Below are 57,671 nucleotides of genomic sequence, written 5' to 3'. Positions count from 1 at the left end.
AAATAATATCCTCTACCTCTTGGGTAACCACGACCGCCTCGCCAAAGAACTTGCGCACGGTCTTGAACAGGTAGCGGATATATTCGGCCATGCCTTCCTTGGCAATGGCTTTCCAGCATTCCTCGATCAGGATCATCTTGCGGACCCCTTTGAGCTTTCTCATTTTGGAGATAAAGACTTCCATGATGATGAGGGTTACTGCGGGAAAAAGAATCGGATGGTCCTTGATCTCATCGAGCTCAAAGACTATAAAGGGTTTGTTCAATAGATCGAGCTGCCCGGTGGCATTGAGCAGGTAATCAAATTCGCCTCCTCGGTAAAATGGCTTCAGCACATAAAGAAAACTGTTGATGTCAAAATAGGCTTCCCTTACCTTGGTTTCCTCGAGCATCAAAAGGTATTCGCTCGAAAGAAATTCATAAAAGGAATTAAAACATGGAAAGATATCCGCATGGGCAGCCAGGTGCTGAAAGTAAAGGGTCAGCCCATTGGAAATGCCCACATATTCTGCTCTGGTAAAAGTCTCTCCCTCTCTTTTGGAAAGCGCCAGCAATAGCGTTTTGATACTTTCCTTCTTCTCGGTATCGAGGACTTCACCCTCACTCAGGAAAAAAGGGTTAAAGGCAATCGGATCGTTTTCGCTGTAGGTAAAGTAATAGCCGCCGACCAGATCGCAAAGGCCCTTGTAACTATGACCGACATCGACCAGCAGCACATGGGTACCCTGCTCATAGTAGCTTCGGACCATGTGGTTGGTAAAAAAGGACTTACCGGATCCCGAGGGGCCAAGGATAAACTTGTTCCGGTTGGTGGTATAGCCAAAGCTCATCGGCTCATCGGAAATATCCACATGGACGGGCCTTCCGGAAATGCGGTCGCCCAGGCGCATACCAAAGCCAGAGCGCGAATCGCGGTAATGGCTTTCCATATTGAAAAAGCAGGTGGCCTGTTCGAGAAAGATATCAAAGGTATCATTCATGGGGAAATCTGCCTGGTTTCCGGGAAGTCCCGCAAACCATATCTGCGCCTGCCCGTCGGTCTCTCTTTTTGCGGTCGCATCCATAGAGGCCATGGCAGAGCTTACCTTGTTACGGAGATCCTTACCCAAAGCCGCCTCGTCCGACCAGGCCAGCACGTTGAAATGCGCCTTGACCGGAAGCCTTGAAAAGGCAACCGCTTCATTCAGGAAATCGTTCACTCCGTCCCGCGAGACCGCATTTTCCCTCGAATAAGCAGATAGGGACTGTAGGCGAAGCTTTTTGGCTTCCAGCCTTTTGATGGTTTTCTGCGTATCGCCGATAAACACATACTGGTTTAAAATATGGTTGCAGTCCAGAAGCGAACCCAATGGTCCAGCAAAACCGATGCTGAACTTGGAACGGTCTGTTGAATATGCCTCGTAATTGATCCGGCTTCCGCAAAATGCGGGAAGATCCTCCACATCCGAGAGCGTATAAAGCTCGCACCGCTTGTCGCCGATCCTGATCTCCTCGCGCAGGTGGATATCCCTGATGATCGGCGATTCCTTTTCACCAAGCAAAAAACAGTAACGTTCCATGATGCCCGCCTCATTGGCTGTCCCCGACAGCGCATCATCGTTCATGCGCTCCAGTCGGACAAAACCCGAATCGGAAAGAATCCTTTCGAACTGTCCGGCACTTTCCAGAAACTCCGAAAACAAAACAGGGTTGATGGTCTGGGGCGGAACAATAGATTTCCGGAGGATATTGCTGTAGGCCGAGCTCGAAGCTTTGCGACCAGCGGGCTTGCGGGTCAGAAAGATATAACAGCTGTGCTCAACCGATGGGCGGTGGTTAAAAAACCGCTCACTGGAACGGGATAGAAAACCAATGCCCTCTTTTCCAAAATCGGCCCTGAAATTTTCCTGAAGGAACCAGTCCTGTTTATGAAAAACGCTGCCCTGCGGCAAAACCTTTATAGATTTCACCCAGGCCTGGTGATAGCTTTCATAGTCGCGGTCCGAAAGGGAAAATATCTCGGGCAATGTCGCCCGGTAGCCAATAGTGATGTCACCCTGATGAGAAAGAATACAGCTGTGCTCTATTTTGTATATTGGTAAGATGTTGATCGCTTCGGTCATGGCAGATTAGTTTTGGGAATAAGTTTTTGGATGCTTTAGGGTAGTAAAGAGTCTTCTGGATCGGAAACGGATGCTAACGGGCAGACTTCTTTTTGCCAGGAACTTCATCAGCCCGAATTCACCGAACCTGTGGCTCAGGCGGAAGGTGACCATGAAGAGCGCAGTTCCAAGCAGCAGGATCAGCGGAAGGACCAGAAATAAGGAAAGCCCGGATATATAGAGCACGGCAAAGGATACCAGCAAAAGCACCAGGCCGATGGCGAGGTAGGCTATGTACTGAGCCTTTAAGCCCTTAAAGACTATCGGCTTGGACACGCCCTTGTTTATGGAATATAGGCTTGCCATGGTTAGATACCGAAAAAAGATTTTAGAACAGTAGCGACCACGACCAGAAAAATACAGCTGCCGAACCACGCCGCGGCCACTTTATTGGTATCTGGCTCACCGGCATTCCATTTGTTGAAGACCTTGATCGCCCCAATGATCCCGACCACTGCTCCGATGGCGTACATCAGATCGCAGCCGGTATCGAAATAGCCCTTTACCTTGTTTGTGGCTTCCTGGATTCCCGCGTTGCCGTCCTGGGCAAAACATAATCCTGGGAAGATATAGTTGAGTGTTAGCCATGCCATGCAGAACATTGCAGTTTTTAAAAGGGCTTGCCTCCTGGCTTCTTTAAATGAGTTATTTTCCATAATAAATTCTTTAAGTAAAAAATCAGCTGTTTAGTCCCACAGGTTTTCGAGTTCAGCAGCGCTGAGCGAGAAAGGCGCATGTTCACGGATAAAAAGATTGACCTGCGAGATATTGGGATTGGAGCCTATCCTGCCATATTTATCGCCCAGGATTTCAACCATCCTAAAAAAATCGGATTTGTTTCCGTCCTGCTTTGCAAGAAGCTCAAAAATCTGTCTGAGCTCCCAGATCACGTCCGGTATAAGGCCAAGCTGATCATCATGCAGCCTGTCCGTTGAATGATCTGCCCCGAAAGCGATTGTACTTATACTAACTTTTTCCATTCCATCGGGAAGTTTTGACGGGCCCATCAGATCATGTTCTGTTTCACTATCGAGTTCTTTATCGGGATAACTGGTCAAGGGCTTTTCTGTGATCACCGAAGGCCTGCCCTGAAAAAATGAAAAGAACTCTGTGCGGTAAGCGGTCAGCAGAACTCCGGAATACCATGCAAGAGATAGAACCGAAGAAGTAAGCAGGAACTGTGTCCAGGAGAATTGTTGTAACATAAGCGGTTTTTTTTTCGGTGCGCCCCATTGCGCTGGCCCGTTGTCAGGAACAAAATTTCAAAAACTACAAGGCTTGAAAACGGTATCACGTAAGCGAGCCCCAACGAATTATTCAGGATTCTGATTTTTGCTTGTTCTTTTCATGATCAGATGGGTTTTCCTTAGTAACCTCAAGCATCATTTCTTCCATTTTTTTTCGGCAGCAGTCACAGCCTTCCGAGAATTTCTCAAAGTAGATGGCATCAATCCAGGGAACAAGCGGATTAAAAATCCTCGTAGGCCTGTATTCAAAACCCATATTCCATTTCAGGTAAACGGTGATCAGGTAGTAAATGAAGAGTTCTGAAAGAATGGTTAGTGCAATAATTTTCAGGGTTTCCATAAATGTGGTTCTAAGAAAAATAATGGATTGATTTTTTAATAGCCATAGCGGCTCTTCTGGTCAGTGGGGATAAATGCGTCGCCGTCCTCGATGCGTTTATTGACCAGCTTCTGCATTTCATCCAGAAACCGGGTCTTGCTCATGGACTTGCGCATTTTGATGTCCGTAAATTTTTTAAAATAGCGCGTCAGGTTGATCTCGAAAAGCTGACCAAAAAAGTTCATGAGTTCGGCAAGGCTTGCCTCTCCCGAATTGATCTGACCGGTTTCGTAGATTCCATAAATAAGCTCGATCAGATTGACCGAATCCCCGGTCCACTTTAGCGCAATTTTGTTTCTGAACGGCTGTTCACCGCCTGCGGCGTTTAAAATCTCGATTTCCCGCAGCAGATAGTCCAGTATTTTTTCATAGGCGATGAACTTGGAAAAAAGATAATCTGCGGGCGTACCGAATTCCCGGTCTATTTCGGGCACTTCGGAAAAGCCCAGTACCACGGCATTTTTGCCACGGATAAAATATTGCCCGTCAAGCTCGTTGGCATCAAGCCTGTAATACTGATAGAGAAATTCATTCTGACGAAAAAAACGGTTGATGTATAAAATCTGGTGGTTAAGGTATGTGATCTGTTCCTCTTTTTTCCCGCGGGGAAAATTGATTTCAATCGCATAGCGCTCGGTTATAAAGATCAGCCAGGCATAGATCGGAGGCTTTTCGTACTTAAAAAAACGGACTTCTTCTTCCGGAGTCGAAAATTCTGTCTCCAGGGTGCCGACCCTTAATGCCACGAGTATCTGTTGAACGCTGGCCAGGCCTGTTTTTAATTTTTCCAGTGGCAGCTCGATCTGGTCTGCTTTTTCCATTTCTCCTTGCAGCTTGAGGTATAGCTGTTCTGCTAGTTTCTTTTTCATGGGATGATGCTTTAGGTTAAAAAAAGAGAGCGAAAAAATCAATCAGTGTGGATACAGAAAACTAATTGAGAAGCAGTTACAATAAAAGCCCAAAATTTCCGTTCAAAATTTTGTATCCATCCGACAGGACAATATTAGTCCACATAAAGGCGCGAAGATTTGATTTCGATCACAATCGAAGAACGCATGAAAAATTCTTTTTTTAGGGAGGCCGATTTACTCGAAACCCTCGGATTTATTATGCCCATTTCTGCACCTATGCAGCAGCGGGTAAATGAGCAGGTCATCACCCAGACATTCAACCGAAAAAAACTTTTATTAAAGCCCGGCGAAATAGCACGGAGACTTTATTTTATCCGCAGTGGTTTTCTCCGTGCCTATTTCATTGATGAGAACGGGCGGGAATGCACTACCTGGTTTATGGGAAAAGGAGACCTGATGATCTCCGTGTACAGCTTTTTTACCCAGCAGCCTGCCCATGAGTACATCGAAGTCCTTCAGGACTGTAAGCTTCAGTCGCTAACTTGGAATGAGCTCAATGCCTTTTATGCAGACTTTAGGGAAGGCAATCTGCTTGGCCGTGTGGTCACCCAGAAGTACTACATTTTAAGCGAGGAAAGAGCAATTTTTCTGCGCACCCATACCCCTGAAACCAGGTATAAAATCCTGCTCGGAAGATATCCCGAAATTGAGCAGCAGACCACCCTAACCAATATCGCAAGTTACCTTGGAATCAGCCGGGAAACGCTGAGCAGATTAAGGGCAAAAAAACTCAAGATGTGTCACCAGTCACAAAATGGCGAAAATTCTATCTCTCATTTTAACTAAAAAAACGCGATATGAAAACGAAATTTAAAATAATCGCCCTATTGCTTTTCACTTTTTCGGCCTGCCAGAAAGAGATCATAACCGAATTACCGATAAACCCGCCAACCGGAAAAATAAACCTGACGAAAGCGGATGCGAGGGCCTTCATAGATAGCCAAAAAACAATTTACGCCGATAGCAATTCTGCCTTAGAAAACCTAAACTGGAATGAGGCCAGAATTATAGATACCAAAAACGGAAACATCTGGAAAATAAATCTAGCTGGACAGCCAACTTTCCAGAATGTAAAACAGGGCTACCGCCAGCTGGCGATAAGGCGAAACTTAAAAAACAATGAAATCGATGCACGTATCCTCGAAGTTATTCCGGATGCCATCTACCTTCAAAAAGAAAAATACGCATCCCAAAAGACCTTCACCGGAAGGGTTTTCCAGTATGACCTTGCCTACAAGTTAAAGGGCGGCCAGCTTTTTAGCGGTGGCAAACAGATCGGTGAGATCGGAACAAAAGAGCAGTTTGAAAAACAGCCAGTCCAGGGACTGAAAGAAATAAATCCGTTAAAGGGAATACAGGGAAAGGTGATGATGATGCAGTTTATGGAAAGCTGCGCCTGGTATCAGGACAGCTATGTTGATGCAAACGGAGAGTTTACGGTTCATTCGGAAAGGATATGCAGTTATTACGGTTATGATGACGGCATGAACTGGGGCGGAGGTGGCAACAATACCATTAACCAGGAAGTTTCTACTGGCGGAGATGGTGGTGGAAGAAGTTCAGGTTCTGAGCCTTCACCTCCCCCTCCTGCCCCATCCAATCTCCCAGGGGAAAACAACAACCAGGTTGATCCAAAAAAGATGATGGAGTGCTTTTCTCAAATCACGAATCCAAATGCAGCTTTTGTTGTCAGGGTATATGTCATCGAACCACAGCCCGGAACGTCATTCAATGTTGGCCAAAACAGTTTTGGGCACGTTGCTATTTCACTAAGCAAGACAAGTGGCAATACCACGATAACACAAACTGTGGGATTTTATCCAACTGGTTCAGGACTTGAAAAACTTGATTCAAAATCGAGAATTTTGGATAACGGTTTTTCAGAATATGATATCAGTGCCACATATTTTGTAAATAGAGACAGCTTCCAAAAACTGGTTGATTATATTAGTGATCCACCGACAAGTTATCACTTCACAGATTTTAATTGTTCAGCTTTTGTTTACGCCGCAGGGCAAGCCGGAAACATTCCGATTCCTGATCCTACAACCGCAATTGGACTTTCTGGACCTGGAGGCACTGGTTTTGCAAAAACACCAGCAGGAATGGCAAGCGCTTTGCGGGAGCAAAAAATCAATAATCCAAACTCAGATATAAATGAAGGTGGTGGTATAATGCCTGAAAGTAAAGGGCCATGTAACTAAAAATTATGAAAAAAATCAGAAATAAAATTTTACTTATAATTATAGGGATTATATTTATTAGTAACCTACCCCCTGTTTATTATTTTCTCGGGGAGGAATATCATTATCAAAATTTTGATGCAAGTTTTGAATTTACTGAACAACCAGGTACAACGCAGAATTTTTATATGGCTTCAAGAAGATTCGAAAGTTTTAAAGAACGGAATCCTAATAATATTAATCAAACACTTTATCGAACATTTACAATAAAACCTTGGAAATTCTGGGAATGGTGGAGCATGATTAGTAAAGGCAAAAGATTCAAATGCCAATATTTAAATTTTAGGAATCACGGTGAATAATTAGCAGGATATATTAAAAGAATTACGTTCCAACAAACGATAACATTGGGATATATCAATTAAATATTTAATCCTATTATTATATTGGTCAAGAAAGTTACTTAAGCTAGGTTGTTGATAGCTTGATATGCACTTCGAGTTGGCTAGAGGATTATGAGTCTTCTAGCCTAACCGCCCTTATATGAGGCAAAATGTGCTTCTCTGACTTACAGAAGCAATTTACGGACTATTTTTGAAATCGCAAAATTTTGCTCTGTTACGTATTTGTTACGGTTTTCTTCTGGGATTATTAGATAGCAAAGAATGTATCACACTATGCTTGGCAGCCATTCAGTTCAATAATCTTTTTTTTCTGAAATCGAAAGATGCAATTACGTCATCCGGTGGCATTGGTTGTTTTGTGGTCTTCATGCCTCCAGACTTAATTATACCATGCTTTAACGGTCATACTATTAACCTACTGAACCGAAATTAATTAGGGGCCTGTACCATGCCTGCTCCAAAATCTTCAGGTTGCTCTTTCGACAATTTTAAATCATCGCAGGAAGCAGTCAGATGGGCAAGGAGATTATTAAGGTTGAACTGGCGTTTAGTTATTAATTTTTCTGCCCATAGCGCTGCGATCCCCGCAACATGAGGGGTAGCCATACTTGTACCGTCCATAGACACCAAGCCACCGCCAATTTCAGCAGATATAATATCGACACCAGGTGCGGAAAGCGTAGCTCCGGTATTTGAAAATTCTGCAACATAATATCCGCTCCCCTTAGCGCCTAGTGCACCGACTGAAACGATGCCGTCCGATATCGCAGGCGGACTTACCGCAATTTTGTAGTCTGGCCTTGAACTTTCGTTCCCAGCTGCACCTAGAATTAGCACAGGTTGGGTAGATTTGTTACTGGCCTGTGTCCTTATCAGGTTCGCCAGCCGTTCGAACAACAATATATTTTTCCGGTATCCTTCCAATGCATGGGATACCGCTGCCTCGGTCTGCATACCTTCCTTCTCTAGCTCCGCAACATAACCAGGAAAATCTATTCCCAGGGACATGGATATAACATGGGCCCCGTTCTTGACCGCCCAATGGATTGCATCTATCAAAATATCGGTACTTCCACCGTCCTGACCCAGTACCTTTCCAATCAGAACCTCTTCTACTCCAGTCGCTATACCGATGCGATGTCCATCAACGTCTCTGCCGAAGGCAACGCCAGCGCAATGTGTCCCATGGCCGTTTGTGTCACCATTTCCCTCGCCGGTAAAGTCTTTCTCTATAATGTTTACACCATTGAAAGCTGGATGCGAATTATCAATTCCAGTGTCCAAGATCGCTATCTTGATCCCTTTGCCACTATACGAAGATGATGTGACACCGACCGCACCAATATTCCAGAGATACTCGTCTGAAGGCTTTTTTGATCCTGCTGCTATCTTTTTAGGTTTGATAAGTTTTAGTGGAATAGTTGGAGCAATGGCAATAACGTTTTGATTGCTTTTCAAAAATTCCTGTTCGTTCTGATCGTCTAAAGATTGTACTGAGATATCGAATTTTGCTTTTAATACTTCCTTACTTAGAGCTTTAAATGACGGACTCAAAGTTTTTCCATTATCCAGAGATTGCTTCTCCACCGTTTCCGTAGAATACAATACTATATATTTTTTTTTCATATATTATTTAAGAGCAGAGTCTATAGGTTGGCTTTAAATTCTCCGTATGCTTTGTGTTCCCAATTGTAAAAGTCTTCAGGGTTAGACCAAAATTGCTTCCAGGCTTCGTTCAAAAGCGTATACACTTTGTGGGTCGCTCCAACTGTGGGGATATCTGAACCGATGTTTTTAGTTCCGATAAGACAATGTTCTGCCGCACTTTTTAATAGAATCTCAGGTACAGCAATTGCAAATTCGCTTTCATCTGATTTCACTGCCACAATGATCTTTTTGAATTCCTCCCATTTTTGTTTAATCTGGTCAGCATCATCTTTAAACCCTATTAATTCAAGAGCGAATAGGATAGCCTTCATTCTTGCTTCATCAGGTGGATGGGAGGTTTTCTGGTAGGTGGGAATCTTGTAAACATCCCAAGACATCTTTGTACACATATGTAAATTAGACCATACGTAAGCGGGGCCAAGTGTGTACGTAGCGTACAAATCACAAAATAACTCAGCAGACCAATTTTCCAACCACGAGTCTTTGTATATATAAATCGGATCAAATTCCGTTTCGGCTGTTTGGTTTAATGTTCGACGTTGTATCTCCGCCTCGAAATGCTTTTTAATCTCGATGTTGAAATACCCAAGGCTGCTCTGAAAAGGCTCAACTTTAGGATTATCCAAAGAAAGAAGTGGGTGCCCAAGTTCATGATAAATATCTGGAAGGTGTAACAGAAACTCCGATTCCAATAACGGTATGCAAATTAGATTATAAAAAGGATAGATGTGATAATACTTTTGAGATAGACAAGATGCAACTGGTGTTGGCAAAGGATAGTCAATTTCTGTACAGATTTGATGAACCAGCTTATTAATAAACTCGTCATCCTTATCCTTTCTGCTCATAGCAGCAATTACAACATTTTCAATATCCGCCATTTTACCAGCTAAACGTTTAAACTGGTAAAATTTCTGACGAATATTTACTGGATTATTGTACACGACATCATTGTATAGGTGATCAAGCTCCCCAACTATACCATCAATCTCACGATTCGCTGTAGTTGCTAATGGAGAAAAATATATACCTAAATCTCGGGCTCCAGGTATTTTCTCCATCAAAGCTTTTCCTTTACCTATCGATTCCTTGATGGCTCCATTGATATAAGTATACATGCTGGTTAATCCCCTTTTATTTTAGATAAAGCTTCACTATTTTCAGTATCCAAAGCTTCAACAATAAACTCTATTTTTGGAACAACGCTTTCTAGGGCACCGTCTCTGATTTCTTCCATCAATGAATTTAAATAAAGCACAGGCCTTTTATGGGAATTTCGCAACTCTCGTTCTATAATGCTAGACAGGAGTTGAAATTGCGGCTGCGCATTTTCAGTATCATTAATTTTAGTAAGGAACTCGATTAATTCCTTTTTTTTAGATTCGCTTATTTCTGAATGTATTTTCGCCCTAACGATAAAGTCGTTTAAAATATCCAAGTACTTTCCAGTGATGCGAAAAACGTTTGTATTTAATCCTATGTTACTCATGGTTGATAATATTAAATGTTTACTGACTTTAAAATATCCAGGTATTCTTCGTCATATGGACTACCCAGTGTATTGATCCGTCTATCTGTAATCTTGATTGTAACAGGGTATCGAGAGCAATCATCAGGCTTTGTGTACGCTAAGCAAGAAAGAAAATAAATATCCTGCAATATATTGTCCAAACTCAATGTTCCAGAACTGTATTTCACGTATAATGGATTAGAACTACCTCCATGACTAAATTCTCTCCCGGTTGTGCACAGAAAAGCTTCCTTAGGATTTATCTTTACATAGGAACCAATTTCTGGGTTCAAAACTAGCCCGTTGTCCACTCTTTGCTGTTTGATATCATATTCTTTTGTCACATCAAATAACCGAAATGGCGAAATTGAATGTTTAGGAATTTCAACGAAGCTGACTGAAGCTGTTTGTGGTATAATATCCTTTTCCTTCAATATTTTTATCGCCATCAATATTCCATCTCTTTCAGAGGTAAAAAGTCGTCCATCCCGATGAATGACAATTTTTTCTACTGGTGAACTTGAATGATTGCATAATAATGCAATATTTTTTACAAGCATTTTTACCACTTGTCCTGATGACAATCGCTCTTTATTATCAGATTTATCGAATTTTGTTAGGATATTTTTCGAAAACTTATCGACAAAGGTAAAACCAGCAAGCTTCTTTTTTACGTCAATACCAATCGTGAGATCAGCATTTAATGGCATATTTAATATATAGGGCCATCTCTCATTATTTAGCAATACTTGATTTATAGCAACACCCAAGATATACCCGGAATACTTACCCTTTAAATCATTACGTACTTCGTATGTTGATGCACCTTGTACTGACTTGTGGATATAACATTCTTCCAAAGTATCACTATGCATAATACTTGCAGTAATCGAATGATCTTCGTGACATCCAGAAACGACTAAAGCGGCAAGATCATCGTGCTGTCTTTTCACCCTTTCTACATTTGAGGGAAGCATAACCAGCGCATATCCCCCTGTCTTTGTAATACCCTCCTTGATTTTCTGTAAGATCTCAAAACCAATCTCTATAGCGTTCTTTTTACCCCGATCGTCATAGGTGATAACGTTTGGATTCCAGCCGGATTCTGTCGGGTGCATGATGTCGACCTGGGAAATCAAATGCTCTAAAAAGAATTTCCGATTGCCATACATATTAAAGATAGTTTGGGGTACAACAAAATACTGTGTCTGAAAAGTTGCAGTGGTGTAAAATCCGACATTTTTATCCAACAGCAGGTTTTTTCGCTTTCTCCCTAAATTATCAATGCTTGTCCTAATTGCCCCATCACTATTATTTGTTGTTAACACAGTACCTTTTCCAAATAATAGGTCAGGTGAAGGAAACTTTGTCTTTTCGACCAAAACTGGTGTTGGGGAAATATTAAGCTGGACATTTCCGTAACGCAAACTTTTCAAATAACGATTTCTTACGGCCTTTATCAACATTCTGCGGTAAAAAGGTATAATGATCGACTTCTTGTGGATCTTTCGTATCTGAGGGTCTTCTGTGTCAAACACTCGATAACATAGGCCTGCTATCACGCGTCTTTCTTGATTATCATTAGTCTTGTAAATAATCGCAGATGCGTCATCAGGCAGGTTTGCGACAAAAGGAGGCATTGGATTACCAAATCTCTCCAATGTATCTTGTAATAGGGAAACCGATTTACCATCCGAAGGTCTGTTAAACCTATATTCGGAAGCATTAAGATCACTAAAATGATCGGCCCTGATTTCATATTTATGTTGCCCATATTGATAGACCAGATGTGAGCTTTTTACACCCTCGGATTTAAACTGTTGACGTGTGAGCTTTACGTTTAAGGGATCACGTGAGATGTATTTCTTTGTCACATCGATTGCAAGTCCGAATCCACCATCTGGCAGTTCTACAACACGAACAAAAAACCCATTAAAAACCGAAACGTTACCGATTGTTTCGCGAGCCTCATCATTAAAGAAGGCATCACCCGAACTCGGCTGCCATAAAGCTGGATTTTTATTCAGCTCGGTCTGCAGGTCAAATTGAAGAAATCTTAAGATTATTGATTTACTTGACTCATCGTAATTAACAAAATCCAGAATAATCGGATCACCAATCCTGCGAAAACAGGCCATAATACCTCGCTTGACCATAATGTCTGCTGGTAAGTTCTCTATGATCTCGGAATCATTCCTGACAACAAGTAAAGGTTTTCCATCCCTTTCGATAGAAGTTACCGGATGCTTCAGTTTATAGGAAAGATTTTTAACAATATACTGAATGTTGCTATCAAAATCTTCATCAGAATCAGTCAATCCTACGATCTCATAAAGTACGTAGTCCGCGGATAACTGATCCAGATTGTTAAGTGGAAAGATAACTGTTTCGTAGTTCATGATCATTCGATTTACAGATTCGTTTAAATGGACAATTTTGGCAATTTTCAAAATATGATGTGGTTGCAAACTTTCCAGAATCGAGTTGACTGTATTTTTTATGACAACCAGTAATATACATCTCCATGATACTGCTTGAAATTTTGTCCCCTAATTCTTCTAGATTGGCATTGGTAACCTCATAGTCTCTTTTAATTCTGTCGTTATGCAGAAGTTGGTATTCAGTTAGTTTATAGTCAGTTAGTTTATAAGACCCAATGTTTGAAGGGAAATCCGAATGGGGCCTGGTGGTTGCAACCTTATACAGTGCTACCGCATAGGAAATCAATTGCTCATCATATGATACCGTCCCGAAAGTATGTACCTTCCAATCAAAAATATGCGGAGGTTCGTTCTCAAAAAAGGCGATCATATCGGGTATGGCCCTTACATTGAACCGATCTACCGGATATACAAGGGTTCTCTGACTGATCAAATGTTTCGAAGTCTGCAAATAAGCTATAAAGTCCATATTATCCAGCAAATTGGTCAATGCCGATCTGATGTCCATTTTCGCACTTTCCAAGGCATCATCCGACAAATCAACTCCATACTCACAATCCAGCAGAGCCGCGAAATCGGGATCAGTATTTAATTTACTTTCTGGAAGTCTATATTTTTGAAATACCGCATATTCTAGCTGGCGATCAAAGGCCTGCATGGCCTGATCAATGAAATACTCTTTTCTTATCGGAATTTTTCTGTTGATCGCATTGACAAGCACCCTGCTGATGACTTCATCGACAATAGTTCCCCGCCATGCCTCAATAGTCTGCAGTTTGGAAAGGATGGTGACTTCCTTCCGGAAAGCATCATTCTTTACCATTGCATGGGCGACGATGTTACTGTAGTACCATTGTCGCTCACACCTATTAAACTGCTTATATCCAGATATTGACCAAATCATTTTTTTCGACTTCTCATAAATTTAAGGTAGTTCAGCAATTCTACTTCTTCATCATTTGTAATACTGCCCACCCTGTAAGCAATTGAACCCTTATCTTCTTCCTGTTTCCTTGACAATCTTTCCGGAACCGGGTACCCGACTTTTTCCATCAAGGTTTCATAACCGACTTCATACGTTTCAGAAAGCTTGTGCAATGTCAATGGTGACGGCTGCTTAATCTTTCCCGACTCCAATTGGCTCAAATAAGCGTTTGACACATCCGTTCTTTTTTCGACTTCCCGTAATGTCATGCCTTTTGATTCTCTAAGCGCCTTAAAATAACCTCCGTAATTTTCCATAATCAATAAACCTTGCTAAGTTTCACAAGCAAAGATAAGAAGTCTTGCTAAGTTTCGCAAGCAAAATACAAAAAACTTTTTAAAAGTATAGTTTCAGGAGAGATGGGCAATGACTGCATTGATCTGCCCGAATGAAACGGTGCCCCCAAGCTGCCTCCTGATTTCTGATAGCGAAGTGTTCCCCTGTTCAATAACAGACTTTATCCTTTCGAACTGCGAGCTGTCCATAAGCTCAAGAACATCCAGTTCCCCGGTGCCTAGAAAAGTTGTCAAGTGGAATTCAATTGTCGGAATTCCAAGTTTGGTCAAATGGCTGATTTCCTGTATGCTTTTACCTGATCTAAATAGATCAAGGCTTTCTCTTTCCAGACTGTTTTTAGCTTGGGCTGAAACGCCCATGAGGTTTGCTTGACTTGTCCCGATCATGGACTTACCTACCTTTCTCAACATCGCCATTGCTTCTCCCGGATTTTTACCGGTTTGCAAGCTGGCCGTAAAAGTTTTTGCGGTTGTCAGTCCCGTCAACTTACCCTGGGCGTAACGTTTTACATTCCTTAATGCAGGAAGTTGATTTTTGTAATTGATATCATCTGCGTGGGCCTTATCAAATGCCCTTAATTGATCCAGTAATGAATTTAGTTGGGGACTGAAATAGCCCGCAGCTGCAGATGCTCTTTCAAAAACCTTATGGAAATCTTTTTCATCAGATTTGAATGTATCGGAGAGTTCCACGCAAAACTTTTTAAAAGTATCGGATAGATCGGACAAAGAGCGGTAGGATGAACTGACAATCGATAGGGGATGATTTTGGGCGGCTCCAATATAATGCTCTAGATCGCTCATATCAAATAGCTTGGCTAAAATTCTTCCAGCGAACCCCCATTGTAAGTTCTGCAGAATATCTTTGCTAAGCATGGATCCGGGATTGTTATCGGTGAAAAGCTTGATCCTTGGATTAATTTTTACCAATGCCGGACTTAACTGCTCCTTCAGGGTTAAGCCTGCTAGGGAACGCAATCGGCTTAGGGCAACATAGATCTGTCCTTCGGCAAATGTCTCGCCTGCATCAATGATAAGATTATCAAAAGTCAGGCCTTGACTTTTGTGTATCGTTATGGCCCAAGCCAATTTAACGGGAAATTGCTGGAAGCTACCTACTTGTTCGTCACTCACGGTCTGAGTTTCCAGATCTACCCTCTGCCTTGTATTGGCCCATACTTCCTCTTCAAGTTCCAACAGGTCATTATCGCCCAAATCAACTGTCAGCTTGTGCGGCTCGATTTTGACTACTATCCCTGTTTTGCCATTATAATACCTTTTGACCTTGCTTCTGTCATTCTTCAACAACATGACAACGGCGCCAAGCTTAAGCTTTAATTCCTTTGATGTGGGATATAATTCAGGAGGGTAAGTCCCGACAATTTTTGCGCTTAGAACCTTTTCTGGCGAACCAATGTTCGACAGGTTTGATTCATTGATCAGGTCCGCCTTTCTGTTATGCGTGGTCAAAGTAATGGCATTGTTGTTTGCTTCTTGCTTACAGTAGCCGTTAAGTAGTTCAAAATGGGAAGCTGAACATTTATTTTCCCGTACAGCATTTAAAATGTCCAAAAATTCAGGGTCGGATTGCCGATAAACCTTGATAAGCTCAAGATATATGGGATTGGTAAGCTGATAAACATTCGAGTCCACAAAAAAACGTCCCGAGTAATATTTCTTCAATATTGCGGCATCTGTGTCACTAGCTATGGGAGAAAGCTGAAAAAGATCTCCTATGTAAACGACCTGTATACCTCCAAATGGCTCTGCCTGATTGTTCCTTACTCTTCTCAACACATAATCAATCCCATCTAAGGTATCGCAGCGTAACATTGAAACTTCATCTATTACCAGTAATTCAAGATTTCTTATGATCTCCCTGGTGGTATTGTCCAAGTTTCTGGCATGGAAAATCTCCATGTTCTCGGGAACAAAGGGGTTGCGCGGCAAATTGAACAGTGAATGTATTGTAACTCCGGCGGCATTTATTGCCGCCACCCCAGTTGGCGCAGCCACCAAGGTTCTTTTGAAGGTATTTGTCCTGAGCGCCTTAAGAAAAGTGGTCTTACCTGTCCCCGCTTTACCGCTAATAAATATATCTTTGTCCGTCGAATTTATCAATTCGAATGCCTGAAGGAAAACGGCATTGTCTCTATCAAAGTCCATTGGTTAGCGTTATAAAGTAATCTAAAAGAATGTTTAATGTTATGCAAAGTAAAGATACGATTTGGATAGCCTAACACATAATAGTAACTTAAATGGGACACCTTTGTTAACATTTGTATGTAATACATCCCATCATTCAAACTAGCTAAAAATGCTATTTAATCGTTGCTTTTTTTAAAAAAGCATACATGACCGATGAGCCGACGTCTTTCCTGCCCTTTAATGAAAAGTCATAAAGTTGTTTAACCGTATCCTTTCCAAATTTATAGAATGGTGATCCACTAGAAAGATATTTTGTGGGTTGTGGCATAATGGTTCTATCACTTGTATGTGAAAAGATGTTTTCTAAGTAAGGTGATAGTTTGGTGGAAAACTCATCATCCGAGTGTTTCAAAAAGAAATATGCGGAACTTGCGAACATATCGGCAAGTTGGAGACCTTTACTTTTATTTGACTTCAAAAATTTGATGGGTTCTGTAAGCTTAAAATTAAGGGGGATTTCTCCCTTTCCCAATGGATCCCACATTTTCACCTCTTGATTGGGCCGAAAAAGAGAGTTCCCATCTTCCACGAGATACCTAAGAGGCTTGGAATCATCACATATTACGGTCAGCTCGGGAATGTCAATCTGCCACTTTACCATCAAATCATAGAATGCCGACTGGGCAAGATCCAATACCCAAGGCTGAACCTTTTCAGTGATCAATAGCTCATCACGAATTTTGTCCTTGTGAATGCATGCAAATCCAAATATTTGCCTAACCAATTTATTGTCATCAATAGAAGAGCTAAGGACATCAAACAATCCCCTGAAATCAGACCCTCTAACTAAATGTTGAAATTTAATGTAGATGATTTCCGCAGATTCTCCCTTGCGTTCGATGATATCAAAGAGAAAGTTGGCAATGAACTTATTGAATTCATATCTGTAAAAGAATGAATTTACCTCAGCGATTACAGGCTCGAAAATATATTCAAAAAACTTACAGCTCAATGCAAATTTTTTATGGTGATAAAGAATCTTAACCTTTCCGGAATAGCGTTCAAACAATTCCAAAAGGGCCAAACGGCCATTTTGGGTTTTAACCATGTTTATCCCTTTCGGCTCATTACCCTGAAGCCTGTATTTAGTCTTCAGGTAATTTGCCATTTCTGCCGCATCATCTTCTGAGATATCTAATGCTGCATATGTAAAGTAGGGCTGGATCTTTTCAAGTAGGTCATTCCCATTACTTCCAGCTTCGTCGCAATATATTGGCATATTTGATATGTTTAAATCCTTCTTCGTTCGCCCTTGTCGCTAAATATCGTCTTTTCAAAAATGTAGTAAATAATATCTACCGTTCCATAACCCCCAAGTTCGATCTGCTCGTTTTCATGGCTACTGAAATATCTAAAATATAAAGTTCCATGGCCCTTATAAAAATCTAAGAACAGGTAATCGGTATAGTCATATATACCAAGGTCTGCAAACTCGTTCAAAATAGCTTGGTTAGAAGTGACACACTGACCTCTTTTGTTCTCGTATCCCGACATCTCAAACCTCCTGTGTTCTTTGCCGATATCAGATTTATCGGTATACCTAAGTTGGGCAATCAGCGAATCATCGAAAGCCAGCCTCCTCCGGATGAATGCCTCTATTCCCTCTTTGTCCTGCTTTTTCAAGACCTCTAAAGTTTTATCGGAATTCAATGTTGACTCGTAGACGACGATCGCTAACCTCAACCATCTGGGAATCTCATTGTTAGGCTGAGTAGCGGTCTTGATACTGTCTGGAGTATTACCTGTAATTTCTGCTATGTCAGCATTGGTGTAACCCAATGCTGTTTTCATTGCCTTAAATCTTGTGTGCCAATTCATATAAAAAAATTTTACCTTACAAAGGTAATCATATATTTACTATAGTTGAAATAAAGTAAATATATAATTACTTTAATTTGTTGAACTTTTCATGCTACTTTTCTTTCAACAGCTTTGCCAAGCCATCCAACATCATTGTTGGCTATTTTATAACCAGGATACTATTGTCAAAGTTTCGACGCTTTAAAGCATAAACAGATCTAGTATACGTCTTTCAATTTTTTAGTATCTTGCTTTAAAATTAACGTTATGACAACCTTTAAAATCGCGCTCAACCAAAAGGCAAAAACGAATCTAATATATGAGCAGGCGATCCATACTGATAAGCTAGATAAGAGGAATGGATATGACCCAAGTTTTCTGGGTATCAAACTTAATTTACCAGTATTGAGCAGTAGCCAAGAGCAAGATGTAGCCGAAGTGTTATCAAATATTGGGTTAAATGGTTCCCGAATCCTTGATTATACGCATTTCAGTATCGCATTCAATAAAGCAAAAAAGCTACCGTTTTACACAGCGGTAAACATCTATGGTAAAACCAATGTCCTTGGAATGATCCATGAAGAAAGGGGAAGCGATTCCTGGGACAAAGATGATCGAATTAAGGCGGATAAGGAGGATTTCCAATATGGCAGCAAAGACTATCTCAAAACTGGGTTAGCAAAGGGCCATATGGTGCGTTATTTTGACCCGGCCTGGGATACAAAAGAAATTTCCAAAATTGCCATTGGAGATACATTTCATTACACCAACTGTTGCCCTCAAATACCTTACTTCAATGGTGTGGTATGGAACTACCTTGAAGATTATTGTATTGCCAGAAGTATTTTTCAAGACAACAATCTCACCTTATTTGCAGGCCCAATCTTTAATAAAGCTAAGATTATCAACGGCCTATTGACACCCATGAATTTTTGGAAAATCCTTGTCTATGAAAAAGAAGGAAAGTTGAGCGCGCTAGGTTTTATCATGAGCCAGGAACCCTACCTGGTAAAGCTCGAAAAACAAAAACCACTTACATTGGAAGCGATGGTAAAAGATATCCAGCCTACACTGAGGAAGGAAGACATCGAAAGGCTTTTTCAGAAGAAGGAACTCCTGGCTGCCCAAATAAAAATCAGCCTTATCGAAGAAAAAACCGGGATCAGCTTTGGCCTTAACGAAGTGGATGAATTCAAGGATAAGCCTCAACTGACTGCTAGGCCCCTTGTAACCAACGCTTCAAAAAACATTAAGATGCATGAATTCAGGAAGCTAATGAATACATTTGAATGGAGCCCATTTCTAGCCGCACTGTAAGAAAGACAAGCGCATTATCCTGAACCATTAGAGATGTTGAAATCAAAGAAAAGCAGTACCATACGGGAACTGATTGCAGCTGCTCCTGATCTTTTACCTTTCGAGCAGGTTATCGATCAACTATTATCGGAATTCTACGATGGTGGGGCAAGCATAATAATAGATTCGCGCAGAATTTCTTCCTATCTGGCACAGACACCATTTAATTCACGAACAAGGAACTTTGAACTATTCATAGGAGTTCGAGATCGGAAAACTGGGCTAAATATCCTGTGGTCAATCTTCCATGAATACGGGCATCTGATACAGGATAGACCTACCGGAGAAGAATTGATAGAAGGAACAAATGCTAAATACCTCCGTGAGATTGATGCATGGGACAAAGCCCAAAAAAGGCTACTAGAGTTTGATAATCTAATCCCGTATTTCAATGATTTCAAGATCTACCGATCAACCTGCACATCGAGCTACAAGGTTGAACAATGAATACATGGTACGATTAAGGGTTGAGTCCATATTTCTTCAAGACGGTAATTGTACACTTCACAAAATCCTCCATCGTATATTTTCTGCCGAGCTTTGTGGTATCCGCAGTAACCTGTCCAAGGATTTCGTCTTTGATCGCACTAACTATAGTTCCCCTTAGACCAAATTTATTGTGAACTTTATTTAGCAGGTTGTCATACACCTTTAATCTGATGGTCCTGTAAAATTCAACGAAGTTAACCATGGTGGAGCCAAAGGCTCCCTCAGATAGCCCCCGTACCGATTCGCCCTGGCTAAAGCTATTGAAAGGGGCATCATTAATCTTTTCAAAACCGAAGAACAACTGGCTGCTATTTTTCATGTGCTTCGCTTGGAAGTACATCTGTATAACAAATTCGTCCACGAGAAATGAATAGGGCTGGGTTTGGTGCGCCATATACAAGAAAGTACCCCTCTTCTTAGAGTATTCAGGGCATCGGTAAACTTTGTAGCTCACATTGGACAGCGCATGTTCATGCTTGCCGGCAAATCCCTCATTAGCACTAGTGGGGTCATAATCGTGCAATAGAATACGTGCAGTTTTTTGATCATTGGACTTAAGGGAAAAGCCGGCATTGGCAGTTATCGATGCCCGCCAAAATATAGAGAGCCAAAACATAAACGCCATTGACGCATGGTCGGTACTCTGATAAATTTCTTCGGAATTTGTTTTCAATGTCTCTGCATATGCACTTTCGAGAATAGCGAATTTTTTTTCACAGAGTGTACACCACTCATTGTCGACAACCATCTGTGCAATGGCTTTCTCTTCAAGCTCTTCGTCGGTCAACTCTCCGAAAACCTCATCCAGCTTGTCGGGATTTACGCCCCTGCCAAAATGTGTTTCGACATCGTATGCTGTTAGTTTGAAACTGAGCTCCTGATCCCGGCCCTTTGCATTTGCTACATTGAAAATACGTTTAAGAAGAAAATGGGGTACAATGTGAGAGCCAGTATCGTTAGCTTCTTTTTCAAGACAGAGTGCACAATTTTTCATCTCTAAACATGTAAAATTCTGATGATTTCTACAAGTAATATATCGAGATTCGCTCGAAAGTCTACCTGTTGTTCATTTGGAAGCGATTCCTTTCGTCTGATGGTATGATGGGTATAGCTGTCCGCAATGCTACGCAAAGACTCATGAAGACTATTCACGTTTTTACGAAAGGAAGAATTTGATCCGTTGGCAACGACCTGTTCAAACTTTGTAAATGTGCCAAATATCGGCGGGACGTGGTTGATTATGCTTCGTCCTATAAGACCGACAGAATAAAAATTTTCCTTTTTCCAGTTATCGTTCAGCTCTTCACACAACCGGATTAATTTTCCAAGGTCGAACGAGGAAGACTTTATTGTCGACAACTCTTCGATCCTTGATGGGTTGACGTAAAAATCATCCCGTTCTTGCTTTCTTTTTAAGGCCACGTTTTTTTCGTAGCCAAAGCTCTGATCTTCGACGAATTCAGAAGTAACCTCGGCTCCAAAGGTTTTCATGGTTTCCGGATCCATTTGCGGTTCAAGTCCAAAGCTGGTATTGGATTCTATCCAGCTTTCCAATTTTTCAGCAGAATGGCCATCCCGATTTTCAAAAAATGCGATTCTGTGAATCCTTTTAAACCCATATTCGACATAATTCAAAGTAAAAGTAGTTTCTTCCTGCTTATAGACATTTGCTATTTTCTCTGCCTGTTGTAAAGTTATATCCAGAAAACTGGTTTCCCCATTGTTAGATTGAATGTAGACGTTATAGTTCATATCTGATTATTTTCCATGCAAATTAGTTATAATAAAATTGGCTTCTTTGCAAACAGCTAAACCAGACAGTGCATTGCTAAGAATTTTACGAACATAGGGCTCACCTCTTTCTCCGTTACCCTGCCAAATTCCACTGCCAGCACCGTATAGGTTGGCACTGCTATGATCTTTTCAACGGCCTTAGTCAATCAACTTTCATGTACCAGAATGATATGCACCCCGCTTTCGGCAGTCTCAAGTTGAGAGGCATAACGAGGATTGATATTACGGGTGAATGATGTGTATGAAAAGATTTTAACAAGTAAAACATTCTAATATCTTCTAGCCTAACGTCCTTACATGAGGCAAAATATGCTTTTCTGACTTACAGAAGCAATTTACGGGCTACTTTTGAAAACTCGAAATTTTGCTCCGTTAAGTATTTGTTACGGTATTACAGAAGAAATGAAATAGCATCATTGCATTTGACTATCATGGTATAAGCACAAGCAGGTGTAATTATTCAATGACTTCGAAATGAATTCGTAGGATCGCTTTATCTTTTTCCCCGTGTAAGAATTATTCAGGTATTTTTTCAAACACCTTGTCTGTATTGATTATTAACGCAAACAGTGTCATGGATGAGATGAATATCAAGATATTAAAATGATCAGAATGGCAGATCGTCATCGTCGCTAACTGCTGGCTCGGGCAGCGCCGCTTCCGGTAGAGGTAAATTGTTGACGATAAACAAGTTCAGAATATCTTCACGGTCCATGAACATGATCTGGCTCCGCTTGGAAGCATCCAGTTTCCCTCCAAGCCAATTGCGCGCAGCCTTGGTTATATCACCACCGGCCACGATAAAAGCATGGTCTACAAGTACTTTTTTTCCGATCTCTGGATCAAAAATTTCATGACCCAGCATCATTGTAACCTGATTATGAATTTCGCCGATATTAGCATTATCGCTCTTAGACATACCTGCCGCATCCAGTTTTCCTTTTTTAACCTGTATACCAAAATACAACATGTGCTGGGTTGGTAACATGTATTTCATCCAGATATCCTTCCCATACTCCAGTGCCTTGTCTTTGTGACCGGCGGCAGTAATCCGGTAAAAGCCTAATTGTCGCAATAAAGGTAGCAGAATATCTTCGATCAGTTCGTCCTCTGAACAACCATTCAGGTAAGCAACCAATGTCTCTTTCTTTTTTGCCTCTACGTTTGAAAATGGGCGATGTGGGTTGGCAAAAGGTTTAAGCACCTTTTGCGATGCAATGTGCTTTAAGTAACATTTGCGGTCTTCGGCATAAAAGGCCTCGAATCCTTCTCTGGATAATTCCACGTTCAACATCTCCAATGCGTTCTTCCTACTGCTGTCCTCATTGGTGGCATCGGACCGATCCATTAATACCTGGATCACCTTCAGGAAACCATCTGCCGGCATGTTCGGTTCGCTGTTGGGTCCCTGTAATATTTTTTTTAGCGTTTCGGTTACCCAAATGCCTCGTGTAGATCCATCATGGTCATAATCAGTGTCACAATCGTAAAAAAAATCAGTTAAAAACTTACTGCTCCTATATCGAAAATAGCTTTCAGTCTGTAAAAAATTACCGCAGATCATGTCCGCTATTTGAGTAAGAGTTCGGTTTTTGAAGTTCATGAGTGGTTAGGAAAGAAAATTGAAAAACATAAAGTTACTATATTTTGAGAAGAGTGTTGCGCTATCAGTCGTAGCGCGCCTCGATCTGCTCGCAAATAATTTCAGTAGAGCTTTGCTCAGTGGCTCCTCGTAAAGCTGCTATATTATTACCCATAGGAAATACTATAGTTATAAGCTATGGTTTGCTGCAACAAAGTATTAACTAGCTTCATAGTCTCTACTTTTATTTAAGACATATAAGATTATTTTCTTCGATACGCCCTAAATTTGGTAAGACGGTGATAAGTTTTATTCCTTTAGTCTTGGAAAAAGGTTTAGCTATTTAGATGAAGGACTGGAGTAAAAGATTCTAAGTCTTTTAGCCTAACATTTTATTATTAGGCAAAGTATTCTAATTTATTTTGAAAGCCATTTCCAACAATTATGAAAAGAATATTCTGGATCCGTTACTTTCTTATTACCGTTTTATAATCCAAAGGTCCTTCATTATAAATTCGATAATTTTAATAAAACATTTTTAAAGGCCCAAAGCAATCTTAATTAAACCTCGCTAATAATCTATCCAAAGCATTGCAGAATGATTTTGTATTCGTCAAAGACTCAGATGTTTCTCCATAACGTATGCCAAACCAAGTATTATAATTTATTGCAAAGAAATTTTGTGTATCATCTTAAATTTTAATCTTGAAATTTTTTAGCCAGCCCTTCAAGTATAATTCTTAATATTCCGCAGTTGGCTGTAATTTTATTATTTCTTCTAGATTAGTTTTTAGTGCGTTGCAAACTTCTAAAAGCGTGGATAGCATATAATCAGCACGAGCATTTTCGATTCTACTTATTTTCGCTCTATTTACGCTACAATAACTCGCTAGTTCATCTTGAGACCAACCTAATTGATTTCTTAAAAACTTGACGTTTTTACCAATCCTACTATATGTCTTTTCAAATTCCGATTTCATGATCTGAATTTGAAATAATATAAAAAAATATATCGTGTCAATATTGACACATATAGATTTTTTTTTTACCTTTATATAATTGATTAACAGTGGCTTCCTTTAAACTGGAAATTAGTTAATTTTATTTTGGCATTTATTTCAACGAAGCCTTGCTACAATAGACCTAGGAAATCTTAAAGCACGTAAGGCAATAGGTGAGTGATATGCCCATTTTCTATATATTTGTAGAAATGGGCCACTCTCCGTATTGCGTGCTCTTGAACTTAGTTCAAGCCCTTCCTAGGGGGTATTGTAGCGTACGGAGGGTGGCCTATTACCATCTTTCAAGTTTCATTGCATTATGTCATCAAATGATTATGCAATGAAAAATATACGACAGAATTTACTTATGCTTCTCATTACTCTTGTAATCTGCGCTCCGGAGTAACATCATTTACCAGGCGGGATCACTATGTTATTCGGTTAATGATCAATAATTTCTACATGGCTCCCGACCTGGTTTTTTCAAGCCGTTAACCAGCGGTATCTTCTCAACTAACTAAAACTTATAACATGAAAAAATCAACAATATTTATTGTAATGGCATTGCTATGCCTAAAATTTAACGCGAATAGTCAAAATCCGGTAACGGAGCATGCCCAAACCGGAAAAGGTACCGCCGAGCAGTTTATCCTTGGCGCGAAACTCCCGGAAACTTTTTGGGAAGGGCAATATAGTTTTTACAGCAAGGGCCAGACTGTTACTCAAAACCTCAAGGCACACCAAAATAAACTGGTTATCCTGGATTTCTGGGCCACCTGGTGTACGGTATGCAGAAAAAAACTCCCAATGCTCGATAGTATGCAACGTGCTTACCCGGATGAACTAGCCGTAATTCCCATCAATTCCGTAAAATCCGAAGACCGGTTGGACCAGATAGCGAATGTACTTAATGGAAAATTCAAACCCTTCATTGCCTATAATTTAGCAACAATTATCAAGGACGAATCGCTAACAAAAATGTTCCCCTACGCCCAACTCTCCCACGACATCTGGATTCAGGATGGACGAATCCTTGCCATCACCGGAAGTGACTTTCTTGAAGCGAAGGCCATTGAAAAAATAATCCTGGAAAACAGGGAGTACAGACAGAAACTTGAAAAAGCTAAAAAGCAAATCAAATGAGAAAGATAATCATCCCAATTCTGGTTATTGTTTGTTTTTTATCATCTCTGAAAGTATCCGGGCAGGAAAAAACCACAAACAATATCAAATGCGTCGACCGTGAGAGCGGGTTACCGTTGGCTGAAGTAAACATCAGATTACTTACCAGTCCAGTCCAAACCCTGGTCTCCGATAAGTCCGGTCATTTTAGCTTTACCCTTGCAGAAAGAACGATAAGAATGTTCGCCTCAAAAGTTGGTTATCAAAGTCTTGACACCCTTATCGAACTGAATAACCCAGTTGGTATCTTTCTGAAAATGAGCCCTGCAAACAATCAGCTTGATGAAGTGACCATCAACACCGGCTATCAAACCATCACTAAAGAGAGGTCTGTAGGCTCATTCGATCAGATTTCCCGGGCAAAACTCAACGAGCAGGTAGGGCCTAATCTGCTTTCCAGAATTGAAGCCATCGGCAACGGGGTAAGCGTGGACAGGACCATCAATTCAGAGGGCCGGCTGAGCATCCGAGGATTGAGCACGATTAACGGGCCGAGGGATGTACTGGTTATTTTGGACAATTTCCCCTATGAAGGAAATTTCGAAAACATCAACCCGAATGATGTTGAGAGTATAACCATTCTCAAAGATGCCGCGGCGGCATCGATATGGGGCGTCAGGGCAGGAAACGGGGTCATCGTGATCACCTCAAAAAAAGGCAGGCTGAACAGCCCGCTTTCAGCAAACCTTAACCTCAATACGACGCTAACTGGCGAGCCAGATTTAAAAATGCTAAAACTGATGTCCGCTTCTGATTTCATAGATGTCGAGCAGCGACTGTTTACTGCCGGAAAATATGACTCAGAATATAACTCCAGCAGCCGTCCGGCACTAAGTCCGGTCGTTGAAACCCTATACAACACTGCGTTGACGGCGCAACAAAAAACTGCTTTGCTTGATGGTTTTCGGCAGCAGGACATCAGGGAGCAGTTTTCAAAATATATATACAACAAGGCCATCGCCCAGCAATATGCGTTATCGCTAAATGCAGGGGGCAGTAATTACCGCTGGATAGGAAGCGCTGGTTATGACCGAGCCAAAGGCAATCTGGAAGAAAAAAGTGACCGGCTGAACCTTCGTTTCGATTTAGAATATTCCCCGCTAAAAAACTTGACCATCAACACTTCATTAGGTTACACCAGCTCGAACCAGAAAAGCGGAAAACCGGGCTTCTTCGACCTCATTGGACCTGGCGGAAGGGCCTACCCCTATTTGCAGCTCGCTGATGAATCGGGAAATGCGCTCCCCTTGGCAAGGGATTATAGGCTAAGCTACCTGTCCACCCTGGATAAGCGGTTGCTGGACTGGAAGTATTATCCCTTGACAGACTGGGGAAACAGCCAGACAGAAAATGAAGCGCAGGATGTAACCATCAATACAGGCCTGCAATATAAGTGGAAGGGTTTCGCCGTTGATCTCAAAGGCCAGTTCGAAAGACAAAACACTTCAACTCAAACTTTGCAGAGTCTGGGCAGTTACGGCACCCGGAACCTGATAAACACTTATACACAGATCACTCCTTCGGCACTGGTCTACAAGGTGCCAAAGGGTGCGATTGACGATAAGTCAAATGCGGTGCTGTCCTCTTATGGGCTTCGGGGCCAGCTATCCTATAACCGTATTTTCGGGCAAAGTGAGGTAAGTTTTCTGGGTGGCGCGGAAGTGCGGGAAGCCAGGCGTGAAAGTTATGGTTTCAGGATGTATGGATACAATCCCGAAACACTCAATAGTAGCAATGTTGACTATGCAAATTCCTATCCTTCCTTGATAAGCTCAACGCAGGGCTTCATTCCCAACGGAGTAACCGGATCGGGAACCAACAACCGCTACGTCTCCCTGCTTGGCAACGGGAATTATACCTATAGGCAAAAATATTCCGTCTACGGGAGCATCCGCCGGGATGCATCGAATTTATTCGGCGTTAAGACCAATGACCGGTGGAAGCCGCTTTGGTCGGCCGGCGCTTCCTGGCTGCTGTCCGAAGAAGCTTTCTTTAAAAACCAGGATTATATAAATTTTCTTAAACTCAGGGGCAGTTATGGCTTCAGCGGAAACATCAGTCCATCACAGACAGCGGTAACTACTATCCGATATTCGGTGATATCCCCTTATACCTTAAGTGAGACGGCGGTTATTGACCGGTACCTGAATCCCGAGCTGAAGTGGGAAACTGTGCGGATGATCAATTTTGGACTGGATTTCAGTGCGGGGAGGCAAAGGCTGAGTGGCAGCATAGAGCTGTTTTTTAAAAGGGGCACTGATCTTTTCGGACCCTATCCTGTAGACTATACCACAGGTGTGGGTGCCATAATCACCAAAAATGTTGCATCGATGAAAGGAACGGGTATGGACATCAGGCTGAATTCGGTAAACCTGAAAGGTAGGCTGGAGTGGACAACGGCACTGAACTTGAGTACCTATCGCGATAAGATCACGGACTATTATACCCAGAAAACCAGGGGAAGTGATTATGTGGGTGCTACCCCAGGTATGGTCAGCGCCATTGTGGGGATGCCGGTCTATTCCATTTTCTCTTATAAATGGAATGGCCTTGATAACCAGGGTGACCCCGTGGGTATTCTGGAGGGTCAACCGAGCAAAAACTACATACTCATCACCGGCACCGGCTCGAAACAGGAAGATCTGGTCTATCATGGTTCTGCCGTACCAACGTTATATGGAAACCTGGGAAATACTTTTTCCTATAAGGACATATCCCTGACTGTACAGCTGGTCTATAAATTCGGATACTATTTCAGGCGAAATTCCATTAACTATAGCAGTCTGAATTCCGGTGCCGGTGGCCATTCGGATTATGCGCTCAGGTGGCAAATACCGGGCGATGAGGCAACAACCAATGTGCCGGCCTATGTCTATCCAAGCGTAAATGCCAGGGATAATTTTTATTTGGGGTCTGAAGTACTGGTTTCCAGGGGTGACCATATCCGTTTGCAGTACATTACCTTGAGTTATCCCTTGATAAAACAGGGTCACAGCAAACGGATCAAATCCCTGGAAATTTACGGCAATGCGGCAAACCTTGGGATTTTGTGGCGTGACAATAAAGAAAAGATCGATCCGGACTATGCAAACACAAACAGCATCCTTCCCTCCAAAACCTTATCCCTGGGGGGACGATTAAGTTTTTAACCTTATTTAGAAAATTTATGAAAAATAAACATCAATCAAAACGAAGACTGCTACTCATCTTTTGCCTGCTTAGCGCACTGTGCGGATGCAAAAAATTTCTGGAGGAAAAGCCGGACAGCAAGCTCGCGACCATTACCAGCGCCCAGGACATACAGGCGTTGCTCGACAATTACCTTAAGATAAATGAAAACGATCAGTCCGTGACGCAGGTCTGCGCGGATGATTCCTATTTGACCGATGCGGTGTTCAATGCCCGAAAAGAAACCGAAAGAAACCTCTACATCTGGGCGCCATCCAACACCTTTGACCCCACCTTCAATTCCTGGACAGATACCTATTCAATTGTGTACATCGCCAACCTGGCCCTGGACCATGCGGAGACACTGAAAAAAAATGGCAGCGAAGCCGCCAGCCTGAATTCAATCCGGGGCGAAGCACTGTTCCACAGGGGACGGGAATTTCTGAATGCCGCGAATGCATGGGCATTGGATTATGATGCCGCGAAAGCTTCGGGCACCCTCGGCATACCCACACCGCAGTCCCCGGATTTTAATATCCCCACTGTACGTCCAAACCTGGAACAAACCTTTCTCCGGATTGTTGAAGACCTCAAATCATCTATCCCCTTGCTTCCTGCCAAAACGCAGACCCCTTACAAACCCTCAAAGTGTGCGGCCTACGGAATGCTTGCCCGTGCCCTTCTTTATAAGGATGATTTCGCCGGAGCATTGAAATATGCAGACTCATGCCTTCAGCTCAGCTCAGCGCTCATGGACTACAATCTGTTAAATCCGGCAAGCGACTTTCCTATCCCAAGACTCAACAGCGAAGTCATTTTTGAAAGCAAGCTCATCCCTTCCGGGCAGATCCTCCAAAGCAGGGCTTATATAAATCCCGAACTTTACGCGCTTTATGCCGATAACGACTTGAGGAAAACGGTATTATACAAGCGAGGAACCCTGGACTGGGTTTTTAAGGGCAGTTATGACGGGGCGAATGGATTTTTCAGTGGCCTCGCAACCGATGAAATCCTGCTGATCCGGGCAGAATGCCTGGCCAGGGCTGGAAATATTGGCGCAGCACTTTCGGATCTGAACCTACTTCGAAAAAGCAGGCTGAAGGCATCTGCTTATACCGCCTTGCAGGCAAACAGCATCCTTGAAGCTTTACTGCTGGTTAAAAAAGAGCGAAGGATGGAATTACCCTTTCGCGGTTTGCGCTGGATGGATATTAAGCGGTGGAATGCTGAAGGGGACGGGATTACCCTCACCCGTAAACTTAACCAGGCCACCTATACTCTGGAACCAAACTCCTTGCGTTACGCCATAGCCATACCAGAAGACATTATACAACTTTCCGGGATAGCCCAAAATCCAAGATAAAAAAAAATGCCCTTCAGGTTCTGAAGGGCATTTTTAAGGAGAAATGCTAGTCACCTTCTTTTTTGCGGATTACATTGCTGCTGTTGTTCACTGCGTTTGCATCTGCAAAATTTGTGTGTAAATAGGAATCCAAAAGTGTAGTACTGGTTACGGTTTCGGGTGCCTCGAAAACGCAAATGGCATCCAGGCCAGTTGGACATTCTACCTGATCAATTGGAACGGTTATCTGCGAATAGTTACTTCCCGAGTAGCTCAAAGCGGGATCCGTAGGATTATAACGCCAGTAGGTATTGGCCCTTTTATCTGTTACGGACGTAAAAGCACTTTGAACAAATACAATACCCAATCCAAGTAAAAGGGCTAAAAATGGCAATTTTATTTTTAAATTTTTCATATTTAAGGATGCTTTGTTACCTTGAAAAAGCAAGCGAAAAAGTTTAGGTAAAAATTTATTTTAATAATTAATTCCGGCAGGCCACTCTGACCTCCTGATTGTGCATAAATCGTTAATTTTCCAGCCTCCTTTCTTTGATAGTGAATATTATACCCAAGACCGCAAACAAAAGAAAGATAGAGTTGAAGACCAGATGGAAGCGCCAGTTCATATGTTTTATCGGTCCTCCACAGGGACACGGATGGTTTTCGAATAGATGAAGGACTATCAGTGCAGCATACACCATGAATGCCAACATCAGCAAGGCGGAAAGGTAAAACCCGGCAAATCTGGATTTTGCGAACAGAAGCATTCCTGCACAAACTATTTCGGCGATGGGAATGAAATAGGTAACAACAGGTAAAATGCTTTTGTCAAAAACCTGCAGTGACATCTGTGCTTTAAACTCCTGAAATTTCACAACTTTTTCAACGCCGGTCAGTACAAAAAGTAGAATCAGCAGCGAAGCAAATAAGTATGTAAAAACATTTGTTTTCATACCCAAAGCTACATGGGTAAAAAATTAGAATTCCGTACATATGTACGCGATTAATAATTTATTTTCTCGTATGATCAGGCGTTGTAACGACGAAATCCATCCGATTTAATTCCCAAAAGACTGGCAATATCCTTGTGCCTGGCAAAATTAAACAACTGCTTGTGGTCATTGAAGTACCGACCATATCTTTCCTTAGCGCTCAAGGTTTCCCGCATAGAAACAAGGCTGGCCCTTTCCATGTCACAGAAATCGCGGGCGATATCAATCAAGTCAACGAGCTCCTCAAACTGATGGCGCAAAAGGATCAGGTTTTGAAAGCTGACTTCAAGAAGAATGCTATCGCTGATAATTTCAACATCCCGGAAAGCGGGGAGCTGGCTGAAAAAAGATGGATAGGCATATACAAAATCGCCTGGAGAAAAAAACCAGGTTGTCCGCTCTTTGTCTTCATCATGGCCTATCTCTCTGGCATAGCCCTGATATAAATACCATATTTTTTTAGGCCTATGACCCGATTTGATCAGCATGCTGCCTTTGGGCATATGCACTTCTTCCAATATAGGATAAACCGCATCCAAAAAAGGTTTTGAGGGCGCGTGAAAACTGTCCAATTTTTCTTTAAGGGATCTAAACAATAAATCTTGTACCATAATAAATGACTATGATCACTGCAGTCCTGTTCATTGTGGGATATAAAAAAAGGGAACCGTAAGGCTCCCTTTTGTTGTATCCATAGACATGTCGTCTACATAAAGAACGATGACCAAAATGATCGGTTAAACAATAATTTCTGACGTCAATGTAGCCTACGGATAATCTGTTTTAAACTTTATTATATATTGTTGTGCAAATATTATATCAAATGAACGTTCGGGTATATCAAATTTATTTTGAACAGAAATACAAATTGAAGATTTTTTAAGATGAATAAAATCTAATTTATCTTACATTTATATAATCTAATTTTAGCGAAATCATACTTATATGGAACTCAGTTGTATTATTATCGATGACGAAGAACATGCCATCTCAGAGGCACAGGATCTTATAGAGATCACGCCTGGCCTCAAACTGACAAGGAGCTTTAGAAACGTAACTGACGCCATAAACTTTCTGCGCGAATTTGGCGAAGTGGACATAATTTTTTCGGATATCAGCATGCCCAACATTGACGGGATCGAAGCGGGCAAAATTCTGAATGCTTATTGCAGCTTTCTGATTTATATTACAGCACACCGGCATTATACTGAAGATGCCTTCGGGGTGTGGGCATCAGGTTATCTTTTAAAGCCGCTGAGCAGATCAAAATTCATTAAGGAAATCGATCAGGTTTTTGCAAAGAAGAATAAGATTATACGGCTTGACGAAAAAGACAATATTCTTTTCGTGAAGGGAAGCCATAAAAACAGCTTTATAAGGATTGAATACAACAATATCATTTACATATCGAGCATGCTCAATTATGTAAACATAAGTACGATTCATGGGATGAAAGTGACGTATATGGGACTTAAAAGCATTGAAAAGAAGCTGGCAAACAAAAATAAATTTTTCAGGATCTCGAAAACAAAATTATATCCCTGGACTATTTAGACCATATCGATGGCAATCAGGCCTATCTGACTGACGGACAGCATTTCGATATTGGTGCCGGATACCGAGATGCTTTCCTTGACTTTATGCAGCGCCGAACACTTAATCCATGATTATCTTGTATGGGTGTCGGTAACGGTTGCTGTTACGGTCAGGCTTGTTGTCGGATCAGTCTGCAGTCCAAGGGCATTTTGCTTTCTACGGGAATAGATAAAAACTGTTTTTTTGTTTAGGCGAAGTGTTTTGTAGTTTTTCATAATGGTCATTCTTTAGTGAATGGCCAATTTTAGGTTGCGTGAAAAGGCTGGACATTTTTATTATAGATTATGAAGAAAATATTATATGACTTTCTTGAACGTCACAAAAAAGAAGTAAAAGTCCACCTCATCTGCTGGGGCTTTTATATTGTTTTTGAAGTTCTCGTTACCAGGATCTTAACGAACCACTGGAGCAGCTTTTATTATTACCTGCTTTCGTATCTTTTGAATATCTCACTATTCTACTCGCATGCGCTCCTGATCCTTCCGAGGTCATTCGGCAAAGCCAAAGCATCTTTTTGGCTGACGCCGCTTTTTATTATCGCAGAGGTTGGGGTTTATGTTTTGTGCTTTCTTGTAATCGGTTTTTTTCTTGAATATATCCACGTAAAAAAACAGCCCTTAAATCTTAATCTGCAGTTTTTCACAGGCATGATCTGGCGAGGCAGCTTTTTTATTTTTTACGCCACCGGTTATTACTATTTCAAGCGCAATCTTTATCGCAAGCAGGAGCAGATGAATAAAGCTCTTGAATTGGAGCAGTTAAAAAGCCAGTTGCTGACAGTAGAAAAAGAGTTCTTGCGCTCACAGATCAACCCGCATCTGCTTTTCAACACCTTAAGTTTCATAAAATTCGCCGCGAAGAAAAACAGCTCGACTGCGGTGGCAGCGATCCAGAGCTTATCAGAGATAATGGATTATGCGCTGAGCGAAACCAATGGAGAAACTGTGCCGATAAGCCGTGAAATGGAGCAGGTTGATAATATGATAAACCTGATCCGTCTGCGTTTTGGGAATGCGCTTTCTATGAAGTACAAAAGAGAAATTTACAGCGAATCTTTTCCTGTTGTCCCGTTTATCATGCTTACACTAATCGAGAACGTTTTTAAACATGGTGACTTATGCAATGTTGACTTTCCCGTATCGATCAGCATTCTGTGTACCGAAAATAAACTCGAACTGACAACTGCAAATGTTCCCGATCTGGCTTCGAAACCGGGAAAAAGTATAGGTCTGAAAAATATTACCCTGAGGCTGCTTCATCACTACTCTGACAAGCACAGCTTCTCTTATGGATTCACGGACAATCTTTTTATCACAAAACTAAAGATCTATAATTAATATTAACCTCCTCAATGCCCTCTCATGAATTTACAAAAACAGCTACTGAAATTTTACATCAAAAGCACTGCGCTTCAAAAGTATAACTGAACTCAAAACCAGAAAATTGGTTTATCGCAAACTAAAAAAAACGGACGAAATCACTTCTGTTCAGTTACAGGCCAAAATAGATGAACACTTAGCTATTAAACAACTGGAAAAGGAAATCTCCAGATCTACCCGCAGCCTAATGAAACGCAGAAATACTCTTGTTGGAATATTAAAAGAAGCCGGTTACCCCAGATTAAAGAAGATCTGTTTTGAGCACGAACAGTACGGTGCATTAAATTTCTGGTACAAGGAAAACAATATGATGTACTTTGAGCCTACGGAATAATCAAGATCGCAATAAGGATTCTGACGAAACTTTGATTCAGGATATATGCAGGTTATCGGGTATCTGACATGCACATTAAAATGTTGATCAATCTGGCTGATACAAAATTATTCCACGATTTCAATGTTCAAAAAAATGCCCGAACGTTTTATTCGTTCGGGCACTGTGGTTTTCTGGATTTAAAATGTCCACCCGAGACTAAGACCGCCATAAAGACGGTAAAAAATATCATCACCTACCCTCTTTTCGGAAAACTCATCCTGCAATATGGGTACAAGCAATCCTATCCTGTACATAAGACCGCCTTGGGGTTTTTGATGTCTGAATCCCGCTCTAAACGTAGTAACTCTAGCCAGCTTAGAATTGTTTCTTACAACCTCGTCAGCGGGGCCTATTGTATAACCATTTTTCATACTGATCAGATTTAACCCAACACCAAATTCCCCAAAATTTTTACTTTCACTGTTTTTTGCATAAAGTAGGTTGAGTTCTAACGGAATATTGAAATCGCCATATGTTTTGTTGCTTTTAATATCCGACAACGGCAGATACATGAGGCCTACCCTTGGGGCAATCTTAAGCTTCTCTGACAATTGGATAATCCTGTCATAGTTGAAGGAATAGAATACTGCATTTCCTCCAAGCTCAACATAAACGGAGTTTTTTTTCTGAGCGCTGGAAATATGGACAAGAACAAATAAAAGGAAAAAGATAGATTTTAGAATTTTCATATTAGGGTTTACTGTAGGCGGTAAATGCGATTTCGGGAATGTTCACGTAGGTTCTATGCGTTATATTGTTATTTTGCGGCATCATCGTACCGATTGCGGCAATCCTTATATTACCGGAGCAATATATTGAATTATTCGAATATACGGGAACTGAAACAATTTTTTTGGTGACATTCAGCGGCTGGTGGAGAGGCACGTCCTCAAAATAATCCACCCACGCATCCCGTTCATAGATCACGTAATAAATGTGTGTCCCCTTGCTCGGAAACCATTCCCTGATGTTATTATAAACCCAGGCATCTGTAACCCAGGCCTGGGGATGGCCAATGACCAGGTATGGCATATTGATCTCTAATTCCTTACCACGTCTAACCTCTCTTCTTGTAAATTTACCCATAGACATTTCATCGGTTGAATAGGTATAGGGATAACCCCCATCGAATTCTGTCCATTTGAGTTCAAGCTGAGTTGCAGAGTATGTTCCAGTAGCTGGCCTGAGGCCGTCTTCCCAGCTCATTGTCCAAGACATGAAAACATCGCTGGCGCCTTTGATCCAGGATTCTTTATGGTCCCGGATCGCCATGTATTGAATGTAGGCTAGCTGAGTAGCTTCATTTGGAGTGGGAGGGGTTACGCCCATTACTTCTCCAGGCACTCCTTCCAGCCCGCTTTCGTTCGGCGTAATTGCCCAAACCTCGTGGTTATCGGCCATTGTTTCGGTCACTTCGATATTATCGATAAATAGCCCATTGTTTTGGAAAGTGTAGCCATAATAATAGGGAGGAATATAACTTTCATCACCATCATAGGGCACCATTATCGGATTGTCATAGACAGGGGCATTAGGGTCTATCGGATCCATAGGAAGTGTCGCTACAACCTTGTCCTTTAGAGCGGAAGATGTAACTTCTCCCAGATTCTTATTTTGTACTTTGGAGGTGACATCAGGCCTGACCAAAATCCGTTCAAAATTGGGAATATAAATCTGGGGATAGATATTTGTTTTCTTTTTGCTTTTGTCGGATATCAATTGCAGGTTGTTCAATGATGTCAGCAAATCTTCAACCGAAGAATTTATTTTATTTTTTTTGAGGGAAGACCTAAACATGCCTTTTAGGTCTATCCCTTTGCTTTCTGCCCGTGCGAACAGGGTTTTGATCAGCACATTATCGTCGCCGTCAAATCTTTTTGCGACCTCATCATGTACAAGAGCCTTTATTTCCGGGTTTTTGGAAATTTCTGCAAAAGCAATGGCATATATTTTTAGCTGCGCATTGACGTATGCCATTGCTTCTTTTTTGTCCGCAAATATCTTTGATTTGGTTACGGGAATCTCAAGTTTATTTTTTATTTCCTTTTTACATCCGGTAAGTATCGAGCCTAATGTCAGTAAAATAAATAAAGAGAAAGAGAGTTGTGTTTTTAGATTGTTTAATGTCATTTTTTAGTTTGTTATTGATAAGGGCGACAATATGCTATGAAAGCAATTGTACGTCAAATAGTTTTTAAAGATATTTTCCGGAAATCTTTGGGCGAAAATAGCATTAACAGGTTATGACTTTGTCAAAAGGGTCATAAACCACATTATCCTTGTCAAAAGGAACTCCAGCCGTGACGAAAGATTTTTAGCTGTAGTTAAACAACTAAATGCTGATAAATTTCTTTGTATATCCACTTTAAAAAAAGAGATCAAACCTATCAGACCTTATAAAAAAACAAAAAAATCTTTTCAAAAATCCGATCATTAGCCTATTAAGATGTTCCGACATTTAGGGAAAACCCGATGACAATTCCAATCACCGGATTCCCCGGCATAACACTGACCTCACTCTTGCTACAGGCGAATGTAAACATAAAGACCAGTGCATTCGATATCGGATGTCAGGTCTAGAAAATCTCTCTACTTTTTACTATTGTAGTCCGATAAATCTTTGAAGGGAAATTATAAGGTAATTTCAAAAGCAGGAATAGAGTTTTGATCTCTACATGGAAACAGACTTTACAGAGTCTGCATTTCTATTTCCTTTTTTTTCTTTGTGTTTTTTTCCCGATCTATTTGTGTCCGAATTTTCCCTTGATTCGGACATTGCATTTATTTTCCCAAGTTCATCTTCAATAAGCTGGGAGACCTGCATCTTGATCTGATCATAATTTGCCTTAACTTCTTCAAGGGATACCTGTTTCACCAAGGGAATCTGTTTGAATGCTTTTTCCTCCTCTGCCATCTTGGAATGGTCATTCTGTATTTCGGCATGAAACATTTTCAGTCTAATCTGCTCTTCAGGATTGTCGGCAACCAGCCCAACAAATTCGCCGGAGGATAACGTGGATATCTTGGATGCTGGAATGGCATAGTCGAGCTGTGTGCTTTGCGAAATAGAAATATCATTGCTGTTGATGCTTTTGCTCTGCCTGTCCTGCATGATCTTGCCAAATGTTTCTGACAGGTTTTTTGCCGTTGCACCGGTTACCTGACCCGATATGATATTGCCGATAATCCCGGTAATTACATCGGCCTGCTCGGAGCCGTAGTCCTTCTTTAACTGGCTGAAGTCCTGAACCGAAAGTATGTTGGCCACCTTGTTTGATCTGGCGGTTGCGATTACGCTGTCCATGTTGTTAAAATATATGGTCGGAAATTCATCGAATATTAGGGCGCTTTTTTGCTGGCCTTTCCTGTTCACGAGCTTGATCATTCTCGAAATGTAGAGCGAAAGAACCGCACCGTAAACCTGAAGCTTTTGTGGATTGTTTCCAATGCAAATAATCTTTGGCTCATCCGGATTGTTTACGTCCAGCGTAAAATCATTGCCGCTAAGAACATAATAAAGCTGTGGTGAGGAAAGCCTGGCCAGTCCGATTTTGGCTGAGGCAATCTGTCCCTCCAGCTGGGCCATGGCTTTATTCTGGTAGGCGCTGATAAACGGATTGATCAGCACCTTTATTTCTTCCTGTGTCTGCAGCACTTTAAACAACTGGTCATAATCCGCCTGCATAAGTTCTATTACATGGGGCAAAGTACAGTATCGGCCGTCCTTATACTTTTTTAGATACCAGATGATGGCGGTAAGAAAATTGATCGGGCTTTCGACAAAAAAATCACCCTGTTTTTTGATCCAGTCCCTGTTCAGACCCATCATTATCGTCCTGCTCGCCTCTGTAGCATCCGTAATATCTTCCATTGCGGCCGGGTCCAGTGGATTGCACCTGTGTGTACGGTTCAGGTCGTCAAAATTTATGACATAAAACTTTGGCTTAACGGGAAACCTATCATAGTTTTTCAAAAGCGCATTATAAGCGATCCTGGAAAGGTCGTCATATTTAAAATCATATATAAACATGCAGAAACCCTTTTTCATCAACTGTTCGATAACGTGGCGAATTACAAAGTAAGATTTACCGGCGCCGGGCGTTCCGGATACGAGCAGGCCACGGAAAAGGTTTATAAAATTGATCCAGCTATTTCTATTTTCTCCATTGTATCTGTATTTTGCAGGAAGATTGACCGAGTACTCGTTTTCCAGCTGTCTTTCTTCCTGTGGGAATGTTTCGTTTTCGCTATTGAAGATGTCTTTTTTCAGGCTGTTCTTTATCCTGCGGGAAACCCAGGTCCCGCTTGCAAGAATGGCAAGGAAGCCAGCGAGTGAACAAAAGATATACACAGAGGCGATCAAAAAAGTATTAATAGGGATATAAAGAAGCAACAATGCCCCGAAATACAATAGGAAACCGGCGAACATTACAAGGGATATTTTCCTGCCAGTTATTTTTTCGTCCTTTCTTCCCTTCACTCCGAGAAGCGATATTAAAAGAAAGACCAAGGAGGCCACCTTTGGCAAGAACCAGCCTTTAAATACAGGCATAACATATAAGTGGCCTATGACCCTATCGGTAATGGGTGCGCGCCAGCCGAGCATACAGAACACGGTATAGAAGCTGATGTAAAAATGCAGCCCGAGTAAAAAAACACTGATCATCCGGCTTAAGTCCAGAATCTTTCTAAGCCCGGTCGAGTCTTCTCCTGTATTCATAATATTTAAATTTGTCTTGAGTTGTCATTTGACTGCCCCCGTCTTTGTTTTTTCTTTTTCCTTCTTTTACCGGGCGATAAAGGATCCGGCTCAAAAACCGGTTTTTCAAATAAAATTCCAGGAAGGCTTTCTTTACTGCTTTCATTGCGGGCATCCAAGAAAGGGCTATTTGTTCCGGATTTGCCTTGATTGTATCTTGATCTATCTGTTGGCTGCTCCAAAATAAACTGCCTGTCGCTTTGGGAAAGCCGCTCAGAAAGCATCTTGGCGCTATAGGGTTTTCCAAGGTCACTGCCGTTGAATACGCAGCGGCTTTTGTGATCAATGAAAGTTATTCCGTAAATAAGCCCCTGCGTGTTTTTCTTAAAGACAGTGGCAATTCCCTTATCCGCAAGTTCTTTTTCAAAGGTTGCCCTGCTTAACTGCTGATATTTACCAAAAATCCCATCAATGGATTTTTTCAAAGGCTCCCTGAACATTTTTCTTTTCAGGGTATTTTTCGGGAATTTCTTTTCGATTTCGGTGAGTATTGGTTTTCCTGCCAGCATGCTTGCTTTTATGGGTACGCCGATCCTTTTTCCCTTTTCATCAATAATGGAATAAACCAAACCTTTACGCTGAAACATGAGCGAATCCTCTGCACCCCTATCGGCCACAACATTGAACTGGGCCAGAACGGCGTTGAACTCCGCAAGAGAGGTAAACGCATAACTTCTCAAAACCGGCGTAACGATATTATAAATGGACTGTTTGGTTGGCCTTTTGCCGTAAATAGCCTTTTTAATTTTTGCGGATTCTATCCCGGGTTCAAAGCTTTGCCCGCGGCCTTTGGATTCGGTAAGCTGGAATTCCTTTTCTATCAACATCCGGTTTTCTTCGGAAAGCGTCCTTCCCAGATTATGAAAATCAATCCTTGAACCGTCTTCCCTGATATTTGTGGTCACAATATGAATGTGCGGATGGCTCACGTCATGGTGGCGATAGACAAGAAACGGCTGCTCCCCAAATCCGATTCCCTCCATATACCTGATTGCGATTTGGGTGAGCTTTTCGTCTTTGAGCTTATCCGATCTGTCAAAGTTAAGCATGATGTGTAATGCATTTCTTTTTGCCCTGCCGTTTAATACCGTTAGCCGCTCAAACCTTTTAAGCTTCGCTCTAGGGTCAAGCTGTTCTATATCCACTGCAAAGCGGTTTGCCATGATCAGGCGTGCATCACCGGATTCTACCTTCGTCTCATTGTAATTCAAAAGGCCGCGCATGCTATAACCGCTCAAGATTCTTGCAACCATTTCAGGGAAAGCTGACCGATGAGAAAAAGAAGACGGTCTACTTTTTCGCCGACGTTCTTATAAAGATCCGAGGTTTTCATGAAATGGAAAGACCGCTGAAGCTCGCTTTCAGCAGTATGGAAATGTCTGGTCTGCTGGTTGATGTTTACCCCGATTGATTTCAGTTCTTTTCTGATCGAGGCAAGTTCTTCCATCGGCGCGTTCATAGTGGTATCGGTATAAAAGCAGAGGATTTTTTCCCGCGAAAGTATTTTACGGGCAACTTCTCCGATGGATCTGCAATTGCTTGTCGCTTTAAGTTCCTGTAGCTTTTCGTGTGTTTTCTCGGTTACCCTTGTCCTGACCGGATGGGTGAGGCGGGGCTGTTTTTCTATGGTTTTGTTACTCATCTGATTTTCTCCTTTGTCTGTTTTTCAGGTTTTCCGAGTTCCGAGGAAAACCCCGACCACAAGGGCGGCAAGAATAGAATTGTGGACAATTCTACATCTTGCGGGACACCCGAGTGGCCGTAAAATACTGATTTGATCCATAGGCTGATTCTGTCACCGGCGGAAATCTGTGTCACAATGGGTTACCGTTTTTCGGTGCGACTTTGTGCCATTACATCTTTGAATGAATTGAGGAGCGCACGAATGTTCATCCTCAGGATTTGGGGGTTGGGGAAATCGGTTCGCCTGTCTTTGCTTTTCGGTTTTTTTTCGCAGTTCATATGTACTTTGTCTTTTGACCAAATTGGCAAACACAGATTATATATAAAGGTGCTCACTATGGTGATACCCAATGATTAGTAAGTTCGAAGAAAATAACCGTAATCATGTTTCTAAACTCCTGATAACCTCCCCTTTATTGTCAAGAGCATCTTTTGAGTTTGAACCGTTACGCTGTTCATGGGGAATTAAAAAGTTCCTGTATGGCGTTCTAGAGCTACTAAGCAGATTCGCGAACAAACCGCAGGAGGTTGACCCCATCTTGCCGGAACTAAAATTTGTATTAAACCATTATTTATTTTGCTATTATTAATCTGGCATAACGGTGTCAAATCAATTGGATTCTCCATTTACCTTCTACGAAAGCATAAACCTTACTATTTTTGTCTGCAATCCTAATTAAAGTAACCGTTCCGCCTGATGCAGTTTAAGATATACTTACCACCAAACACAGATTTTATTTCGTTTGGATTTCGGGATCATTTCAAGTGATGTACTTCAATTGCAAGCAGGAAACCATTGCCATACAATTGCTCTTTTTCCAAATCTAAAATTGCAATTCTATTGGCAGATTGCTCTGCCAAAATGATGCATTTCGTGCAATTTTCAGCGTTTATCTCGACACACTGGGATTTGATATGGCTGATGAAGCTTAAAAACAAGATCGTCATATATGCCAATCAGCGATCTTTATATTGTAAGCTAAGATTCATTTTTATTCAGTTTGGCAAAAATTAGAGACATGCTTATTTTTGTTCCTGAAGAAAACCTGATCAAGCAGCTCAGTTTCTTTCCCATTTGCCTCTCTTAAAAAAAATACGGATTTGGCTAAAACAGTATATGTTTAACTTGACCAGATGAGCTGATAAGTGGTTTTGGGATTCTTTGGCTTGATGGGTACTCATATTCAATTGATAGGTCATTTCGGTCACACGGATGTTTAAGATTCTTTGTGACCGGATGGTTTTGCCATCGTTATAGATGTTGTCACATTCAAATACTAATGTATGATTTGCGGAATCGATCAATTTATACACTTCCTGCCTACCGGAGATTTGGAAGCAGTTTTTTTTTCATATAATCCGGAAAGGTTAAGTGGGATTGCCTAGAAAGCACGTAGCCAACAAGATCCATACCCATGTTGGAGTAACTGTAAAATCCACCTACCGGAAACCTTAACCATGTTTCATTCATGCTTTTGATATGTTCTCAAACGAATATTGTGCCGTATCATAATTGTTTCCAAGCGGAGCTTACTGAAGCAGACCTGACCTATGGCTCAACAAATGTCTAAAAGTAATTTTTGGAACTTCTTGAGTTTTAAACCTAGATTTGAAGTTGTCAATCCAGACCTATTTTTTATACTAATGGTATGTTGTTCGTTTTTATGTTATTTTTTTCAAAAAATGCACTAACTCATCTTCTTCCAAAAACCCTATTTTTTTATGAAATTTTCGAGATTCTTTATCATTTAGCCAGGTGTCGGAGCCAATTTGGGTGCAATTGTTGACTTTCAACCATTCCTCTCCTATTTGTAGGAATTTTTTAGCAATCCCTTTCTTGCGAAATTCCGGTTCAACATATATTCCTTCTAAATATCCTGTTGGCGTTTTTTCCGCTCCTTCCACATAGTCCTGCCTGATAGAAAAGATTGAGAATCCGACTGCTATTCCTTTAGGATTTTTTGCAAGTAAAATTCTCTGATTATCTGATAAAAAAACATTTTGTAGCTGTTTTTTTAATTCAGGTTCTGTGTAGTCCTTCCAAAGTTTGATTCCCATTTTGAGTAGTGGTTCAGAATCTTCCATTTGAAATGTATCATATGCTATCTGTTCTTCCATATTTTACAAATTGTGATTAGCGATTTGTTGGACTCAAATTTTTAGCAGCTACTAAGGCAACGTTGCTAATAATCATCCATTCATTATTAACATCCAAAACCAAAGAGTTATAAGACACAAAATAATTTTCAGCATTTTCCAAACGGATTTTAATCAAGGCAATAGTGTTATTATCATCAATACTTTCAATCTGCAATGTTCTTGATAATCCGCCAAAAATGCCTTCTTTAATGTTTTTTAAATATTTTTGCTAATCTATATCTGTAACACCAGAACCTCCCATAAATCCGTTATTAAATAGTCTAAATTCTTTGTGCAGCACTTTGTCTAATAGGAAGAAAATGACTGTTCAAAATAGGTAGGGTTTTCAAATGCACAAATGAATTCAGGGACCAGTTTTTTTTTAAAATTCAACACTCTTATTTGCTATTAAATCTAAAGAATCATATCGATAAAAAGCAAAAAAACCCAAGGGCTTAAACCTGAAACCTAACAAATAGGTGTTGCTATTCATGATGATATCTTTATAAATCGTCATTGTACCGAACAGGGTTGCACTATCTGTTCTTATCTTATAAATACCATTTTCAGCAATCAAATCTGATCCTAAATTCAATATGATATCTATGCAGCCGTCTGGCAGTATCTTTTTGACCTCATTTGGATCTGAACCCGTTTTTACCAACAGTACGTCTCAATATAAGCTTGTAGGGAAATATGTGGTCTGATTTCAATATATCTCATTGTAGCGTTATCCCATAAAACAAATCTTTCATTTCCAACGATATGATAATTTTAGGGCTCCATTCCCTGCTTATTCAATATTTCCCTTGTCCTCTTATGAACTATATTGATAAAGTCCACATACCTCTCGCCCTTTTTGGTACAGGAATTTAAATATACCCCTGCCTTTTGCAGAATCACTTATTGTCTTTTTAAATCGTTCCCTCTGAGCTGTCTATAATCTAGCTATTTTAGTCTACTATTTTTTTCACAATATTTTTGAAATCAGGGAAACCATCTTCGGGTTCTTTATAACTATCGTAGCTAATCATTCTTATGGCTACTATTTTGGTTTTGGGATCAACAATAATATAATTGCCCAGATACCCATCAGCCCTGTATTTTATGGCCCCACCAAATTCGCGTCGCCTCATTTCGGCTCCATAAGGGATTAAATATGCATTTAGCGTATCAACTGCCTGCTCTCCAAAAACTTTTTTTAGTGCTGTTAAATATTCGCCATTTTTATAGCTACCTTTCATCAACTCTACTTTTGCGATAAAATTTTTATCTACACCTTGTTTTCGGAGGCGGGTGATTACACTATCATCAATAACAGAAGTTGTGTTTTCATAATCCAGCCACCAGAGCATACCATAGCCCATAAAGACTGATGCTGGATTTAACAATTCGGCCATTGCATTTTCATTTACAATGGTTTGTTGCCCATATTTACCATTATTTAAAACCAAGAGCCCAATTTTTACAAAATCTGGTGGTGTAATTTGGCAACCAGACATAACGTGCGGATTACCGGCTTTATCCTTTGTCCAGGTGAAATTTTTAATGCCCAAGGGTTTAAAAAGTCTTTCGGCAATATATGCGTCCATTCTTTTTCCGGTGATTTTTTGAATTACACCAGCCAGCAGATTAAGAGATTTGTTGTTGTATTTAAAGGTGGTACCTGGCTCGTCTGAAAGCTCGGCACAAAGCGCAAGCTGAACAAAATCATTACTTGGATAAATTTCCACTCCTGCATTGGGATTATTTTGAAGACCCGAAGTCATGTTGACTAAATGACGCAAAGTAATGAGTTTTTTTTGCCCTTGGTTCCACTCGGGATAAAATTTGCATATGGGTATATCCAGGTTTTCGATCTTTTTGTCGGTAAGCATGCAGGCCACAGTAAGGCCGATAATGCTCTTAGTTGCCGACATGGCCTCGATCCGCTTCCGTTTAGAACCAACTCCATAATATTTTTCGGCGATCAGTTGGTTATCCTGATAAATAATTATCGCTTCTGAGTGATGGGCTGAATTTTCTGCAATGTAGGCGGCGAGCTTTTCGGGATTGATTTTTTGAGCGAAACCATCTCTTACCAGACATAATAAAGAAAAAAATGTGAAAACTATGAAAAAATGTTTCTGCATGAATAGAGGATTAATTTTTAGGATATATCTTTTTTCAAAGGTGCTTATTCAGAATGGTGGATGATTGTAAAAAACCGTCATTTTTATCTTCCGTAGCCAAGAATCTGAGCTATTTACAAGTGTTAGAAATTTTTAGGAAATAATTCTATGCTGCATTAACACACCCATGGCATTAATAAGATGGGAATTTTCCAACAATCTATAGGTTTTAAAGACCCTGTAAGGGTAATTAGGACTCCACTTGTAGATATCCAGTTGGAATGAATAACCCCTTTTTCATAATCGTGAATTTGAGTGATGATATTCCCGATAGCATCGTTCCAAAATAACAAGAGCAACATGGGCCGTTGTACCACGATTTTTATATCAATGATTTCGGTAATGTTTATACTTTGTGTATTTATTTCAGTTACGGTAATTGCAAGAACAGTATCACTCTTGAAATGGAGCATCATTTTTAAGTCTCCAAAATCCACAGCAACATTTTTGAATATAATTTCCATCTCTATGCGTTTTAGCGGTTGATTTGAAAATCAAATTTATTGAGGAAGCGCCATTCCTTATAGGATAAAACCGACAATATGCCATTCCTATTTGTAGTTTTCCCGTTTAAACAAGCCCATGAAATGTCGGTTCTGTTCTATTATTCTTCTGATACCAGCGCTAATTTTGACGATAAATTATAAAGTGACCATCAAATTTAAATTAGAACAATATGGAAAACACAAAAAACGAAACCGGAACTATTCTTGTTCTTGGTGCAAATGGAAAAACAGGGCGTCGGATTTCCTCTCTGCTTAAGGGTAAGGGTATGGATGTAAGATCAGGATCTCGCCATGCAGAACCGAAGTTTGACTGGGTTGATGATTCTACCTGGCCTGGGGCAGTTGAAAACATTATCAGTATTTACATTTCCTACCAGCCAGATTTGGCAGTTCCCAGAGCAATAAAGGATATTGAGTCTTTTGTAGAAATGGCAAAAAAAACAGGCGTTAAAAAACTTGTATTGCTTTCTGGTCGTGGCGAAAAAGAAGCCGAACAGGCAGAGCAGGTTGTGGTCAATTCTGGATTAGAATGGACGATACTTAGGGCCAGCTGGTTTAATCAGAATTTTAGTGAGGGTTATCTGTTAGATCCAATTCTTGCAGGTTATGTCGCACTTCCGGCAGGTGAGGTTAAGGAGCCGTTTATTGATGTAGATGATATTGCCGATGTAGCTGTAGCCGCTCTAACAGAAAGTGGCCACGTAAATAGGTTATATGAACTTACCGGTCCCAGATTATTAAGCTTTAATGAAGCTGTAAATGAAATTGCCATAGCTACTGATAGAAAGATTCATTATGAAAAATTGTCACTAGAGGCCTATAAGGAAATGTTGGCAGTATACGAGATACCAAAAGATCAGATTGATTTGATCGGTCATTTATTTTCTGAAGTGTTGGATGGAAGAAACGCTTCTATCGCCGATGGCGTTTTTGAAGCCTTGGGGAGACCTGCAAAAGATTTTTCTGAATTTGCACAATCGCTTAACGATTCAGGGATTTGGACTGAGGTACCGGATAGTGCAATTTAATCGCTTTTATTATTTTATTAAGAAACAGAATGCCCTAAATTTTAGGGCATTCTGTTTGAATTACTGGTCAGGACGTAATTCTATTTTATGGTTCGGATGCTGAGCGCAGCAAAAGAAACCAAGGCAATACAAACAACACCTGCAAGGGTCCTAATTTGATGGAACATATTCCACGACGATTCAAATCTATATCTTAATGATGCCAATTCGTTTGCATCGAGCTTAGTTAAATCTGCCACATCCAACATGTTGTTAAGCGGTACGTTACCGGCCATAGTGATGAGGAAAACGCCTCCAAAATAGAGGAGGAAGGCTACAAGAAGCAAAGTAAAGGCGAGTACCTGTCCGCGGTCATAAAAGAGCCATGTGCATAATGGCAATAACAGTAATGTGCCCATAAAAGTGGTAAAAAACAGCGGATTAAGAATAGCTCTATTAATGGATTGCATGGCAGCAAGAAAAGAAGCATCAGATAACCGAGTTAATCCTGGCAAAACCGAACAGGAGTAAGCATAAAATAAACCACCAATAAGGGCAGTAGAAACAATGGTAGCGAAAAGAATTAGGGTTCTAAAAGTCATAGCGGATTTTATTAAATTGATATTTTATTTACTTAATGTTACTTAAATATTTCTTAAGGATGTCGAGCCCTTCTTGGTGAACGGTTGCAGCACCGATGTACGGCATATCCCCATTTTCGACCATGCGGATAATTCGGTTTTCTTTTCCCTTGATCCCGGTCAAATGATCGGGGGTTGTAAAGCGAAAATCAAGACCTGCTCCCGCGCAGTACCCATTAGGACTATGGCAGTGTGCACAGTTTAAATCCAAATAAGCCCTGGCTTTTAGATTAATTGGGGTAGCCGAATCTCTCCAATTTGGGAATACAGAAAATTTAGTTTGATCCAGGTCATTTAAAATGTTTAAACGGTTTAGATACGTAAGCTGGTTTAATTCTCCATTTTGAATATTAATGTTAAGATTACTTATTTTGAAGCCCAATGGCAATGCCCCCTCTTCTGAACCATGGCATTTTCCGCACTCTGATGGGCTTGGAAGTTTATAATTGAATTTTAATAACGCTCCGTTTTTATTCATTCGAGCTATTTTTGTGGAAGCGCCCCCACTCTGAAGGGTGGCTTCATTTTGCTCCTTGTTCCATAAATAAGTTCCGGCCCGCCAAACTCCATTTATTTTATGTAGTAATCTGGTTTCAACAATCTGCTTATTTTGGTGTTCATCGGATGCGTAATAAAAAGTTTTAACCAAAATAGTCCCATCGGGAAACACTGGCAATCCATTATTTAAGGCACTTAATTTTTTGCCCGAAGGAACAAAGATTAGGCGTTGCTTTTCTGCATAATTGCTAAAAAGTGGACTAGAAATCTGATAGGGAATAAATCTTGACGAAGGATTCAGAATAGACATACTTCCCTGATAAATATGATAATCAGAAAGTTTAGGCAACATATAGCTATCGCCGACAGCTCCTATCCATTTTTTGCTAAAGGCTGCAAAAATTAGGATCACTATATATACAGCAAGAATGTTTAAAACTGTTTTCACCGTTCTGGGCAAAACTAAACCAGCCCTGTTAAACTTTTTTTGAAATTGTATTCCTGCAAAAAAAAGCGTCTGCTTATTTTTATTTTGGATGTTGTAGTTATTCATGTTCTTTTATCCAAAAATCAGTTAATTACAAAGGCTTAAATAGAACAAAAACGACAAAATAACTTAAGCATTTATATATGGCTATTCAGGACTTACCGTTCAATAAAAAGACCGATTAGCCAAAACCGGTCTTATGTATCAATAAGATTGAGCCGAAATTTTCCTAATTCAAGCAAGTCAATGTTATTGGATGGGGATTGAGGTTATTATAAAAATCCATCAAGAGTGCCTATTGTTTTTTTGCACTAATTCTATAACCTGTGGCAAAGTAAAAATCGGCTTCATTATCAATAAAAAATGCCATCAGCTTATTGTTATCGGTTTGATCCAATAAGGAATAGTCTCCATCGGCATCTTTTGAAACTATAAAATTAAAGCTTGCTACCAGTGTTTCCTTTCCATTCTCGATAATGTAGAATTTTAGGTCGGCGTTCTTTTCTGAATTGGTAAGATTTACCGTAATCTTTACAGATTGGCCAGACGCATTTGGAGAAGGCTCAATTTTGTTTGTCTTATAATCTTCAATCTCGTTGGCAATGTAAGTTCCGGCAATTCTGTTCGGAGTAACATCTTCTTTTTTGCAGGCAAATAATAATGTGGAAATTAAAATGCCAAATAAGAGTAATTTAAAAATCTGTTTTTTCATAAGTTTTTTAATAGATAGCCTCTGAATTATTTTTGGAGCATTGGGCATGTTAATGCCTTAGCTTTCCGCTTCAAAAATCAGTTTATAGTTTTTAAACACATTGTAAAAAGCCGACAACTGTGGACTGAAAGCTTTATCCTTAAATTTTATTTGAAACCAATACGAACTTAGCGCGTTGTATTTTACAATATTTGGAGAAAGCTGATGTCCATAATATTTCTTCTCATGAATTTTCAGAATTGAAAACAATACTGGAGCTGTCCTCTAAAATCTTATTTTTCTTGATTAATTCGCTGGGTGTAAAACCGGATAGTTCTTTAAAGTCCTTTATAAAATGCGATTGATCAACATAATTTAACTCGTAAGCGAGTGGGCCGAGTTTGCTGGCTACCCTTTGCTGAATAAGTGCAAATGCCTGCTCGAACCTAGAAACCCGCAGGTATTGTTTGGGACTCAGACCAACCATATGCTTAAACCTTCTTTCTAGCTGTCTTTCCGAAATCTTTAATGATTTTCTGAGGTAGAAAACACTGGTATCCTGATGCTGAATATCCGGCAAATCAAAAATTTTATGATCTAATGGATTGCCTTTAAACAGCTTTATTAATCTTTTGCACAGAAAATTAATCAGCAAGTCAATCTTTTCAGTGTGTGTAGATTTTTCGAGAATCTGCATACAAAGTTCTGGTTCCATAAAATTTTGAAGATCTGGAAATTCATCACATAGCTCATGCATATCAATCCCAAACAATGGCTTAATCGCATAAGGGTAAAAACTTACACCAGTAAGGGTAAAAGAACTTGACATAATCGCGGTATACGGCTTAATATTTATCCCGCTTAAAAAGGCATTTGGCATTGTTGAATCGTTGTTCTTAATGGCAGAATTCCCATTGTCGTGCTGAAAAACCATTCTTGGATAACGGCAGGCAAAAATCTTCAAGGTCGATTCTAAATTGGAAACAGATTTTTGATCGATTGTCCAAAAAAAACGTACATATCTTTTCAGGATTTCAGGTGGTTGGATAATTTGATGATTCATGAGATATAAAAATTAAATTCATTAAATCGTTTATTCCGCTGGCTTCGAAAAAGTATTTTCGATTAAAAAAGGGTTGATAAATCCTTTTGTTAAAAATAGCCGAATAAAGGCTTGAAATAAAATTTTTATCTGTGGCGATGAACGTCGATCTTACTATAGAAACTTGCCTTCATACACTTAAGGCTTTGATTCTCGTGTTAATTTGGCTTAAAAAAAAGCCGGCTACAAGAACCGGCTTTAAGAAAATAAGGATTAATATCCAGGGTTTTGGGCTATAACCGGGTTGGCGTTCAACTCATCTTGAGGAATTGGCCATATATAATGAAAATCAGAATACGGAAGTGCGCCCTTTGCTGCCAGGGTAACTGGTCGGTTTATAACATCCCAATTGGAGCCAGACCCGTTTAGTGCGGTAACTAAAATTTTAGCCGGAACACCGCCACCCGCAACTTGGAAAGTTGGGTCTTGCGAAAGTCTGGTTATGTCCGGCCATCTTCTGCCTTCGCCTGCAAACTCAATTCTGCGCTCGTTCAGAATTGCCTGGGTTAAAGCGTTTTGATTTGTAAAATTAGCTATGGTATATTGACTGGCCACTGGCACAGCCCGATTTCTAACCGCATTTAACAAATTTAATGCTCTTGTATCTAGTGCAGCTGTCCTTGAATAGGCCTCTGCAACATTGAGTAAAACCTCTGCATAGCGGATAATTGGTGCATAATCTGAACTTGTTGCAGGCTCTCTATATTTATAATTGAAATAATACTTGGCACCAACGGTGGTTTGCTGAATTTGGAGTAATGTTCTTCTAGAATCGTTATTGATCCAAAAAGCCGCGTTATATAAATTTGGGCTTGTAGCTACTAGATTTCGTCCAACCTGACCGTTTAATGCATTTGCTGCAGGACCAAACATATTTGGCAGCGCTCCGTTAACATCTCCATTCGATGCTGGTCCGTTTTCTATAGAAAAAATAGATTCCGAATTGTTTTTATAAGAGACAAATGGTCCATCCGGACTTGCAGTTAACGTATAATTACTTATCGGACTTGTAAACGGACCCGCAGGTGCCGAGGTTCCAAGTTTTGCACCTTCGGTAATTACACCTGCAAAATCATTCATATGAAGCTTAACTCTCGTTTTAAAAGCGATTGCTGCGCCTTTAGTCGCTCTGGTAAAGCCAGCGCCCGCTGTATTGGCAGGCAGGTTTTCTTCGGCAAAATCCAAATCCGCCAATATTTGCGCATAATCTTCGGCCACCGTACCTCTGGGAACCTTCAATTGATCCTGAACCTTGTCAACAGAGTTTACACCAACTGTTCGGTAGGGAACACCAGGTTTATTTCCATTTCCATCAACGTATGGACGGCAGAAATCGATGACTAGTTCATGAAAAGCAAGCGCTCTTAGAAATCTAGATTCTGCCGCATACTTATTTGCCACACTGGTCGGAATTGTTCCTTTTGCGGCCGCTTCGGTAACGCCATCAATTACAACGTTACATTGATTGATAAGGGCATATAAATTGCTCCACATGTTAATATTGTTTGCGGTAGATGAAGTAATGGTACTTTCATAGGTGATCTGATAAAAACTGGCCAGATTGACCATATCTTCTCCCCGCATTTCCGCCTGAATGATAGAAGCGGCCCCAAACGGGTAGCCTCTGCCAGCCCCACCATTATAGCTTCCAACAGTAGCAGTGTTGTATACACCAACCATTGCAAGTTCGATATTAGCCGGTGTAGAGAAAGCCGATGATTCTGAGAGTGCGCTTTTTGGATTAAGATCCGTAAATTTTTTACATGAGCTAACGCATACCAAAGTTAAAAGCCCGAGGGCAAAAACCGTTTCTTTTATCTTAAATTGTTTTAATACTTTTTTCATATCTGTAGCTTTAAAATCCAACATTTATTCCTAAAACATAACTCCTCGATTTTGGATTCGTATTGTAATCTACGCCTGCCTGGCTGTTGGTTGTATTAGATGAATTCAGTTCAGGATCAAGCCCTGAATAGTTTGTAATTACAAATGCATTTTGTACTTGGCCGTACAACCTTACCCTGCTTAAAAATATTGGAGTCAGCCATTTTGTTGGCAATGCGTAACCCAGCATAATGTTTTGCCCTCTAATAAATTTACCATCTTCCACAAACCGGCTTACCGCATTGGAATTTACATTTGTAAAGGCATCTCTGGCATAATATAGTTTAGGTACGCTGGTTTGAGTGTTGGATGGCGTCCATCTATCTAAAACCTCAATTCCGTTATTTAAAAATTTTTGATTTAATAAACTTTCTTGGCGGGTAACATTCATTACTTTATTGCCTCCAGAGAAAACTAGATAAATAGAAAAATCAAAGTTTTTATAGGTAACCGAATTGTTAATTCCCCCGAAATAAGTTGGATTACTATTTCCAAGAATTTGCTTGTCGCTGGAAGATAAAGTCGAGGCAGCACCAAGTGTACCGGGGTTAGCCGGATCGTATAAATAATACGCTTGGTTTGCTATGTTGCCCTGAATGATTTGTCCGTTGGCTTTGTAATATAACGGATTACCATTGGCGGAATTTACGCCTGCATACTGGTACCCATAAATAGATCCGATTGATTCGCCAACACGATTGATATTATAACCAGAAGCTTGAATTACATCCGCATTGTTATTGGCCAACTGGTTAATTTTATTTTTAACAAGGGTTAGGTTAACATCGGTGTCCCAGTTAAAGTTATCGTTTTTGACATTCATGAAGCTTACCGAGAATTCGTACCCCTTATTGGTCATTTTTCCAATATTTTGGTTAATTCCATTTCCGGGTACACCAAGCGATGGTGCCGTTGGAGAGAAAAGAATCAGATTATCGATATCGTTCTTAAAATAGTCGGCACTAACCGTAATCCTACTGTTGATCATCGTTAAATCAAAGCCTATATTATACTTTTTACTGGTTTCGAATTTTAAAGACGCATTTCCTGCCTGCGAATAAAACAAACCACTTTGAGCACCATAAGTTGCAGCTGCAAAAGTTCCGGCAAACGGATAGTTCCCGATATCCGTATTGCCGACTTTTGCATAACCCCCTCTTATTTTGAAATCATTAATAAATTTTAGCCCTTCGGAGGCTGTGAAGAAATTTTCCTTTGAAACCCTCCAGGCCAAAGATGCCCCCGGTAGATTTGCGTCCTGGTTGCCAACAGGCAGAGATGATATTTTATCCTTTCTATACGTTGCACTTAATAGATACCGATCTTTATAGCCGTAGCTTCCACGGATGAAATAGGATTGATAGGCATTTTCTGATATGCCACCACCTATTCCGAAGGTATTTTGTGGAAATGCATTTGAGATGATATTCTCCCCACCAAAAAACAGACTGGAAATATTTGTTCCACTGGCACTAAAAAATCTGAATCTTGATTTTTGATATTCTAGACCTGCGGTTGCACCAATGGAATGATCGCCTATAGTTTTATTGTATGAGACCGTATTGGTCCATACATACCTGAATGTTGGGACATATTGTTGAATTACAGATCCGCCCGTTCCTCGGCCATCTCCATGAAGCGGGCTCCAATAACGATAATCTTCGCCATATAAAGCATTGGTAGAAAGTTGTGTTTTGACATCCAGGCCTGGGATAATATTGATGTTCAAGAATGTTCCCCCCAAGAAATTTAAATTCTGGTTCCTGAAGATATTGTTTTCCAAAACGAATTTAATGTTGGTGTAGTTGTCATCGATTTCTCTTAAGTTGACACCCTTACCCAGTCTTGCCTGGTCTGCGCTAAAATTATAAGATCCATCCGGATTCAGTGGCGAAACATTTGGAAGGGCCCTCAATGCATTAACCATGTTTCCCGATAGGGTGTTCGCACCGATTTGTAACCCTAGATTTTTGCTATAGTTTAGGTTTGCATTGATGCCAAAAGTTAAGTGGTTGTTCAAAGCCTTTTGTTCCAGCTTACCGAAAAACTGGTATTTCGACTGTGTATTTGCTTTAATAATTCCCTTTAAATCCGAATAGCCCAAAGAAAAGTAATAATTCGTCTGATCTGTTGCCCCACTAAAAGCTAAGGAGTGGTTTTGCTGAAAAGCGTCAGAATTTAACACCTCATCCTGCCAATCGGTATTAATTCCGCTTTCTGCCGCGCCAAGGGCTGCACCAGCATTAACCAGTTTTTCGTTCGCTATCGTTACAAATTCAGAACCGTTTAATAATTTAAATCTTTTTGAAGCATTAGCACTTGCAAACCAGGCGCTATAATTTACTTTTGGCTTACCTATTGCACCTTTTTTTGTGGTAATAATCACCACTCCATTTGCTGCCCTTGAACCATAAATTGCCGTTGCAGAACCATCTTTCAGTACATCGACACTTTGGATATCGTTTGGATTGATGTCACCGAGTGGATTGGTCATCATAATTCCACTCTGGCTCCCTGTCACAATTGGCAAACCATCCACAACATATAAAGGATCTGCGCCATTGGAGATGCTATTGGTCCCCCTGATCCGAATTCTTGGAGCTGAACCTAATATTCCATTTGAAACCGTAACCTGAACACCCGTTATCCTTCCAGCCAAAGCCTGATCGAAACTGGCAACCGGGGCACTGGCCAGTGTTGCACCAGAAACACTCCCGACAGAACCTGTTACGTCCTTTCGCTTAACGCTTCCATAACCAACTACCACGAGTTCGTTTAATGATTTTGCCTCAAGAGTTAAGGAGACATCAATTACATTTGAACTTCCGATGTTAATTGTTCTTGTGACAAAACCAATAGAAGAGAATTGCAGTGATTTACCTGCTGAGGAAATCCTTATAGAATACTTACCATCTGCACCGCTGATCGCGCCACCCGGGCTGCCAGAAATTTTTACCGTAACTCCGGGGATGGGCATTGCATCATCCTTTCCTGTGATGGTTCCCGTAATTGTTCTGTCTTGAGCTTTGGCCTGTATGGCCAAAAGGAAAAAGAGGAACAAACCATGTAAAACTTTTTTCATAAAATTTGATTTAATTAAAAATCAAATTTGAATAATGCTTCACGCTAGGAATAGGAAAAAACCGACATCTAAGTGGTTGTGTGATGAAAATTAATTGTATAACAAAATTCATTTTAAAAATGTCGGTTTTATGCTATTTGCAGACCGTGCTTTTTCTGAGTTTTGAAATCGAATAGGGTCGTTGTAGAAGAACCTGTTTAGTTAATGATATACCGGAGAAAATTAGTGGATGCTATTTTCTTCGGTGTTTTTTTAAGTCGGCTAGGTAGTTACAATAGAGTTACTTTCAGAGGTAATGATTTTTTGTTTTCTGAAGAGACCCGGTGTGAGTCCAGAAAGGTCGTTGAAATCTTTTATAAAATGAGATTGATCACTGAAGTTCAGATGGTAGGCAATTTCTGTAAATGGTATTTCTGGACTGGCAAGCATCAACATAGATTTTTCAAACCTTTTGATTCTCAATAGTTTTTTTGGGGACACACCGATAAAATTTCTGAACTGTCGCTCCAGATGCCTTTCGGACATCTTGAAATACCGATAATAATAATCGATTCTACATGTGTTCTCGGGAACTTCCATCCACTCCAACGCGCCATAAATCAACGGATCTACAGCAAGTTCTCTCCTGTTCAGCTCTATGGTCAGGAATTCGTTGAGGATTTCGATCCGCTGTGATTTATTATTGGATTCGAGGATTCTTTCAGTCAGTTTTCCTGGCGCAAAGTTCAGGAGCTCCACCAGATCATCCCGGAGTTCGTGAGCATCGGTGCCGAACAGGATTTTCATCGCATGTGGATACAAACTCACGCCGGTAACCTCGCAACTGCCGATTGTGCATTCATAAGGAACTGTGGTAATACCGGCCAGAAAGGAATTTGATAATACACCCTCAGCTTTTTTTATACAGGAATTCCCATTGTTGTGCTGAAAGATTATTCTCGGATAGGGATCTGCGAAGATTTTTAAAATGTCTTGATCTGTTTCGGCCTGATAATCCAGAAACCAGTAGTATCTCACCAGTTTGCTCAAATGCTCTGGAGGATTAAAAATAGTGTAACTCATAGGTTAATTGGGTTTATAAATCTTTGATAATGATGTTTTTGTAACTTCTTCCAATCGGGATTTTCTTGCCATTTATTTCAACTTCTGTACTGCTATACGCTCCGATTTTGGCCTTTGCAACAATGAAGGAACGATGAATCCGCAAAAATAAATGTTTAGGAATTTGTGCCTCGATTTGGCCGAGCTGAAGCTTGGTTGTCCATGAAGATTCTTGGGTAAAAATTTTGACGTATTCTTTCAAACTTTCGATATATAGAATGTCTGCCAGGTAGATTTTAATCTTTTTCTTGGCCACGTTTACGAAAATGTATTCCTGTTCCAAAGCTGTAAAACTTCCATCTTCCGGCAAAATACCCTGATAGATTTTGAGCTTATTTACCGCCTGTAAAAAACGATTAAACTCTATCGGTTTTAAAAGATAATCGACCACGTTAAGCGCATAACCTTCAAGTGCATATTCGTGATAAGCGGTAGTTATAATAACGCGAGGAGGATGAGTCAGTGTTTTAACAAAATCCATTCCCTTTAGCTTGGGAAGGTTTATGTCCAAGAACATAACATCTATGTCATCATTCTGAATGGCAACAAGCGCTTCTATGGCATTTTCGTATACCGCTATAAGTTTTAAAAAAGGAACATCGGCTATGTATTCCTTCAAGATTTCAGCCGCAAGAGGCTCATCCTCAATGATAATGCAGTTATAAGTGTTCATTGGATTGAAAGTTAATTTGCAGTTCAATTCTGAAAATGTCTTTCTGATTGATTACCTTTAATTCCGAATCCGGATAGATTAAATCCAATTGTCTTTTTACGTTCCTCAAACCAATATGCTCAGAGAATGCATCTTGAGTTTCTTCCTTTGAATTTTCAACGATAAAACGTAATTTTCTGTTTTTCAGTACAATTTGTATTTTAATGTAAGCTTCAGCTATGCTTTCTCCTGGTCCATGTTTAAAAGCATTTTCAACAAAAGGGAGTAATATGAGTGGTGTTATTTGTTCATCAGCATGGTCTACATCTTCCGTAAATATTATATTAAGACGATTATTAAACCTGATTTTTTCGAGTTCGAGATAATCTTTTAAAATCTTGATTTCATCACCGATTTTGATATTCTTTTTCTCCGACTCATAAAGCATAAAGCGAAGCAATTTGGAGAGTTTTACGACAATCAATGGTGTATGCTCCGATTTTTTTCGCGAGAGCGCATAAATGTTATTTAACGTGTTGAAAAGGAAATGCGGGTTAATCTGGTTTTTAAGAAACTTAAGCTCGGTTTCCAACCTATCCTTCACTAACGCTTTTTCCTTTTTTAACGATTGGATTTGTGTTCTCAACAGTTTTAAGGCTAGGGCAATTCCTGATGAAAATCCCATATCAATAAATCCAACAATCATTCCGTACAGATCGAACAGCTGGAAAGAATTTCCCTGATATTTAGCAATAAGCGGAAAAATAAACCAGTAAAAAAGGATTCTGTTGATTACAATTGCCACCAAAAAACTTAAGGTTATCCCTACAACATTTAGT

53 protein-coding genes (2 of these 53 cut by a window edge) are annotated in these 57,671 nt (G+C 40.5%); 12 read left to right on the top strand and 41 right to left on the bottom strand.

Annotation, left to right across the window (positions count from 1 at the left end; genetic code table 11):
* The 6 genes from DHW03_RS15435 to DHW03_RS15410 all read right to left on the bottom strand — a co-directional run.
* On the bottom strand, positions 1-2,101 hold the 5' portion of the coding sequence (locus tag DHW03_RS15435; RefSeq protein WP_109926750.1) for a TraG family conjugative transposon ATPase. 368 nt of this gene lie to the left of the window's left edge; the window shows 2,101 of its 2,469 coding nt (coding positions 1-2,101); the start codon lies at positions 2,099-2,101; its stop codon lies beyond the left edge, outside the window.
* Between the two features lie 6 nt (positions 2,102-2,107).
* Positions 2,108-2,446 carry a DUF4133 domain-containing protein gene (locus DHW03_RS15430; RefSeq protein WP_109926749.1) on the bottom strand — a complete coding sequence of 113 codons (339 nt, stop codon included), beginning with the start codon at positions 2,444-2,446 and terminating at the stop codon, positions 2,108-2,110.
* Positions 2,447-2,448: 2 nt separating this feature from the next.
* Positions 2,449-2,742: a DUF4134 domain-containing protein gene (locus DHW03_RS15425; RefSeq protein WP_205941025.1), complete on the bottom strand. Its 294-nt coding sequence runs from the start codon at positions 2,740-2,742 to the stop codon at positions 2,449-2,451.
* An 84-nt stretch (positions 2,743-2,826) separates the two neighbouring features.
* On the bottom strand, positions 2,827-3,345 hold the full coding sequence (locus tag DHW03_RS15420) for a hypothetical protein (protein WP_133248534.1): 519 nt from the start codon (positions 3,343-3,345) through the stop codon (positions 2,827-2,829).
* 112 nt (positions 3,346-3,457) lie between these two features.
* Positions 3,458-3,727: a hypothetical protein gene (locus tag DHW03_RS15415; protein WP_109926746.1), complete on the bottom strand. Its 270-nt coding sequence runs from the start codon at positions 3,725-3,727 to the stop codon at positions 3,458-3,460.
* A gap of 35 nt (positions 3,728-3,762) precedes the next feature.
* Positions 3,763-4,635, bottom strand: a complete 873-nt coding sequence (locus DHW03_RS15410) for an RteC domain-containing protein (RefSeq protein ID WP_109926745.1) — start codon at positions 4,633-4,635, stop codon at positions 3,763-3,765.
* Positions 4,636-4,821: 186 nt separating this feature from the next.
* Between DHW03_RS15410 and DHW03_RS15405 the strand changes: the two genes are divergently transcribed.
* From DHW03_RS15405 to DHW03_RS15395, 3 genes are read left to right on the top strand one after another with little or no spacing between them, the layout of a single operon-like run.
* Entirely contained in the window at positions 4,822-5,463 is a 642-nt protein-coding gene (locus DHW03_RS15405) for a Crp/Fnr family transcriptional regulator (protein ID WP_109926744.1), read from the top strand.
* 11 nt (positions 5,464-5,474) lie between these two features.
* Positions 5,475-6,881 (top strand): hypothetical protein, encoded by a 1,407-nt coding sequence (locus tag DHW03_RS15400; RefSeq protein ID WP_109926743.1) that lies wholly within the window; start codon positions 5,475-5,477, stop codon positions 6,879-6,881.
* A gap of 5 nt (positions 6,882-6,886) precedes the next feature.
* On the top strand, positions 6,887-7,222 hold the full coding sequence (locus tag DHW03_RS15395) for a hypothetical protein (RefSeq protein WP_109926742.1): 336 nt from the start codon (positions 6,887-6,889) through the stop codon (positions 7,220-7,222).
* A gap of 471 nt (positions 7,223-7,693) precedes the next feature.
* Here DHW03_RS15395 and DHW03_RS15390 read toward each other — a convergent pair whose 3' ends face one another.
* The 9 genes from DHW03_RS15390 to DHW03_RS15350 form a co-directional block, all read right to left on the bottom strand.
* Complete coding sequence (locus tag DHW03_RS15390; RefSeq protein WP_109926741.1) at positions 7,694-8,890, bottom strand: S8 family peptidase; 1,197 nt, start codon at positions 8,888-8,890, stop codon at positions 7,694-7,696.
* A 20-nt stretch (positions 8,891-8,910) separates the two neighbouring features.
* Positions 8,911-10,050: a hypothetical protein gene (locus DHW03_RS15385; protein ID WP_109926740.1), complete on the bottom strand. Its 1,140-nt coding sequence runs from the start codon at positions 10,048-10,050 to the stop codon at positions 8,911-8,913.
* 5 nt (positions 10,051-10,055) lie between these two features.
* On the bottom strand, positions 10,056-10,421 hold the full coding sequence (locus tag DHW03_RS15380) for a hypothetical protein (protein WP_109926739.1): 366 nt from the start codon (positions 10,419-10,421) through the stop codon (positions 10,056-10,058).
* 11 nt (positions 10,422-10,432) lie between these two features.
* Positions 10,433-12,841: an argonaute/piwi family protein gene (locus tag DHW03_RS15375; RefSeq protein ID WP_133248533.1), complete on the bottom strand. Its 2,409-nt coding sequence runs from the start codon at positions 12,839-12,841 to the stop codon at positions 10,433-10,435.
* Positions 12,810-13,787, bottom strand: a complete 978-nt coding sequence (locus DHW03_RS15370; RefSeq protein ID WP_109926737.1) for a PD-(D/E)XK nuclease family protein — start codon at positions 13,785-13,787, stop codon at positions 12,810-12,812. The genes DHW03_RS15375 and DHW03_RS15370 overlap by 32 nt, the downstream gene beginning before the upstream one ends.
* Positions 13,784-14,125 (bottom strand): helix-turn-helix domain-containing protein, encoded by a 342-nt coding sequence (locus DHW03_RS15365; protein ID WP_109926736.1) that lies wholly within the window; start codon positions 14,123-14,125, stop codon positions 13,784-13,786. Before DHW03_RS15365 ends, DHW03_RS15370 begins: the two co-directional genes overlap by 4 nt.
* Positions 14,126-14,218: 93 nt before the next feature.
* A complete protein-coding gene (locus tag DHW03_RS15360; RefSeq protein WP_109926735.1) occupies positions 14,219-16,330 on the bottom strand; it encodes a helix-turn-helix domain-containing protein in 2,112 nt (703 codons plus the stop codon).
* 154 nt (positions 16,331-16,484) lie between these two features.
* On the bottom strand, positions 16,485-17,591 hold the full coding sequence (locus DHW03_RS15355; protein ID WP_109926734.1) for a DUF3800 domain-containing protein: 1,107 nt from the start codon (positions 17,589-17,591) through the stop codon (positions 16,485-16,487).
* Between the two features lie 11 nt (positions 17,592-17,602).
* Positions 17,603-18,190 carry a hypothetical protein gene (locus DHW03_RS15350; protein ID WP_205941019.1) on the bottom strand — a complete coding sequence of 196 codons (588 nt, stop codon included), beginning with the start codon at positions 18,188-18,190 and terminating at the stop codon, positions 17,603-17,605.
* A gap of 249 nt (positions 18,191-18,439) precedes the next feature.
* Between DHW03_RS15350 and DHW03_RS15345 the strand changes: the two genes are divergently transcribed.
* Positions 18,440-19,489, top strand: a complete 1,050-nt coding sequence (locus DHW03_RS15345) for a DNA/RNA non-specific endonuclease (RefSeq protein WP_109926733.1) — start codon at positions 18,440-18,442, stop codon at positions 19,487-19,489.
* 33 nt (positions 19,490-19,522) lie between these two features.
* Positions 19,523-19,975: a hypothetical protein gene (locus DHW03_RS15340; protein ID WP_109926732.1), complete on the top strand. Its 453-nt coding sequence runs from the start codon at positions 19,523-19,525 to the stop codon at positions 19,973-19,975.
* Between the two features lie 13 nt (positions 19,976-19,988).
* On the opposite strand, the gene DHW03_RS15335 is transcribed toward DHW03_RS15340, so the two are convergent.
* From DHW03_RS15335 to DHW03_RS15320, 4 genes are all read right to left on the bottom strand, one after another.
* The gene (locus DHW03_RS15335) at positions 19,989-21,011 is read right to left on the bottom strand and encodes a hypothetical protein (RefSeq protein ID WP_109926731.1); all 1,023 of its coding nucleotides are present in this window, start codon (positions 21,009-21,011) and stop codon (positions 19,989-19,991) included.
* Positions 21,012-21,013: 2 nt separating this feature from the next.
* Positions 21,014-21,769, bottom strand: a complete 756-nt coding sequence (locus DHW03_RS15330) for a hypothetical protein (RefSeq protein ID WP_109926730.1) — start codon at positions 21,767-21,769, stop codon at positions 21,014-21,016.
* A gap of 649 nt (positions 21,770-22,418) precedes the next feature.
* On the bottom strand, positions 22,419-23,414 hold the full coding sequence (locus tag DHW03_RS15325; RefSeq protein WP_109926729.1) for a hypothetical protein: 996 nt from the start codon (positions 23,412-23,414) through the stop codon (positions 22,419-22,421).
* 719 nt (positions 23,415-24,133) lie between these two features.
* Positions 24,134-24,373 carry a helix-turn-helix domain-containing protein gene (locus DHW03_RS15320; protein ID WP_109926728.1) on the bottom strand — a complete coding sequence of 80 codons (240 nt, stop codon included), beginning with the start codon at positions 24,371-24,373 and terminating at the stop codon, positions 24,134-24,136.
* A gap of 552 nt (positions 24,374-24,925) precedes the next feature.
* Between DHW03_RS15320 and DHW03_RS15315 the strand changes: the two genes are divergently transcribed.
* Genes DHW03_RS15315 through DHW03_RS15305 form a run of 3 tightly spaced genes read left to right on the top strand, consistent with a single transcriptional unit; the run spans position 24,926 to position 30,107 of the window.
* Entirely contained in the window at positions 24,926-25,537 is a 612-nt protein-coding gene (locus DHW03_RS15315; RefSeq protein WP_109926727.1) for a TlpA family protein disulfide reductase, read from the top strand.
* Entirely contained in the window at positions 25,534-28,725 is a 3,192-nt protein-coding gene (locus DHW03_RS15310; RefSeq protein WP_109926726.1) for a SusC/RagA family TonB-linked outer membrane protein, read from the top strand. The genes DHW03_RS15315 and DHW03_RS15310 overlap by 4 nt, the downstream gene beginning before the upstream one ends.
* A 17-nt stretch (positions 28,726-28,742) precedes the next feature.
* A complete protein-coding gene (locus tag DHW03_RS15305; RefSeq protein ID WP_109926725.1) occupies positions 28,743-30,107 on the top strand; it encodes a RagB/SusD family nutrient uptake outer membrane protein in 1,365 nt (454 codons plus the stop codon).
* A gap of 46 nt (positions 30,108-30,153) precedes the next feature.
* Here DHW03_RS15305 and DHW03_RS15300 read toward each other — a convergent pair whose 3' ends face one another.
* The 3 genes from DHW03_RS15300 to DHW03_RS15290 all read right to left on the bottom strand — a co-directional run bounded on the left by DHW03_RS15300 (position 30,154) and on the right by DHW03_RS15290 (position 31,689).
* Complete coding sequence (locus DHW03_RS15300) at positions 30,154-30,501, bottom strand: DUF6520 family protein (protein ID WP_109926724.1); 348 nt, start codon at positions 30,499-30,501, stop codon at positions 30,154-30,156.
* Between the two features lie 112 nt (positions 30,502-30,613).
* The gene (locus DHW03_RS15295; RefSeq protein WP_109926723.1) at positions 30,614-31,039 is read right to left on the bottom strand and encodes a MauE/DoxX family redox-associated membrane protein; all 426 of its coding nucleotides are present in this window, start codon (positions 31,037-31,039) and stop codon (positions 30,614-30,616) included.
* A gap of 74 nt (positions 31,040-31,113) precedes the next feature.
* A complete protein-coding gene (locus DHW03_RS15290) occupies positions 31,114-31,689 on the bottom strand; it encodes a Crp/Fnr family transcriptional regulator (protein ID WP_109926722.1) in 576 nt (191 codons plus the stop codon).
* A gap of 334 nt (positions 31,690-32,023) precedes the next feature.
* Here DHW03_RS15290 and DHW03_RS15285 point away from each other — a divergent pair, with 334 nt between their 5' ends.
* The 3 genes from DHW03_RS15285 (at position 32,024) to DHW03_RS19345 (ending at position 34,387) form a co-directional block, all read left to right on the top strand.
* Positions 32,024-32,632 (top strand): LytR/AlgR family response regulator transcription factor, encoded by a 609-nt coding sequence (locus DHW03_RS15285; protein ID WP_109926721.1) that lies wholly within the window; start codon positions 32,024-32,026, stop codon positions 32,630-32,632.
* 326 nt (positions 32,633-32,958) lie between these two features.
* A complete protein-coding gene (locus DHW03_RS15280) occupies positions 32,959-34,011 on the top strand; it encodes a sensor histidine kinase (protein ID WP_109926720.1) in 1,053 nt (350 codons plus the stop codon).
* Positions 34,012-34,117: 106 nt separating this feature from the next.
* Positions 34,118-34,387 carry a hypothetical protein gene (locus tag DHW03_RS19345; RefSeq protein WP_109926719.1) on the top strand — a complete coding sequence of 90 codons (270 nt, stop codon included), beginning with the start codon at positions 34,118-34,120 and terminating at the stop codon, positions 34,385-34,387.
* 179 nt (positions 34,388-34,566) lie between these two features.
* Here DHW03_RS19345 and DHW03_RS15270 read toward each other — a convergent pair whose 3' ends face one another.
* The 10 genes from DHW03_RS15270 to DHW03_RS15220 all read right to left on the bottom strand — a co-directional run bounded on the left by DHW03_RS15270 (position 34,567) and on the right by DHW03_RS15220 (position 45,645).
* Complete coding sequence (locus DHW03_RS15270; protein ID WP_109926718.1) at positions 34,567-35,118, bottom strand: hypothetical protein; 552 nt, start codon at positions 35,116-35,118, stop codon at positions 34,567-34,569.
* A 1-nt stretch (position 35,119) separates the two neighbouring features.
* Complete coding sequence (locus tag DHW03_RS15265) at positions 35,120-36,559, bottom strand: hypothetical protein (protein WP_109926717.1); 1,440 nt, start codon at positions 36,557-36,559, stop codon at positions 35,120-35,122.
* A gap of 541 nt (positions 36,560-37,100) precedes the next feature.
* Positions 37,101-39,149, bottom strand: coding sequence for a conjugal transfer protein MobC (gene mobC / locus DHW03_RS15260; RefSeq protein WP_109926716.1), 2,049 nt, complete (start codon positions 39,147-39,149; stop codon positions 37,101-37,103).
* Positions 39,150-39,154: 5 nt separating this feature from the next.
* On the bottom strand, positions 39,155-40,441 hold the full coding sequence (locus tag DHW03_RS15255) for a relaxase/mobilization nuclease domain-containing protein (RefSeq protein ID WP_109926715.1): 1,287 nt from the start codon (positions 40,439-40,441) through the stop codon (positions 39,155-39,157).
* Positions 40,423-40,830: a mobilization protein gene (locus DHW03_RS15250; RefSeq protein WP_109926714.1), complete on the bottom strand. Its 408-nt coding sequence runs from the start codon at positions 40,828-40,830 to the stop codon at positions 40,423-40,425. Before DHW03_RS15250 ends, DHW03_RS15255 begins: the two co-directional genes overlap by 19 nt.
* Positions 40,831-42,533: 1,703 nt before the next feature.
* A complete protein-coding gene (locus tag DHW03_RS15240; protein ID WP_109926712.1) occupies positions 42,534-42,989 on the bottom strand; it encodes a GNAT family N-acetyltransferase in 456 nt (151 codons plus the stop codon).
* A gap of 16 nt (positions 42,990-43,005) precedes the next feature.
* Complete coding sequence (locus tag DHW03_RS15235) at positions 43,006-43,185, bottom strand: nuclear transport factor 2 family protein (protein WP_109926711.1); 180 nt, start codon at positions 43,183-43,185, stop codon at positions 43,006-43,008.
* Positions 43,186-43,392: 207 nt separating this feature from the next.
* On the bottom strand, positions 43,393-43,674 hold the full coding sequence (locus tag DHW03_RS19695) for a DUF6597 domain-containing transcriptional factor (RefSeq protein WP_109926710.1): 282 nt from the start codon (positions 43,672-43,674) through the stop codon (positions 43,393-43,395).
* Between the two features lie 289 nt (positions 43,675-43,963).
* Positions 43,964-45,142 (bottom strand): serine hydrolase domain-containing protein, encoded by a 1,179-nt coding sequence (locus tag DHW03_RS15225; RefSeq protein WP_109926709.1) that lies wholly within the window; start codon positions 45,140-45,142, stop codon positions 43,964-43,966.
* Positions 45,143-45,297: 155 nt separating this feature from the next.
* A complete protein-coding gene (locus tag DHW03_RS15220; RefSeq protein WP_109926708.1) occupies positions 45,298-45,645 on the bottom strand; it encodes a MoaF-related domain-containing protein in 348 nt (115 codons plus the stop codon).
* Positions 45,646-45,857: 212 nt separating this feature from the next.
* On the opposite strand from DHW03_RS15220, the gene DHW03_RS15215 reads away from it, so the two are divergent.
* On the top strand, positions 45,858-46,715 hold the full coding sequence (locus DHW03_RS15215) for an NAD(P)H-binding protein (protein WP_109926707.1): 858 nt from the start codon (positions 45,858-45,860) through the stop codon (positions 46,713-46,715).
* 80 nt (positions 46,716-46,795) lie between these two features.
* On the opposite strand, the gene DHW03_RS15210 is transcribed toward DHW03_RS15215, so the two are convergent.
* The 9 genes from DHW03_RS15210 to DHW03_RS15170 form a co-directional block, all read right to left on the bottom strand.
* Positions 46,796-47,296, bottom strand: a complete 501-nt coding sequence (locus DHW03_RS15210) for an anthrone oxygenase family protein (protein WP_109926706.1) — start codon at positions 47,294-47,296, stop codon at positions 46,796-46,798.
* Between the two features lie 28 nt (positions 47,297-47,324).
* On the bottom strand, positions 47,325-48,386 hold the full coding sequence (locus tag DHW03_RS15205) for a hypothetical protein (protein WP_109926705.1): 1,062 nt from the start codon (positions 48,384-48,386) through the stop codon (positions 47,325-47,327).
* Positions 48,387-48,615: 229 nt separating this feature from the next.
* Positions 48,616-49,032, bottom strand: coding sequence for a hypothetical protein (locus DHW03_RS15200; RefSeq protein WP_133248532.1), 417 nt, complete (start codon positions 49,030-49,032; stop codon positions 48,616-48,618).
* Between the two features lie 223 nt (positions 49,033-49,255).
* A complete protein-coding gene (locus DHW03_RS15195) occupies positions 49,256-50,074 on the bottom strand; it encodes a helix-turn-helix domain-containing protein (RefSeq protein ID WP_109926703.1) in 819 nt (272 codons plus the stop codon).
* A gap of 252 nt (positions 50,075-50,326) precedes the next feature.
* On the bottom strand, positions 50,327-51,958 hold the full coding sequence (locus DHW03_RS15190) for a RagB/SusD family nutrient uptake outer membrane protein (protein ID WP_109927210.1): 1,632 nt from the start codon (positions 51,956-51,958) through the stop codon (positions 50,327-50,329).
* Positions 51,959-51,968: 10 nt separating this feature from the next.
* A complete protein-coding gene (locus tag DHW03_RS15185) occupies positions 51,969-55,079 on the bottom strand; it encodes a SusC/RagA family TonB-linked outer membrane protein (RefSeq protein ID WP_109926702.1) in 3,111 nt (1,036 codons plus the stop codon).
* A 261-nt stretch (positions 55,080-55,340) separates the two neighbouring features.
* Entirely contained in the window at positions 55,341-56,141 is an 801-nt protein-coding gene (locus tag DHW03_RS15180; RefSeq protein WP_109926701.1) for a helix-turn-helix domain-containing protein, read from the bottom strand.
* 13 nt (positions 56,142-56,154) lie between these two features.
* Positions 56,155-56,853, bottom strand: a complete 699-nt coding sequence (locus DHW03_RS15175; protein WP_109926700.1) for a LytR/AlgR family response regulator transcription factor — start codon at positions 56,851-56,853, stop codon at positions 56,155-56,157.
* Positions 56,840-57,671, bottom strand: the 3' portion of a protein-coding gene (locus DHW03_RS15170) for a sensor histidine kinase (RefSeq protein WP_109926699.1). The gene runs 230 nt beyond the window's last position; only the last 832 of its 1,062 coding nucleotides appear in the window; its start codon lies off the right edge, out of view; the stop codon is at positions 56,840-56,842. Before DHW03_RS15170 ends, DHW03_RS15175 begins: the two co-directional genes overlap by 14 nt.

Source organism: Pedobacter yonginensis, assembly GCF_003173595.1.
GTDB lineage: Bacteria > Bacteroidota > Bacteroidia > Sphingobacteriales > Sphingobacteriaceae > Pedobacter > Pedobacter yonginense.
This window is presented reverse-complemented; position numbering and strand designations above follow the sequence as displayed.

Excerpts from the sequence above, each read along its gene's own strand:
- DHW03_RS15430 (WP_109926749.1), bottom strand. The coding sequence starts at position 2,446 with ATGGCAAGCCTATATTCCATAAACAAGGGCGTGTCCAAGCCGATAGTC.
- DHW03_RS15425 (WP_205941025.1), bottom strand. The coding sequence starts at position 2,742 with ATGTTCTGCATGGCATGGCTAACACTCAACTATATCTTCCCAGGATTA.
- DHW03_RS15420 (WP_133248534.1), bottom strand. The coding sequence starts at position 3,345 with ATGTTACAACAATTCTCCTGGACACAGTTCCTGCTTACTTCTTCGGTT.
- DHW03_RS15415 (WP_109926746.1), bottom strand. The coding sequence starts at position 3,727 with ATGGAAACCCTGAAAATTATTGCACTAACCATTCTTTCAGAACTCTTC.
- DHW03_RS15410 (WP_109926745.1), bottom strand. The coding sequence starts at position 4,635 with ATGAAAAAGAAACTAGCAGAACAGCTATACCTCAAGCTGCAAGGAGAA.
- DHW03_RS15405 (WP_109926744.1), top strand. The coding sequence starts at position 4,822 with ATGAAAAATTCTTTTTTTAGGGAGGCCGATTTACTCGAAACCCTCGGA.
- DHW03_RS15400 (WP_109926743.1), top strand. The coding sequence starts at position 5,475 with ATGAAAACGAAATTTAAAATAATCGCCCTATTGCTTTTCACTTTTTCG.
- DHW03_RS15395 (WP_109926742.1), top strand. The coding sequence starts at position 6,887 with ATGAAAAAAATCAGAAATAAAATTTTACTTATAATTATAGGGATTATA.
- DHW03_RS15390 (WP_109926741.1), bottom strand. The coding sequence starts at position 8,890 with ATGAAAAAAAAATATATAGTATTGTATTCTACGGAAACGGTGGAGAAG.
- DHW03_RS15385 (WP_109926740.1), bottom strand. The coding sequence starts at position 10,050 with ATGTATACTTATATCAATGGAGCCATCAAGGAATCGATAGGTAAAGGA.
- DHW03_RS15380 (WP_109926739.1), bottom strand. The coding sequence starts at position 10,421 with ATGAGTAACATAGGATTAAATACAAACGTTTTTCGCATCACTGGAAAG.
- DHW03_RS15375 (WP_133248533.1), bottom strand. The coding sequence starts at position 12,841 with ATGAACTACGAAACAGTTATCTTTCCACTTAACAATCTGGATCAGTTA.
- DHW03_RS15370 (WP_109926737.1), bottom strand. The coding sequence starts at position 13,787 with ATGATTTGGTCAATATCTGGATATAAGCAGTTTAATAGGTGTGAGCGA.
- DHW03_RS15365 (WP_109926736.1), bottom strand. The coding sequence starts at position 14,125 with ATGGAAAATTACGGAGGTTATTTTAAGGCGCTTAGAGAATCAAAAGGC.
- DHW03_RS15360 (WP_109926735.1), bottom strand. The coding sequence starts at position 16,330 with ATGGACTTTGATAGAGACAATGCCGTTTTCCTTCAGGCATTCGAATTG.
- DHW03_RS15355 (WP_109926734.1), bottom strand. The coding sequence starts at position 17,591 with ATGCCAATATATTGCGACGAAGCTGGAAGTAATGGGAATGACCTACTT.
- DHW03_RS15350 (WP_205941019.1), bottom strand. The coding sequence starts at position 18,190 with ATGAATTGGCACACAAGATTTAAGGCAATGAAAACAGCATTGGGTTAC.
- DHW03_RS15345 (WP_109926733.1), top strand. The coding sequence starts at position 18,440 with ATGACAACCTTTAAAATCGCGCTCAACCAAAAGGCAAAAACGAATCTA.
- DHW03_RS15340 (WP_109926732.1), top strand. The coding sequence starts at position 19,523 with ATGTTGAAATCAAAGAAAAGCAGTACCATACGGGAACTGATTGCAGCT.
- DHW03_RS15335 (WP_109926731.1), bottom strand. The coding sequence starts at position 21,011 with ATGAAAAATTGTGCACTCTGTCTTGAAAAAGAAGCTAACGATACTGGC.
- DHW03_RS15330 (WP_109926730.1), bottom strand. The coding sequence starts at position 21,769 with ATGAACTATAACGTCTACATTCAATCTAACAATGGGGAAACCAGTTTT.
- DHW03_RS15325 (WP_109926729.1), bottom strand. The coding sequence starts at position 23,414 with ATGAACTTCAAAAACCGAACTCTTACTCAAATAGCGGACATGATCTGC.
- DHW03_RS15320 (WP_109926728.1), bottom strand. The coding sequence starts at position 24,373 with ATGAAATCGGAATTTGAAAAGACATATAGTAGGATTGGTAAAAACGTC.
- DHW03_RS15315 (WP_109926727.1), top strand. The coding sequence starts at position 24,926 with ATGAAAAAATCAACAATATTTATTGTAATGGCATTGCTATGCCTAAAA.
- DHW03_RS15310 (WP_109926726.1), top strand. The coding sequence starts at position 25,534 with ATGAGAAAGATAATCATCCCAATTCTGGTTATTGTTTGTTTTTTATCA.
- DHW03_RS15305 (WP_109926725.1), top strand. The coding sequence starts at position 28,743 with ATGAAAAATAAACATCAATCAAAACGAAGACTGCTACTCATCTTTTGC.
- DHW03_RS15300 (WP_109926724.1), bottom strand. The coding sequence starts at position 30,501 with ATGAAAAATTTAAAAATAAAATTGCCATTTTTAGCCCTTTTACTTGGA.
- DHW03_RS15295 (WP_109926723.1), bottom strand. The coding sequence starts at position 31,039 with ATGAAAACAAATGTTTTTACATACTTATTTGCTTCGCTGCTGATTCTA.
- DHW03_RS15290 (WP_109926722.1), bottom strand. The coding sequence starts at position 31,689 with ATGGTACAAGATTTATTGTTTAGATCCCTTAAAGAAAAATTGGACAGT.
- DHW03_RS15285 (WP_109926721.1), top strand. The coding sequence starts at position 32,024 with ATGGAACTCAGTTGTATTATTATCGATGACGAAGAACATGCCATCTCA.
- DHW03_RS15280 (WP_109926720.1), top strand. The coding sequence starts at position 32,959 with ATGAAGAAAATATTATATGACTTTCTTGAACGTCACAAAAAAGAAGTA.
- DHW03_RS15270 (WP_109926718.1), bottom strand. The coding sequence starts at position 35,118 with ATGAAAATTCTAAAATCTATCTTTTTCCTTTTATTTGTTCTTGTCCAT.
- DHW03_RS15265 (WP_109926717.1), bottom strand. The coding sequence starts at position 36,559 with ATGACATTAAACAATCTAAAAACACAACTCTCTTTCTCTTTATTTATT.
- mobC (WP_109926716.1), bottom strand. The coding sequence starts at position 39,149 with ATGAATACAGGAGAAGACTCGACCGGGCTTAGAAAGATTCTGGACTTA.
- DHW03_RS15255 (WP_109926715.1), bottom strand. The coding sequence starts at position 40,441 with ATGGTTGCAAGAATCTTGAGCGGTTATAGCATGCGCGGCCTTTTGAAT.
- DHW03_RS15250 (WP_109926714.1), bottom strand. The coding sequence starts at position 40,830 with ATGAGTAACAAAACCATAGAAAAACAGCCCCGCCTCACCCATCCGGTC.
- DHW03_RS15240 (WP_109926712.1), bottom strand. The coding sequence starts at position 42,989 with ATGGAAGAACAGATAGCATATGATACATTTCAAATGGAAGATTCTGAA.
- DHW03_RS15225 (WP_109926709.1), bottom strand. The coding sequence starts at position 45,142 with ATGCAGAAACATTTTTTCATAGTTTTCACATTTTTTTCTTTATTATGT.
- DHW03_RS15220 (WP_109926708.1), bottom strand. The coding sequence starts at position 45,645 with ATGGAAATTATATTCAAAAATGTTGCTGTGGATTTTGGAGACTTAAAA.
- DHW03_RS15215 (WP_109926707.1), top strand. The coding sequence starts at position 45,858 with ATGGAAAACACAAAAAACGAAACCGGAACTATTCTTGTTCTTGGTGCA.
- DHW03_RS15210 (WP_109926706.1), bottom strand. The coding sequence starts at position 47,296 with ATGACTTTTAGAACCCTAATTCTTTTCGCTACCATTGTTTCTACTGCC.
- DHW03_RS15205 (WP_109926705.1), bottom strand. The coding sequence starts at position 48,386 with ATGAATAACTACAACATCCAAAATAAAAATAAGCAGACGCTTTTTTTT.
- DHW03_RS15200 (WP_133248532.1), bottom strand. The coding sequence starts at position 49,032 with ATGAAAAAACAGATTTTTAAATTACTCTTATTTGGCATTTTAATTTCC.
- DHW03_RS15195 (WP_109926703.1), bottom strand. The coding sequence starts at position 50,074 with ATGAATCATCAAATTATCCAACCACCTGAAATCCTGAAAAGATATGTA.
- DHW03_RS15190 (WP_109927210.1), bottom strand. The coding sequence starts at position 51,958 with ATGAAAAAAGTATTAAAACAATTTAAGATAAAAGAAACGGTTTTTGCC.
- DHW03_RS15185 (WP_109926702.1), bottom strand. The coding sequence starts at position 55,079 with ATGAAAAAAGTTTTACATGGTTTGTTCCTCTTTTTCCTTTTGGCCATA.
- DHW03_RS15180 (WP_109926701.1), bottom strand. The coding sequence starts at position 56,141 with ATGAGTTACACTATTTTTAATCCTCCAGAGCATTTGAGCAAACTGGTG.
- DHW03_RS15175 (WP_109926700.1), bottom strand. The coding sequence starts at position 56,853 with ATGAACACTTATAACTGCATTATCATTGAGGATGAGCCTCTTGCGGCT.